General features: G+C 42.6%; 57 protein-coding genes (2 of these 57 cut by a window edge). 25 read left to right on the forward strand and 32 right to left on the reverse strand.

Annotated features, from left to right (window positions below; genetic code table 11):
• Positions 1-381, forward strand: partial view of a DUF4394 domain-containing protein gene (locus tag G458_RS0113280; RefSeq protein WP_026952330.1) — the 3' end only. The gene continues 1,137 nt to the left of window position 1, outside the view; 381 of the gene's 1,518 nt are visible here — the last part of the coding sequence; the start codon falls outside the window, past its left edge; the stop codon is at positions 379-381.
• 60 nt (positions 382-441) lie between these two features.
• Here the strand turns inward: G458_RS0113280 and G458_RS0113285 are convergent, their stop codons facing one another.
• Positions 442-726, reverse strand: a complete 285-nt coding sequence (locus G458_RS0113285) for a TIGR03643 family protein (RefSeq protein WP_026952331.1) — start codon at positions 724-726, stop codon at positions 442-444.
• A gap of 12 nt (positions 727-738) precedes the next feature.
• Here G458_RS0113285 and G458_RS0113290 point away from each other — a divergent pair, with 12 nt between their 5' ends.
• Both G458_RS0113290 and G458_RS21690 read left to right on the forward strand, forming a co-directional pair.
• The gene (locus tag G458_RS0113290; protein ID WP_245579273.1) at positions 739-2,235 is read left to right on the forward strand and encodes an FAD-binding domain-containing protein; all 1,497 of its coding nucleotides are present in this window, start codon (positions 739-741) and stop codon (positions 2,233-2,235) included.
• A 1-nt stretch (position 2,236) separates the two neighbouring features.
• Positions 2,237-2,383 (forward strand): DUF2256 domain-containing protein, encoded by a 147-nt coding sequence (locus G458_RS21690; protein WP_084438871.1) that lies wholly within the window; start codon positions 2,237-2,239, stop codon positions 2,381-2,383.
• Here the strand turns inward: G458_RS21690 and G458_RS0113295 are convergent.
• Entirely contained in the window at positions 2,380-3,027 is a 648-nt protein-coding gene (locus G458_RS0113295) for a hypothetical protein (RefSeq protein ID WP_026952333.1), read from the reverse strand. The genes G458_RS21690 and G458_RS0113295 overlap by 4 nt on opposite strands.
• Positions 3,028-3,105: 78 nt before the next feature.
• Between G458_RS0113295 and G458_RS0113300 the strand changes: the two genes are divergently transcribed.
• The 5 genes from G458_RS0113300 to G458_RS0113320 all read left to right on the forward strand — a co-directional run bounded on the left by G458_RS0113300 (position 3,106) and on the right by G458_RS0113320 (position 8,381).
• Entirely contained in the window at positions 3,106-4,305 is a 1,200-nt protein-coding gene (locus G458_RS0113300; RefSeq protein WP_026952334.1) for a hypothetical protein, read from the forward strand.
• 211 nt (positions 4,306-4,516) lie between these two features.
• A complete protein-coding gene (locus G458_RS0113305) occupies positions 4,517-4,999 on the forward strand; it encodes an Lrp/AsnC family transcriptional regulator (protein ID WP_026952335.1) in 483 nt (160 codons plus the stop codon).
• Between the two features lie 59 nt (positions 5,000-5,058).
• Positions 5,059-5,601: an NUDIX domain-containing protein gene (locus tag G458_RS0113310; RefSeq protein ID WP_026952336.1), complete on the forward strand. Its 543-nt coding sequence runs from the start codon at positions 5,059-5,061 to the stop codon at positions 5,599-5,601.
• A 1-nt stretch (position 5,602) separates the two neighbouring features.
• Complete coding sequence (locus tag G458_RS0113315) at positions 5,603-6,970, forward strand: MATE family efflux transporter (RefSeq protein WP_026952337.1); 1,368 nt, start codon at positions 5,603-5,605, stop codon at positions 6,968-6,970.
• Between the two features lie 61 nt (positions 6,971-7,031).
• A complete protein-coding gene (locus tag G458_RS0113320) occupies positions 7,032-8,381 on the forward strand; it encodes a M24 family metallopeptidase (protein WP_026952338.1) in 1,350 nt (449 codons plus the stop codon).
• Here the strand turns inward: G458_RS0113320 and G458_RS0113325 are convergent.
• The 11 genes from G458_RS0113325 to G458_RS0113375 form a co-directional block, all read right to left on the reverse strand.
• Positions 8,378-9,508, reverse strand: a complete 1,131-nt coding sequence (locus G458_RS0113325; protein WP_245579274.1) for an MFS transporter — start codon at positions 9,506-9,508, stop codon at positions 8,378-8,380. The two genes, G458_RS0113320 and G458_RS0113325, sit on opposite strands and share 4 nt — an antisense overlap.
• Before the next feature lie 105 nt (positions 9,509-9,613).
• Positions 9,614-10,718, reverse strand: a protein-coding gene (gene prfB / locus G458_RS0113330) for a peptide chain release factor 2 (protein WP_157359793.1) whose coding sequence is annotated in 2 segments (ribosomal slippage) — positions 9,614-10,657 and positions 10,659-10,718 — 1,104 coding nt in all. Because the reading frame shifts where the segments join, the coding sequence is not laid out codon by codon here.
• A gap of 67 nt (positions 10,719-10,785) precedes the next feature.
• Positions 10,786-11,298, reverse strand: coding sequence for a hypothetical protein (locus G458_RS0113335; protein WP_026952341.1), 513 nt, complete (start codon positions 11,296-11,298; stop codon positions 10,786-10,788).
• A 45-nt stretch (positions 11,299-11,343) separates the two neighbouring features.
• Positions 11,344-12,411: a branched-chain amino acid aminotransferase gene (locus tag G458_RS0113340; protein WP_026952342.1), complete on the reverse strand. Its 1,068-nt coding sequence runs from the start codon at positions 12,409-12,411 to the stop codon at positions 11,344-11,346.
• A 63-nt stretch (positions 12,412-12,474) separates the two neighbouring features.
• Positions 12,475-13,023 (reverse strand): cob(I)yrinic acid a,c-diamide adenosyltransferase, encoded by a 549-nt coding sequence (locus G458_RS0113345; protein WP_026952343.1) that lies wholly within the window; start codon positions 13,021-13,023, stop codon positions 12,475-12,477.
• 59 nt (positions 13,024-13,082) lie between these two features.
• Positions 13,083-13,799 (reverse strand): ABC transporter ATP-binding protein, encoded by a 717-nt coding sequence (locus G458_RS0113350; protein WP_026952344.1) that lies wholly within the window; start codon positions 13,797-13,799, stop codon positions 13,083-13,085.
• A gap of 69 nt (positions 13,800-13,868) precedes the next feature.
• Complete coding sequence (locus G458_RS0113355) at positions 13,869-16,634, reverse strand: tetratricopeptide repeat protein (protein ID WP_026952345.1); 2,766 nt, start codon at positions 16,632-16,634, stop codon at positions 13,869-13,871.
• Positions 16,635-16,637: 3 nt separating this feature from the next.
• Positions 16,638-16,925 (reverse strand): Asp-tRNA(Asn)/Glu-tRNA(Gln) amidotransferase subunit GatC, encoded by a 288-nt coding sequence (gene gatC / locus G458_RS0113360; protein WP_026952346.1) that lies wholly within the window; start codon positions 16,923-16,925, stop codon positions 16,638-16,640.
• Positions 16,912-17,682 carry a lysophospholipid acyltransferase family protein gene (locus G458_RS0113365; RefSeq protein ID WP_026952347.1) on the reverse strand — a complete coding sequence of 257 codons (771 nt, stop codon included), beginning with the start codon at positions 17,680-17,682 and terminating at the stop codon, positions 16,912-16,914. Before G458_RS0113365 ends, gatC begins: the two co-directional genes overlap by 14 nt.
• A complete protein-coding gene (locus G458_RS0113370) occupies positions 17,675-18,052 on the reverse strand; it encodes a globin domain-containing protein (protein WP_026952348.1) in 378 nt (125 codons plus the stop codon). The genes G458_RS0113365 and G458_RS0113370 overlap by 8 nt, the downstream gene beginning before the upstream one ends.
• 26 nt (positions 18,053-18,078) lie before the next feature.
• Positions 18,079-19,425 carry an NfeD family protein gene (locus G458_RS0113375; protein ID WP_026952349.1) on the reverse strand — a complete coding sequence of 449 codons (1,347 nt, stop codon included), beginning with the start codon at positions 19,423-19,425 and terminating at the stop codon, positions 18,079-18,081.
• Between the two features lie 186 nt (positions 19,426-19,611).
• Between G458_RS0113375 and G458_RS0113380 the strand changes: the two genes are divergently transcribed.
• From G458_RS0113380 to G458_RS0113390, 3 genes are all read left to right on the forward strand, one after another.
• On the forward strand, positions 19,612-20,784 hold the full coding sequence (locus G458_RS0113380; protein ID WP_026952350.1) for a LysM peptidoglycan-binding domain-containing protein: 1,173 nt from the start codon (positions 19,612-19,614) through the stop codon (positions 20,782-20,784).
• A gap of 230 nt (positions 20,785-21,014) precedes the next feature.
• A complete protein-coding gene (locus G458_RS0113385) occupies positions 21,015-21,569 on the forward strand; it encodes a hypothetical protein (protein WP_026952351.1) in 555 nt (184 codons plus the stop codon).
• Positions 21,570-21,573: 4 nt separating this feature from the next.
• Positions 21,574-22,341, forward strand: a complete 768-nt coding sequence (locus tag G458_RS0113390; RefSeq protein ID WP_026952352.1) for a TIGR02757 family protein — start codon at positions 21,574-21,576, stop codon at positions 22,339-22,341.
• Position 22,342: 1 nt separating this feature from the next.
• Here G458_RS0113390 and msrB read toward each other — a convergent pair whose 3' ends face one another.
• Genes msrB through G458_RS0113410 form a run of 4 tightly spaced genes read right to left on the reverse strand, consistent with a single transcriptional unit; the run spans position 22,343 to position 27,376 of the window.
• The gene (gene msrB, locus G458_RS0113395; protein ID WP_035468219.1) at positions 22,343-22,783 is read right to left on the reverse strand and encodes a peptide-methionine (R)-S-oxide reductase MsrB; all 441 of its coding nucleotides are present in this window, start codon (positions 22,781-22,783) and stop codon (positions 22,343-22,345) included.
• Positions 22,784-22,830: 47 nt separating this feature from the next.
• Positions 22,831-25,224, reverse strand: a complete 2,394-nt coding sequence (locus G458_RS0113400; protein WP_026952354.1) for a penicillin acylase family protein — start codon at positions 25,222-25,224, stop codon at positions 22,831-22,833.
• 57 nt (positions 25,225-25,281) lie between these two features.
• Positions 25,282-26,463, reverse strand: coding sequence for an aspartate aminotransferase family protein (locus G458_RS0113405; protein ID WP_026952355.1), 1,182 nt, complete (start codon positions 26,461-26,463; stop codon positions 25,282-25,284).
• A 16-nt stretch (positions 26,464-26,479) separates the two neighbouring features.
• Complete coding sequence (locus tag G458_RS0113410; RefSeq protein ID WP_026952356.1) at positions 26,480-27,376, reverse strand: class I SAM-dependent methyltransferase; 897 nt, start codon at positions 27,374-27,376, stop codon at positions 26,480-26,482.
• Between the two features lie 242 nt (positions 27,377-27,618).
• Here G458_RS0113410 and G458_RS0113415 point away from each other — a divergent pair, with 242 nt between their 5' ends.
• The 3 genes from G458_RS0113415 to G458_RS0113425 are packed head-to-tail and all read left to right on the forward strand — an operon-like array spanning position 27,619 to position 29,765.
• Complete coding sequence (locus G458_RS0113415; RefSeq protein WP_026952357.1) at positions 27,619-28,440, forward strand: 1-acyl-sn-glycerol-3-phosphate acyltransferase; 822 nt, start codon at positions 27,619-27,621, stop codon at positions 28,438-28,440.
• Entirely contained in the window at positions 28,433-29,392 is a 960-nt protein-coding gene (locus G458_RS0113420) for a GNAT family N-acetyltransferase (RefSeq protein WP_026952358.1), read from the forward strand. Before G458_RS0113415 ends, G458_RS0113420 begins: the two co-directional genes overlap by 8 nt.
• Positions 29,379-29,765, forward strand: coding sequence for a CoA-binding protein (locus G458_RS0113425; protein WP_035468220.1), 387 nt, complete (start codon positions 29,379-29,381; stop codon positions 29,763-29,765). The genes G458_RS0113420 and G458_RS0113425 overlap by 14 nt, the downstream gene beginning before the upstream one ends.
• Here G458_RS0113425 and G458_RS0113430 read toward each other — a convergent pair.
• The 3 genes from G458_RS0113430 to G458_RS0113440 all read right to left on the reverse strand — a co-directional run bounded on the left by G458_RS0113430 (position 29,740) and on the right by G458_RS0113440 (position 32,639).
• On the reverse strand, positions 29,740-30,630 hold the full coding sequence (locus G458_RS0113430) for a Brp/Blh family beta-carotene 15,15'-dioxygenase (protein WP_026952360.1): 891 nt from the start codon (positions 30,628-30,630) through the stop codon (positions 29,740-29,742). The genes G458_RS0113425 and G458_RS0113430 overlap by 26 nt on opposite strands.
• The gene (locus tag G458_RS20795) at positions 30,617-31,756 is read right to left on the reverse strand and encodes a lycopene cyclase family protein (protein ID WP_051287277.1); all 1,140 of its coding nucleotides are present in this window, start codon (positions 31,754-31,756) and stop codon (positions 30,617-30,619) included. Before G458_RS20795 ends, G458_RS0113430 begins: the two co-directional genes overlap by 14 nt.
• Positions 31,757-31,889: 133 nt before the next feature.
• The gene (locus tag G458_RS0113440) at positions 31,890-32,639 is read right to left on the reverse strand and encodes a bacteriorhodopsin (protein WP_026952361.1); all 750 of its coding nucleotides are present in this window, start codon (positions 32,637-32,639) and stop codon (positions 31,890-31,892) included.
• A 352-nt stretch (positions 32,640-32,991) separates the two neighbouring features.
• On the opposite strand from G458_RS0113440, the gene gyrB reads away from it, so the two are divergent.
• Together gyrB and ppk1 are read left to right on the forward strand one after the other, a co-directional pair.
• Positions 32,992-34,950 (forward strand): DNA topoisomerase (ATP-hydrolyzing) subunit B, encoded by a 1,959-nt coding sequence (gene gyrB, locus G458_RS0113450; protein ID WP_026952362.1) that lies wholly within the window; start codon positions 32,992-32,994, stop codon positions 34,948-34,950.
• Between the two features lie 95 nt (positions 34,951-35,045).
• The gene (gene ppk1, locus G458_RS0113455) at positions 35,046-37,169 is read left to right on the forward strand and encodes a polyphosphate kinase 1 (RefSeq protein ID WP_026952363.1); all 2,124 of its coding nucleotides are present in this window, start codon (positions 35,046-35,048) and stop codon (positions 37,167-37,169) included.
• Between the two features lie 220 nt (positions 37,170-37,389).
• Here ppk1 and G458_RS0113460 read toward each other — a convergent pair whose 3' ends face one another.
• The 3 genes from G458_RS0113460 to G458_RS0113470 are packed head-to-tail and all read right to left on the reverse strand — an operon-like array spanning position 37,390 to position 39,707.
• Positions 37,390-37,599 carry a hypothetical protein gene (locus G458_RS0113460; protein WP_026952364.1) on the reverse strand — a complete coding sequence of 70 codons (210 nt, stop codon included), beginning with the start codon at positions 37,597-37,599 and terminating at the stop codon, positions 37,390-37,392.
• A gap of 47 nt (positions 37,600-37,646) precedes the next feature.
• The gene (locus G458_RS0113465) at positions 37,647-39,428 is read right to left on the reverse strand and encodes an SLC13 family permease (protein ID WP_026952365.1); all 1,782 of its coding nucleotides are present in this window, start codon (positions 39,426-39,428) and stop codon (positions 37,647-37,649) included.
• 3 nt (positions 39,429-39,431) lie between these two features.
• Positions 39,432-39,707: a YidH family protein gene (locus G458_RS0113470; RefSeq protein ID WP_026952366.1), complete on the reverse strand. Its 276-nt coding sequence runs from the start codon at positions 39,705-39,707 to the stop codon at positions 39,432-39,434.
• Between the two features lie 45 nt (positions 39,708-39,752).
• On the opposite strand from G458_RS0113470, the gene G458_RS0113475 reads away from it, so the two are divergent.
• Entirely contained in the window at positions 39,753-40,646 is an 894-nt protein-coding gene (locus G458_RS0113475; protein ID WP_026952367.1) for a DUF3078 domain-containing protein, read from the forward strand.
• A 251-nt stretch (positions 40,647-40,897) separates the two neighbouring features.
• Here the strand turns inward: G458_RS0113475 and G458_RS0113480 are convergent, their stop codons facing one another.
• Genes G458_RS0113480 through G458_RS0113500 form a run of 5 tightly spaced genes read right to left on the reverse strand, consistent with a single transcriptional unit; the run spans position 40,898 to position 45,137 of the window.
• Entirely contained in the window at positions 40,898-41,689 is a 792-nt protein-coding gene (locus G458_RS0113480; protein ID WP_035468221.1) for a queuosine precursor transporter, read from the reverse strand.
• On the reverse strand, positions 41,682-42,614 hold the full coding sequence (locus G458_RS0113485) for a ribonuclease Z (RefSeq protein ID WP_026952369.1): 933 nt from the start codon (positions 42,612-42,614) through the stop codon (positions 41,682-41,684). The genes G458_RS0113480 and G458_RS0113485 overlap by 8 nt, the downstream gene beginning before the upstream one ends.
• Positions 42,611-42,988: an STAS domain-containing protein gene (locus G458_RS0113490; protein ID WP_026952370.1), complete on the reverse strand. Its 378-nt coding sequence runs from the start codon at positions 42,986-42,988 to the stop codon at positions 42,611-42,613. The genes G458_RS0113485 and G458_RS0113490 overlap by 4 nt, the downstream gene beginning before the upstream one ends.
• A gap of 13 nt (positions 42,989-43,001) precedes the next feature.
• On the reverse strand, positions 43,002-43,943 hold the full coding sequence (locus G458_RS0113495; RefSeq protein ID WP_026952371.1) for a phosphoribosylaminoimidazolesuccinocarboxamide synthase: 942 nt from the start codon (positions 43,941-43,943) through the stop codon (positions 43,002-43,004).
• 57 nt (positions 43,944-44,000) lie between these two features.
• On the reverse strand, positions 44,001-45,137 hold the full coding sequence (locus G458_RS0113500) for a toxin-antitoxin system YwqK family antitoxin (RefSeq protein WP_026952372.1): 1,137 nt from the start codon (positions 45,135-45,137) through the stop codon (positions 44,001-44,003).
• A gap of 118 nt (positions 45,138-45,255) precedes the next feature.
• Between G458_RS0113500 and G458_RS20800 the strand changes: the two genes are divergently transcribed.
• Complete coding sequence (locus tag G458_RS20800) at positions 45,256-46,260, forward strand: FAD:protein FMN transferase (RefSeq protein ID WP_051287279.1); 1,005 nt, start codon at positions 45,256-45,258, stop codon at positions 46,258-46,260.
• 67 nt (positions 46,261-46,327) lie between these two features.
• On the opposite strand, the gene G458_RS0113510 is transcribed toward G458_RS20800, so the two are convergent.
• From G458_RS0113510 to G458_RS0113530, 4 genes are all read right to left on the reverse strand, one after another.
• Positions 46,328-47,506, reverse strand: a complete 1,179-nt coding sequence (locus tag G458_RS0113510) for an acetyl-CoA C-acyltransferase (protein WP_026952373.1) — start codon at positions 47,504-47,506, stop codon at positions 46,328-46,330.
• Positions 47,507-47,584: 78 nt separating this feature from the next.
• On the reverse strand, positions 47,585-48,193 hold the full coding sequence (locus G458_RS0113520; RefSeq protein WP_026952374.1) for a hypothetical protein: 609 nt from the start codon (positions 48,191-48,193) through the stop codon (positions 47,585-47,587).
• Positions 48,183-48,827, reverse strand: coding sequence for a hypothetical protein (locus tag G458_RS0113525; protein WP_026952375.1), 645 nt, complete (start codon positions 48,825-48,827; stop codon positions 48,183-48,185). The genes G458_RS0113520 and G458_RS0113525 overlap by 11 nt, the downstream gene beginning before the upstream one ends.
• The gene (locus G458_RS0113530; RefSeq protein WP_026952376.1) at positions 48,827-49,792 is read right to left on the reverse strand and encodes a VWA domain-containing protein; all 966 of its coding nucleotides are present in this window, start codon (positions 49,790-49,792) and stop codon (positions 48,827-48,829) included. The genes G458_RS0113525 and G458_RS0113530 overlap by 1 nt, the downstream gene beginning before the upstream one ends.
• A 140-nt stretch (positions 49,793-49,932) precedes the next feature.
• Here G458_RS0113530 and G458_RS0113535 point away from each other — a divergent pair, with 140 nt between their 5' ends.
• The 7 genes from G458_RS0113535 to G458_RS0113570 form a co-directional block, all read left to right on the forward strand.
• Positions 49,933-52,317, forward strand: a complete 2,385-nt coding sequence (locus G458_RS0113535) for a TonB-dependent receptor (protein WP_026952377.1) — start codon at positions 49,933-49,935, stop codon at positions 52,315-52,317.
• A complete protein-coding gene (locus G458_RS0113540; protein WP_026952378.1) occupies positions 52,317-53,153 on the forward strand; it encodes a DUF4249 family protein in 837 nt (278 codons plus the stop codon). Before G458_RS0113535 ends, G458_RS0113540 begins: the two co-directional genes overlap by 1 nt.
• A gap of 146 nt (positions 53,154-53,299) precedes the next feature.
• On the forward strand, positions 53,300-53,671 hold the full coding sequence (locus tag G458_RS0113545; RefSeq protein ID WP_026952379.1) for a BlaI/MecI/CopY family transcriptional regulator: 372 nt from the start codon (positions 53,300-53,302) through the stop codon (positions 53,669-53,671).
• A complete protein-coding gene (locus G458_RS21980; RefSeq protein WP_026952380.1) occupies positions 53,671-55,017 on the forward strand; it encodes a M56 family metallopeptidase in 1,347 nt (448 codons plus the stop codon). The genes G458_RS0113545 and G458_RS21980 overlap by 1 nt, the downstream gene beginning before the upstream one ends.
• Before the next feature lie 29 nt (positions 55,018-55,046).
• Positions 55,047-55,811: an energy transducer TonB gene (locus tag G458_RS21475; RefSeq protein WP_051287281.1), complete on the forward strand. Its 765-nt coding sequence runs from the start codon at positions 55,047-55,049 to the stop codon at positions 55,809-55,811.
• A gap of 110 nt (positions 55,812-55,921) precedes the next feature.
• A complete protein-coding gene (locus G458_RS21480) occupies positions 55,922-56,440 on the forward strand; it encodes an energy transducer TonB (RefSeq protein ID WP_051287283.1) in 519 nt (172 codons plus the stop codon).
• A 214-nt stretch (positions 56,441-56,654) separates the two neighbouring features.
• Positions 56,655-57,034, forward strand: partial view of an energy transducer TonB gene (locus G458_RS0113570; protein WP_051287286.1) — the 5' portion only. Its footprint extends 22 nt past the window's final position; only the first 380 of its 402 coding nucleotides appear in the window; it begins with the start codon at positions 56,655-56,657; the stop codon falls past the right edge of the window.

The following is a 57,034-nucleotide window of genomic DNA, read 5'->3' on the forward strand; positions in this document are numbered from 1 at the left end:
CTTCATCCGGATTTGGGGACGGTAGTAGCGACTGACGGTAGATTAAATCCAGGTTCTCCGATGGTTGACGCAGCAGCTTATACCAAATCATTTGCTGGAACTACTAGCACGACTCTTTTTGTGATTGACTTTGCCACTGATATGCTCTATCAACAAAACCCACCTAATGATGGAGTTTTGGTGCCTATAGGTTCCTTGGGAATAGACGTTCAGGATGGAAATGGATTTGATATCGGAGGTACTTCTGATATGGCTTATGGTGTATTCAGAGTGAATAATTCAACTGGAGTTTATTCAATCAATCTGATGACAGGTAGAGCTACAAAAATTAGTGACTTGTCTCTGAATCCAACTGCTATGGCTCTGGGATTAGGTTTCTGAAAGGTAGTTTCTTAATCCTTGGAGCAATCGGGCGGATTCTTTGAATCTGCCTGATTTTTTTTATCTCTTGGAAATTTTGTTGAGAGCAATACCTCGCTGCATTCTGGATTTGAATGAATTCATGTCCTCCGGGGCCTTTTTTCGATGCTTGGTCGCTCTTCCCTGAACGCGTGCCCTCCACATTTTAAAAGAACTCCGCTTCATGTTTTTACGCATTACTTCGATAGTCTCCTTTTCTGAGATACCAAACTGAGCCAAGATAGCATCAAAAGGTGTTCGGTCTTCCCAGGCCATTTCGATGATTCTATTGATGTCTTCAGGCGTTAATTCTGAATTTTTCTTCATTCCTTCCAAACCTTGATCCAACAAGAAGGTTTTTCATTCGTGGAGAAAATTTCAATTGTTTGGTTAAAAAGAGATCTGCGGCTTCGTGATCATGAAGCTTTGGCAAGAGCGATAGATGCTGGATTTCCGGTTTTACTTCTATACTGCTTCGAACCCTCTCTGATTCAAGCTCCACAGAGTGAAGATCGGCATTGGCGCTTTGTCTGGGAAAGCCTTCAGGACATGCAAAAGGGATTGGCGGAATTTAATGGGAGAGTGGAGGTTTTGCATGCCGAATTGGAGGAGGTTTTTTCAGTTTTAGCAGATCATTTTCAGATCCAAGGAGTTTATTCCCACCAGGAAACGGGCTTAAAAATCACCTATGACCGAGATCTTCGAATGAAGGATTTACTTCAAAGCAGGAATATTCCTTGGTATGAGTTTTTGCAACAGGGAGTGGAAAGAGGTAGAAGAAACAGGGACCGATGGAATAATCTATGGTTTGCCTTGATGAAATCTCCTCTGAAAAATCCGGTTTTAAGCAATGCTGATTTTGTCAATTTATCATCTGAATTACTTCAAAAAATTCCTCTTAACTCTATCCCTGAAACTTGGAAGATCCCCTATCCATTGATGCAGCCGGGTGGAGAGAGCAATGGAAGAAAGTATTTGAAGAGTTTTCTGGAAGCACGGGTCGCAGGCTACAACCGCTCGATCAGCAAACCCGAGGAAAGTCGAAAAGGCTGTAGCAGATTGTCTCCTTATTTGGCTTGGGGATGTATTTCGCTGCGGGAGGTCTTTCAGCTTTCAGAAGCCAGGGCCGAAGAAGGTTTTGAGGCCTGGAACATTTCCAGTTTTCAGTCTAGACTGAAATGGCATTGTCATTTCATCCAAAAGTTTGAAATGGAATCCAGAATGGAATTCAGTCCCGTGAACCGAGGTTTTGATAAATTTTCAAACCCTGAAAACTCAGATTTGATACATGCCTGGGAAAACGGCCAAACCGGATTTCCTTTGGTGGACGCCTGCATGCGATGCTTGAATCAAACCGGCTATGTCAATTTCAGGATGCGTGCTATGTTGGTTTCATTTCTTACCCATCATTTGGGGCAGGATTGGAGGTTGGGGGCGAATCATTTAGCGAGGATGTTCTTGGATTTCGAACCAGGGATTCATTATCCTCAGATCCAGATGCAAGCCGGGGTAACTGGGATCAACACCGTCCGGATTTATAATCCTATCAAGCAATCCACTGATCATGATCCGGAAGGAGTATTCATCAAAAAATGGGTTCCGGAGCTAAGAGATTTGCCCGTACATCTAATCCACACACCCTGGGGAATTACTCCCTTGGAATCAAAATCTCTTGGCTTTGAATTGGGGGTAGATTATCCTTTTCCAATCATTCCTTTTGAAAAAGCGGCTTCAGAAGCTAGAAAACGACTTTGGACGGCGCAAAAAGACCCAGAGGTCAAGCTTGACGCTCAAAGGATATTAAAAAAGCATACCGTAGCCCGAAGAAAACCTTAAAATGAAAAAACAACATTTACCCACCAAAATATGCGTGGTTTGCCAAAGACCTTTTTCTTGGCGGAAAAAGTGGGAGAGATGCTGGGATGAGGTGAAATATTGCTCAGACCGCTGTCGAAATGATTCCAAAAAACGATCGATTGCTTAGCGATAAGCTCCGATGTAGAATCCCAACCAAATAAACAAAGGGAGGAAATAAGCAATCAATACCACCAAAGTGCTTTCTGAAAGTGATCTTCGGCTGATCATGTGAAAGCCATAAACCCAGAATATTCCATATATCACCTCAAAAATATTCAGGACTGCCAGTGGATAATGATACTGTTCTGCAATGTTTTCGGGTCCTACTATCCAAAGTGCGGAAAGAGGTTCAAAATTTTGTATTTCCAGATAGGAAACATTTCCGTCTGGATTGATGTAAACCAAAAGTCTCAATAGTTCGGGAAGGATGAAGACACTCTCTGCGACCAAGGCAAATTTCCAAAGCTCTTTAAAATCAGCTTTGTATCCTATCATCAGTCCAATGGACCAGAAAAGGAAAGCAATCACGGTAAATTTCCAAAGGAGCGCAAAAGGAGTCCAGAAGTAGTTTAGGGCATTGAAAATGTGAAAAAACATTAAATCTCCCTGTGCATCCAGTCGCTCAAACTCAGGAATTGCCTCAAGAATTAAGACATTTGTAAAATACCTGATCAAGAGAAAAATCAGCAGGAGTAAAACAAAAAATATTCTCTTATCGAAATCTAAAAGTTCGTTTAAACGTTGTGCCTGTGGGGATGCGTATTTGACCATAAAGACGATCTTGGGGTTATAAATCTAAGCGAATGTTTACAATTCAACTTAGTATTGCATTCGAATTGAAGGAAAAGTATGAAAAATAAATTTTGCATAGGGTTAATAGTTTTACTGGGATTGCTTGCTCCAATCGTGAGTAGGGGACAGGCCAGTACTCCGGTAGACCTACCTCCTTCGAATTCCGAATATTTGCTATTGGACAAGGGGCTTCAATACAGGATCACAAAGTCCATCAACAGCATGTATAATTTTGATTTTCCTACTGCTGAGCATGATTTTACGGTCATCATGTACCAATATCCCTATCATCCACTTCCGGATTTTTTGATGGCATTGGGCTATTGGTGGAGGATTGAAGTAGATGTGACCAATACCCGCTACGACAATATCTTCCTGCAGTATTTGGACAGGGCAAATGCCAAAGCTGAAAAGCTTTTGGATCAAAATCCCAAAAATAAAGAAGCCGCATTTTTTCTTGCTGCCGGATATGGGTTTCAAGGCAGATTGCACAGTGAACGAAAAAGCTGGACCAAGGCAGCCTTTGCTGCCAAAAACGCCTTGAAATACATGGAACTGAGCCGTGGAGAGGAGGAATTTAATCCTGAATTGCTTTTGGGTGACGCTTTGTTCAATTACTTCTCCGTTTGGATTCCGGAGGAATACCCTTTGATGAGACCTGTGATGGCGCTTTTTCCCAAAGGCAACAAGCAGCTTGGCTTGCAGCAACTGGAAACAGTAGCTTCCAATGCTTTTTATACGCGAGTGGAGGCACAGTATTTTCTTTTTAGACTTTATGGGTCTCTGGAGAACAGACCTTACGATGCTTTGAGGATTTCTGAATACCTACACGGAAAATTCCCGAATAACCCATACTTCCATCGTTCCTATGCGCGGCATTTATACACGGTCGGCAGATGGACAGAATCTGTCCGAGAATCACTGGAAATTCTCGAAAGGATTGATGCCAAGCAGGCAGGATATGAATCCAATAGTGGGAGGTATGCGGCCTTTTATATTGCGGAATACAACAGCCGAATAGGAAACAGAGCTGAGGCAAAAAAATACTACCTCAAGACCATGGCGTATGGGGAAGAGTCAGAGTCACAGGAAAGTGGATACTACCTTCACTCCCTGATCCAACTGGGGAAAATGGAAACAGAAGCCAAAAACAAAGCCCAAGCAAGGAAATATTTTGACCTGGTCAAGAAATACGCTAAGCGAAAACACCCCGCTCATAAAGAAGCCAGAGATTTCATCAAAAAGAATAAACTTTAAGGCCATTATCTACGTAAGGCATGGTCAATAGCAGGAGATAATTTGAATTTTTTCTTGGTATTCAGAGATTTTAAAGTGATTCTTTGCTCAATCCCGTGTAATTCTTAACAATATTTTGATTTCCGTTCATCAAAAAGCTAAAAATCGATTTAAAACATTCATCATTTATATTAACTTTGCGCCACATAAAATTTTGTAAAAACGAAGTATCATGGACAATAGCGTAAGAATCAAATTTGATAAAATAGACAGAAGGATTCTTGAGATCCTACAAGCCAACGCAAAAATCACTAATGCTCAATTGTCCAAGGACATAGGATTGTCTCCTGCGCCTACTTTGGAGCGAGTGAAGAAGCTTGAGCAGTCTGGAATCATCAAAAGCTATCATGCCAAGCTTGATCCAGAGAAAATCGGATTGGGAGTAAGCACCTTTGTTTTAGTAAGCTTGATCGGTCACAACAAAGGCAATATTGACGCATTCATGAAGGAGATCAATGATATTCAGGAAGTTATCGAATGTCACCACATCACTGGTACTGGAGATTTTATCCTGAAAATCATAGCCAAGGATATCACCGCTTATCAAAAATTGATGTTGGAAAAAGTTTCTGAAATCAAAGAAGTGGATTCTATGCAGTCCATGGTTATTCTATCTACCTTTAAGGACTCAAAAGTGCTACCAATTCCTGCTTAATCGCAGCATAATGATTTTGAATAGGGTGGCCAAAAGCCACCTTTTTTTTTTGAAAGAAAATGACTGAAAATCCCTGGAAAACGAAATCCATCCAAACCATTTACGACAACCCCTGGATAAGATTGGAAGCTCATGAAGTGGTGAATCCAGCTGGAAAAGATGCCCAGTATGGCAAAGTCCATTTTAAGAATCGGGCGATGGCTATAATTCCTTTGGATGAGGATGGATATACCTGGCTGATTGGGCAATACCGCTACACCTTGGATGAATATACTTGGGAAATCCCCATGGGTGGGGGGCCAAACGATCAGGATCTATTGAGCTCAGCCAAAAGAGAACTGAAAGAAGAAACAGGGCTTTTTGCCAGAAAATGGACTGAGATTCTGAAAATCCATACTTCCAATTCAGTCACTGATGAAGTAGGGTATGTGTTTCTCGCAGAGGATTTAACTCAGGGAGAAACTGAATTTGAGGAAACGGAAATCCTGCAGATCAAGAAAGTACATTTTTCGGAAGCATTGGAAATGGTCATGAATGGAGAAATTACGGATTCCATATCCATGGCTGGAATTTTGAAAGCGGCTAGAATTTTAGGATACTAAAATGACATTCAGAAATCATTTAAAAACTACTTTGATTTTGGCCTATCCCGTGATGTTGAGTCAATTGGGACAGGTGGCAGTCGGTGTGGCTGACAGTATGATGGTGGGGAGATTGGGAGCGGTGCCTTTGGCAGCTTCTTCGCTGGCCAACAGTATTTTTTTCGTCATCATGATGTTTGGAATCGGGATTTCGATGGGGATTACGCCTTTGGTCTCCGTAGCGGACGGCAAAGGAAAATCAAAAAGAATTTCCAGACTTTTCACTCATGGTTTGTGGATCAATTTGATTACGAGTCTGATTTTGATGACTGTAATTCTGGGACTTTCCCAAGGGCTGCATTACCTGAATCAACCAGAAGAAGTAGTGGTTTTGGCTGTGCCTTATCTGTTTATCATTACCGCATCTTTAGTGCCGATGATGATTTTTCAGACTTTTAAACAAATGGCCGAAGGGCTTTCCCAGACGAAGCAGGCCATGTTCATCACCATTTTTGCAAACCTGGTTAATGTATTTCTCAACTGGGTTTTTATTTGGGGAAAATTTGGTTTCCCTGCTATGGGACTGAATGGAGCCGGACTCGCCACCTTGATTTCCAGAATTTTGATGATGCTGTTGATGGGAGGCTATATTCTGAGTTCCACGCGCTACCTGAAATACCACCTAAAACTCATGAATCCCGGGGCAAGCCTGTTGATGTATGCAAGAATATTGAAGATCGGTATTCCAACCGGTTTTCAGTTTATTTTCGAGGTTTCGGCTTTTGGGACCGCAGCAATTATGATGGGTTGGATAGGAGTCAACGCGCTGGCTGGGCACCAAATCGCCTTGAATTTGGCCTCGATCAGCTACATGCTTGCCACAGGGCTCGCTACTGCGGGGATGATCCGAGTAAGTAATCAAATTGGCAAGTCTGACTTTAAAGCAATGCGCGAAGCAGGAATGGTTGTTTTTGCTTTGGTTACCGGTTTTATGTTTATATGTGGAGTAATCTTTTTCGCATTTAGATTCTTTCTTCCAACCCTTTATATCAATGATCCGGAAGTTATTTCCCTGTCTGCCTCCTTGTTGATTATTGCAGGATTATTCCAGATTTCTGATGGAGTTCAAGTAGTGGGTTTGGGAGTGTTGAGAGGGATGGAAGATGTCAAAGTGCCGACTTTAGTTACCTTGATGGCTTATTGGGTTTTAGGACTGCCCTTGGGGTATGTTTTGGCCTTTGAGCTGGGATTTGCTGAAAAAGGCATTTGGTATGGGCTTTTAATAGGCTTGACTATCACCGCTGTCATGCTTTTTTACCGGTTTAATTCCTTCAGTAAAAAAACCATCCTCCAAAAAACTCCAGTTTTGAGTTCCACGCCGGAAAAATAATTCCCCTCCCGGATTTTGGTCCAAAAGTGTATCTTGGAATTTGAATCATTTTCTTAATTCCATGAAGCAATTTGTACTTATTCTAGGCCTTATAGGTCTATCTTTTTCCTCATTTTCTCAAGCTCCTGCAGTCCTTTCCCAAAGAGCGCAGGCAGAAGTGGTTGATTCTTGGTTGGAGGAGCGAATCCAGACTCTTTTGCCCAAATTGATGACGGAAACGGGCATCGATATGTGGATCGTAATGTCCCGGGAATACAATGAAGATCCGGTAATTAGGACTCTTTTACCTGCAACTTGGCACGCCGCCAGAAGAAGAACCATTTTGGTCATGTATCAGCCTGGGCCTAATCAAGCTGTGGAAACCTATGCGGTAGCACGTTATGATGTAGGAAAATCTTTTAAAAGAGCCTGGAATCCAGAGCAGCAGCCTGATCAATGGGACGCTCTTTTGAAGATTATCCAGGATAAAAAGCCTTCTAAAATCGGGCTGAACTTTGCCAAAGACTATGGACATGCAGATGGCTTAACGCATTTCGATTACGAGGAATTCACCAAAAGACTTCCGCAAGCCTTAAAAAGCAAGGTGGTCTCTGCACAGACCTTAGCGGTAAGATGGCTTGAAACCCGTACAGCCTCAGAAATGGCCACCTACAAGCATATCCAAGAATTGGCTCATTACATCATTGCTGAAGGTCTTTCCGATCGGGTTATCACTCCGGGAGTGACGACCACAGACGATGTGGTTTGGTTTTACAGAGAAAAAATCAAGGAAATGAAACTGGATACTTGGTTTCATCCAACCGTCGATATTCAGCGTCCTGATCCGAATTCTCAGGAAGCACAGCGTTCATTTGCTGTTCGGCCGGAATCTCAGGTGATAATGCCAGGAGACTTGCTGCACATTGATTTTGGAATCACCTACCTGAGATTAAATACTGATACCCAAGAATTGGCTTATGTTTTAAAAGCCGGTGAAACGGAAGTTCCTTCGTTTCTTCAGGATGCATTGAAAGTAGGAAACCGCTTACAGGACATTTTGACCTCAAACTACAAAACTGGTCTTACAGGAAATGAGATACTCAGAAATGCCCGAAAGCAAATGGAAACGGAATCAATCCGTGGCAGTATTTATACGCACCCACTTGGGTTTTACGGTCATTCAGCGGGTCCTACCATCGGAATGTGGGATAATCAGGGAGATACTCCGGGAGCAGGGGATTTTCCGCTTCATGAAAATACAGGCTATGCAATTGAATTGAATGCAGTGGTTTTTGTCAAAGAATGGAACAAGGATGTGAGAATCATGCTGGAAGAGGGAGCCTTTTTCGATGGAGAAAAAGTAACCTATTACAATGGTCGGCAAAAATCAATCCTGGCAATTCCCAGAGTTCAGAATTACTTGGGTTACTAAGAAGAGAATGGGTGTTTTTGGTCTCTTTTGATAAAAAACAATATCAAAAAGGCCAAAAACGCCACTCCTCCGCTGCTTAGGAAAACCAAGCGGAAGTTTGCAGGATCATTGGCATAAAGCCATCCAGATACCAAGGCTCCAACACCGATTCCGCTTTCGAGAAAAATATACATGGTAGCCAAAGCTCTTCCTCGGAATTTGTCCAAAGAAAGGTCCACTACCCACGCTGTGGTCGTTGGGCTGTACATTCCTACCGCAGAACCAAAAAGAACTCCTGAGGCCAGTAAGACCAATTTGCTTTCGGCAAAAGCAACCGACACCATGGCTAAAATCATGGTGACCACCGCAACCCGCAACACCACGACTCGTCCATAACGATCGGAGGTCTTTCCGGCAATCAAGCGTATGCCTAGGGAGGAAAGCGTGAATACAGCGAAGAATAGCCCTTTATTTTTGATGCCTAAGTAAAAGGAGAAATCAGGGATGATGGTCAAGACTACTCCAAATGAAAAGACCGAAAGGAAAAGGATAATGGAAGGCAAAAGCACTCTTTTTTCGATGATTTCATCTTTATTTAGCCTAAACAACTTCCATGATACCGGCTCTTTCTCGGGAAGGGTCTCTTTCAATCTCATCAAGATCAAAATGGAAAAAATCGCCGTAAAGGCAGCACAGTAGAAAAGGGTTTCAATCGGCCAATAGGTAGCAATCCAGCCACCTATCGCAGGCCCTGCGGCCATTCCCAGGGATCCAAAGAGAGATTGCATACCCATAGCTTCTCCTCTTTTCTGAAAAGGAACTATATCAGCCACATAGGCCGAAGCTCCGGTGGGAGTGAATCCCGCTGAAAACCCATGTGCGAATCTTAAAAACAGAAAGCCGCCTACAAAGCTGAGAAGAGGATAGAGCAGACCCACTACAAAACAAACACTTGCCCCTACGATCATCACAGGGATCCGGCCGATTTTATCCGCCAACTTTCCACTAAATGGTCTGGATAAGCCCGCAGAAAGAGTAAAAAGGGAAATGATCAGTCCTTTGTAATCTTCCCCACCCAGAGAGCTCAAATAAGCGGGAAGCTCAGGAATGATCATATTGAAGCTGGAAAAAAATAAAAAACTGCTCATGCAGAGCAGAAAGAAATCCAAAGTAAAAAAGCTCGGAAGGAATTTCATTTAACCTGAAAGTTCAAAACAAAAGGCCGGAAAATCCCGGCCTTTTATTGCTTTTGTTTATTGGTCTTTATTGGCCTCCTCTTCGCTTTGAGCAAGCAAGAAAGCTTTCATAAATTCATTTAAGCCACCATCCAAAACGCTCTGAGCATCAGAGGTTTCATAACCCGTTCTATTGTCTTTCACCAGTTTGTAGGGGTGAAGCACATAGTTTCGGATTTGGGAGCCAAAATCTACCCGAAGCTTGGAGGACTCGATTTTTGCGATTTCTGCATTTCGCTTTTCCAACTCCATCTGATAAAGTCGAGATTTAAGCATTTGCATGGCTTTCTCGCGGTTGGCAAGCTGGGATCGTTCGATCTGGCAGACTACCACGATTCCGGTTGGCTTGTGGGTCAACTGAACCTTGGTTTCCACCTTGTTCACGTTCTGTCCTCCGGCACCACCCGAACGGGAAGTATGGAGTTCCACATCAGCAGGATTGATTTCAATCTCTATGGAATCATCTACTTCAGGATAAGCATAAACGGAAGCAAAAGAAGTGTGTCGCCTTCCTCCTGAGTCAAAAGGTGAAATACGTACCAATCGGTGTACCCCAGTCTCTGATTTCAAGAAGCCATAGGCCAAAGGACCTTCAAACTCCAGGGTAGCGGATTTGATTCCGGCAACTTCCCCCGGCTGTACATCCACCTCCTTGACCTTGTAACCGTTTTTCTCTCCCCACATGATGTACATTCTCATCAGAATGGAAGCCCAGTCATTACTTTCTGTTCCCCCTGCGCCAGGATTGATTTCAAGCACAGCATTCAGCTGGTCTTCCTCTGCGGAAAGCATCTTCTTCAGCTCAAGTCCTTCTACAGCCGTTTTGGCTTTGGTGTACTCGGCTTTGATTTCTTCCTCGCTTACCTCTTCCATACTGTAGAAGTCATACAATACTTCCAGGTCTTGGATGATTTTGTCCAGGTTTTCGAAATCTGTGGTCCAGGTCTTTCTGGCCTGGATTTGTTTCATGGTTTTTTCTGCCTCTTCGGGATTGTTCCAGAAGTCAGGCTGGGCCGAAACGGCCTCTAGATCTTGGATTTCTAATTTCTTACGATCGTAGTCAAAGATACCTCCTCAAAGCCGAAGTACGGGCTTTCAAGTCTTTCAGTTGTTCTGAAGTCATCTGTCTAGTTGAAAATTTGAGCAGGCAAAAGTCTGAAAAAAAACGGGCATTTGCCAATGTATTTCAATTAATCCAAGCGCATCAATACGATTTGTATTCGGTTTTTTCCTTTTTGCTCAAAGGTTTTGTACCGTAATGGAGTCAAAGCCAATCCAGTAGCGATCAAGGCTCCGGAAATTTTTGCCACCCCGGAGTCTATCGAAAATTGTTCATCTTGATAAAGACTGTTGATAGTCTCCACGCTGATCAACAATACTCCCGAACCCAAAAACAATGCGGTGAGGTTTTTAAGGGTTCTGTTCCTTGGATCTTTTGTCCTGATATCGATGGATTCTATGTCCGAAGGGTTTAGGATATTCTCCGTTAAGTAGATATAATCTTTGTCAAAACTGAGAATTTTGTCGGTGACATAATAGCCCAGCTTTTTGCTTTTGTAAGTCAGATTTTCTCCGACTTGATACCGGATTTGACTTTTTTGATTAGCTCCTCTTTTTAATAAGAGGAAATCCTTGGATTGGGCATTGATGCCATGAATTCCAAGGAAAAATGAAAAGACGAAAAGTAGGACTGCTTTTGGCATATTCTAAATAAAACAAAAACGGGAAGTTTCCTTCCCGTCTTTCTGTTAAATTTTTACAATCCAGTTGTGGGGATCTTCAATTTCTCCATACTTGATGCCGTCCAATTCAGCCAGTACTTTGTGGGAGAAGGCATCTGGCCCTTTTTCCGGCAAAATATAGTCTTGCCCATCCAAATGAATTTTTGCGATATGAGCGATAGTGGCTGCTGTTCCTGTTCCAAAAGCTTCTACCAAAGTTCCTTTTTCCAAGGCTTCTTTTAACTCCGAGGTGGTCAAAAATCTTTCTTCCAAAGGCTTACCCCAATCTTTGGCTAATTGGATTACAGAGTCTCTTGTGATGCCTTTCAGGATCGTTCCGGTATTGGTAGGAGCGGTGATCAATGTACCATTGATGTCAAACATCACATTCATGGTGCCGCTTTCTTCGATTTTACTGTGTGATTTTCCATCAGTCCAAAGGAGCTGATCGTATCCGGCTTTTTGAGCTTGAAGAGCAGGGTAGAGGGAAGCAGCATAATTTCCTGCAGTTTTAGCAGCACCTGTTCCTCCTTCGGTCGCCCGGGTCCATTTGGTTTCCACTTTCACATTGACTGGCTTGCTGTAGTAAGCTCCGACTGGACAGGTGAAGATGATGAACTTATAAGTGTCTGAAGGCTTCACTCCGATGTAATTGTCCATCGCAAACATGTAGGGACGGATGTATAAGCTAGATCCTTTTCCAGACGGAACCCAATCTTTATCAAGGTTAACCAGCTGCAAAAGACCTTCCATGAATATTTCTTCAGGAATTTCAGGCATACACATTCTTGCGGCAGACTCGTTCATTCTACGAGCATTAGCATCGCCTCTGAATATTAGAATTTCTCCTTTTTCGTTTTTGTAGGCCTTCATGCCTTCAAAGATCGACTGGCCATAATGCAAGGCTGCATTGGCTGGATCAAGCTGCAAAGATCCATAAGGTTCGATTCTCAAGTCGGTCCATTCTCCATTTTTGTAATCTGCCACAAACATGTGGTCTGAAATCACTTTTCCAAATGCTAAATTGGAAAAGTCAGTTTCCGGCAACCGTGATTTGGCGATTTTCTTAACCGGAATTGCTAGGGAAGTTTTCATGCTCTAAGGAATCTGTGGGTGCATTTACCCGGTAATGGAGAATATTTTTTGTTTTCAGATGGATTAGTTTCTAGGAGTCCAGGTCACCTCTTCCACTTGGAGTTCTTGGGCCATTTTTCGTCCTAAAACAAATAAGTAATCTGAAAGACGATTGAGGTATTGGATGACTAGCTCGTTAACTTGCTCATAGGAGGCGAGTTCGACCACAATCCGTTCCGCTCTTCTGCAGACTGTCCTGGCTAAATGACAAAAAGATACCGAGGTATGTCCTCCCGGAAGTATAAATGCTCTTAATGGAGGAAGTTCGGCATCCATCAGGTCCATTTCCCGCTCCAAAACAGTAACATCTTCAACATGGAGGTCTGGTTTTTTTACTTTGTCTTTACCCGGAACTGTGGCTAAATCAGCTCCTAAAGTGAATAACCTATCTTGGATTTCTTTCAAGAAGTCAGCCCTTCCGATATTGACGTCTTGGTCTCTAAGCAGTCCCATGTAAGAATTAAGCTCATCGACTGTCCCATAGGCGTCAATTCTCAAGTCCGATTTTGGGACTCTAGTTCCTCCCAAAAGAGAAGTTATTCCTTGATCGCCTGTTTTGGTATAAATTTTCATTTCTGCCTCTTATCAATCATTGGCAAAATTAAGAATCTATTTGAATTATAGGGGATAAATCAGGCGTGAGCGGGTACTCCTCGGGTTGGATTTGGGTTTATTTTGTCAGATTCCACTAATCCATCCCTAAGCCTTACAATCCTGTGGGCGTAGTGAGCGATATCATCTTCGTGGGTTACCATGATGATGGTATTTCCCTTGGAATGTAGTTCATGAAAAAGCTCCATGATGTCATAGGAAGTTTTGGAGTCCAAGTTTCCGGTAGGTTCATCGGCAAGGATGATGCTTGGGTTATTGACCAAAGCTCTGGCGATCGCCACTCTTTGTCTTTGTCCACCAGAAAGCTCATTTGGACGGTGCTTGGTTCTATCTCCCAGTCCCACATTATCCAAGGCCTTGAAGGCCATTTCCTCCCGCTCTGCTCGTGGGTAACCTGCATATACCAAAGGCAGGGCCACATTTTCCAGACAAGAAGCTCTTGGCAAAAGGTTAAAAGTTTGGAATACAAAGCCGATCTCTTTGTTCCGGATTTCTGCAAGCTCATTTTCGCTCATGTCACTCACATCTTTTCCTGCAAGGATGTAGGTGCCAGAGGTGGGGGAATCCAGACAGCCGATGATGTTCATCAGGGTAGATTTTCCGGAGCCAGAAGGTCCCATAAAAGCAACATATTCTCCCTTATCTACAGTAATGCTGACAGACTTAAGGGCTTGGATAATTTCGGAGCCCATTTTGTAAGTTTTGTTGATTTCATGGGTTTCGATGACAATGCTCATGCTGGATAATATTTAGGTTAGTGGTTTAGTTTATTGATCGACTAATGTGGGAAAATACGGGGAAAAGTCCTAATAGTTGGCTAGTTGAAGCTTTTCTATTTCATCCCAGGTCATCCAATTGCTCATTTCCTGTATCGCGGCTGCTGCATAATTGTCCAGCCCAATCCTTTTTGCGGCTTGCACTTTTCTAATCCAAAGCAAAGGATCTTTGTTGAAATCGCTTGCGGCATTGATGGTTTCATATTGGGCAATGGGATCGGGAATTCTTTCGGCTGCACTCAAGACCAATGGCGTGAAATAGGGGTTTGCGGTAAGTTCATCTCTAACACCTAAAAACTGGGTAAAAGCCAAAAGGGATTCAGCATTAGCCCAATCAGGATTTTTTAGGAAAGTTTCTAAGTCACTGGCGCTGTTAGAGTTTTTCAGAAGAACTTGCCCGACTGCTTGAAGTTGGACTTTTGTCAAGCCGTGAGCTTTATGCGCTAATAGCCTCCAGGCCAATTGGTTTTTAATCGAATCTGAGCCTAGTGTTTCCCATTGGGCAAAGGCTTTTTCGGGCAAAAGCTCATTGAAATTTTCCAATAGCTGATATACTTCCGGACTAAGATTTTTATCCAAAACCTGATACTTTTCCTGAATCCTTGCCGCGTCCTCCAGAAATCCTCCCAGCTTGAGGATAAGAATCAAGTCAGGGTTAAAGGCTTGAAATCCTTTTTGCTCAGCCACTATCAAATCTCTCGAAGCCTTTTCAAAATCTAGGTTTTGAGCCTGGATTTTGGCAGTTAGTTGTAGGTAGTATGCTGCATCTCCGGGATTCCTGAACGCAAGACCATTCAGGTTTTTGACAGATTCCATCACTCTTCCGGCAGCCAGACTTCTGAGGGAAGCTGATTCCTGGATTTGCATGGTGTAGTCTATGTAGTCTGGATTTTTGGATAAGGAGTCCAAAAAGATGATTTCGGAACTCGGGTCTTCCGTAGATTTTGTGGCCACCAAATTCCTCCAAGCGGCTTGGATAACCATCGGAGAGAACTTCGGATCCAGCTTATTTTTTACCTCTTTATTGAATGCTTGTTCTTCTGAAGAGAGATTGAGTCTAGCTGAAGCAAGTCCATTGACCTGAGAGATCAAGTCTGTGCTCAAGTCATCTAGCTCTGATTTTTCTCCAAGTTTTGCCTGTAAAGCCAACCAGTTGGAAGCAGAGACAGGATCCAGTTTGGCATTTTCTTCGAGTAAAGTTTTGGCTTTATCAAATTGCTGGGTAAGCGTATAGTATAGAGCCAAATTGTTCAGCAACTTGGGGTTTTGAGGGAAAAATTTCAACCCATTTTCCAAGTAATAAATGATCTCAAAAGGCTTATTTTCCCTATTTAGACGCTCACAGAGTAAGAGAATATTATCCACCTGAGGAGCTTCAGAGAAGCTTTGCTCCAAATGTTCCTTGGCCAAAGTGGGCTGATTGAGGTCTAGCAATAGCTTTGCAGTCAGGAATTTTGCCTTCGGATTATACCTGTACTGATCCCAGCTATTTTCATACAGGATGCTGGCTTCCAGCTTTTTTCCAGTCTCGTAATAATAGTTTGCAAGATTGTTGGTCGTGAAGGAATTAAACTGTGCAGCAACAATAGCTTCCATGTAAATGGTTATCACCAAAATCCCGATTGTCCCCCCAATCCTGAGATGATAATAGGGAAGAGAATAGGGTTTGTACAAAATGCGATGCACTGCCTTGCCTGTGTTCATCACCGAGAGGAAGTTGCTCATCAGGTAAATGATGAAGAACAGCGAAAAAGAGATTTGAGAGTAAACCAATAGGTTTTTGATCAGTTCCTCAGCGGGCTGGTTGGCAGTAATTTCAATTTTACCCAACAACCAAAATGTTATGCCCAGTCCTAGGAAGTACAGTCCTTTTAGCTTGGAAGGATTAGCCGCCAGATTGCTTTCCTGAAGGATTTTTTGCTCCGTAGAAAACCATCCCAATACTCCGATTGGGATGACGAGGTAAAGGGGAGAGAAAATCAAAAACGGTAGATTAACCTCACCTTTTAGGTTGAGTAAAAGTCCGATGAGAATCAGAAAATACACCAAGCCGATGATGAAGATCTGAATGGAAATTTTGGTACTCAGGTTTTGATTGACTTTTGCTAAAAGCACATAAATACCCGAAACCACCGCATGTCCCTGCCAAAACAACCAAGCCAAAGCGAATCCAACAGCCGGAACCATTGTCTGTTCGGAAAGGAAGAATCCAGGTTTTTCAATCGGGCTTAGCGAAAGCAAGGACACTAAGGTCACTGAGAAGAAAAAGAGAACTGAAATCCATCGGACCCCAAAACGAGTATAAGGTTTCCAAACATGGAAATAAATCCCGGGAATCATTGTCCCGGATATCATGGCGATCAAAGGAATATTGGAGCTGGGGCCACCGATATTGAGGCCATTGACATTGGAAAATGTCAAAAGAATAATCCATCCCAGTCCGGCTCCCAAAAAAGGCATTTTTTGGAAGTAGCTGAAATAAGTCAAAGCTGTCACCGCGATGAAGAAAAAAGCTAAGCCAAAGAGGTAGGTTTGAAAAGAGGTGGAGCCAGGTTCTACAGCTTTGAATTCCTGAAAAATGAGGTAATTGTCCAGTTCAATCGGAATGGAAAGTGCTCCAAAATTCACCTGACTGAATGGTACTGCTACTGTATCCAGAAAAGTGGCCGTCACTAGGTTGGGATAAATATTTCCTGATGCCCAATAGCAGTAAATTGCAAAAAGCCCTCCCGAAGCTAAAAGCAGGAGGGCTGGAATCTTGGCGATGGAAGATTTCGATTTGATTTTTTGCTCCATGGGTTATTCCAATACTTTGGGTACCCGAAAATAATTTTCATCCCGCTTAGGGGCGTTTTTGAGAGCAGCTTCGTGGCTCAGGTGTGAGACTACTTTGTCCTCGCGCATGTCGTTGATTTCGGAGGACATGGTGGTCAATGGTTCTACATCCGTGGTGTCCACTTCATTCAATTGCTCCACCCAGTCCAGAATCTGAGACATGTCTTGAGACATCTTTTCAGCAGAACTTTCATCAAATTCCAATCTTGCCAAATGGGCGATTTTTCGGATGGATTCTTTATCTATTTTCACTGATCGATAATTTTTGTGGTGTTTTTTGTTCAATTCCATTGTCCAGATTCAACTGAGTTTGGATGACTTCAAAGCATTTCTTACTCAGTTCCTCTTCCGTCGGATAATCCTTTGGAGACAACGGCTCATGGAGAACCATCTTGGCTTTTCTTCGATGAAGAATAAATTTCCCGTCGTCGGGTAAAATTAGATGATTATAAGATAAGGTGACAGGGATGATGGGGATTTGTTTCTCCAAGGCTAGGCGAAAAGCCCCATTTTTGAATGGAACCATCTGCGGAGGATGGCTGGTGTATATTCCTCCTTCAGGGAAAAGTACAATCCCACTTCCTCGATCCAAGGCAAGCCCAGCTCTTCTCATGGTTTCTGCCCGACTTTTCAGTCGGCTTCTATCCACAGCTATGTGAAGCCCTTTGAAATAATACCCAAATAAAGGGACTTTTCGAATCGAGGCCTTTCCCACAAAAAGAACGTCTCCTGGTACGAATCCCATCATGGCTACATCCAAATAGCTAAAGTGATTTGCCAAAAAGATGTAGGGCTTCTTCTTGTCAAATTGGGATTTCAGCTCTATTTCCACTGGCAAAAGAATCAGTGAGAAATATGTCTTTGCCCAATACTGGTTGATTCTTCTCCCATATTTCCTCCATGTCGGGACCCAGATACAAATCAGAAAAAAGGGAAATATCAGCAGGAAGGTCAACAAAAACATCCCGCCCGCATACCAGGTATATAGCTTGTTTTTCAATTCATTCATGGTTGATCATGTGATTGGCAACTTTTATAAAATATCCCATCATCAATTCTTTGACATTGGGGTCGAGCTGTAGTTTATCCATTGCAGAAAACATGGCATTCAGCCAGTGATCTCTTAAATCAGGATTAATCTGCCATTGCAGATGACGGAGCCTCAACCGGGGATGACCTCTTTCTTCAGAGTAGGATTGAGGTCCTCCAAAAACCTGTAACAGAAAAAGGTAAAGCCTTCGCTCTGCGGGCTTTAGATCCTCTTCAGGGTAAAGCTTTCTTAATTCACGATTTTGAGAAACTTCCTGGTAAAAGTATGCAGTAAGAAGACGAATCTTTTCTTCTCCGATCAATTCATAAACAGACTGAAATGGATTCATGCCGCAAACTTATCAAAAACCGGAAATTAGACTTCCCATTTCTTGACTTTCAGTGAGGTACCTTCGGTAGAAATCACCACTATTTCCTCTCCCTGGTCCAAAAATTCCCCTCTTGAATAAGCATCATAGACTTCTCCATCAATTTCCACCTTTCCACTTGGGCGAAGTCTGGAATGTACTTTTCCGGTCTTGCCCAACAGATTTTCTGAATAAAAACTGGAAGTGTACCCTTCGGAACGATCCTGAGTAGAGGCCAAAGTGATAGTTTTAAAAGCTCCCCATTCGTTGATTTTAGGGGTGAGCCAAAAAACTAAGCCCACCGAAGCCAATGCCGCAAGAATCACCGTCAGCAAGGCTGCAAAAAGCTGGGAAGCCGGCACAAAATCAAAGTTGAAATCCTGATTAGGAAGCATTCCCAAAACCAAACCTGCGAGGATACAGATGATGCCTAGAATCCCGAAGATTCCAAATCCAGGGATTACAAAGAGTTCCAGCGCCAGGAGAATTATGCCAGCCACAAACACGATAATCTCCCAATTTTCCGCCAATCCGTTGAGGTAATAGGGGATGAAATAAAGGATGGTCGCAATAATCGCAGCCAAAATGGGGAATCCAACCCCGGGAGTCTGAAGTTCAAAATAGATTCCCCCGATAATTATCAGGATCAAAACTCCGCTGATGGCAGGGGAGAGAAAGAAAGCAATGATTTTTTCAATCGTATCCTCTTCATAGGAAACCACAGTGGCATTCTCCAGTCCCTGAGCTTCGAGAATTGTATTTAGGGAAGGATACTCTCCGTCACAAAAACCATATTGAATCGCCTCTGAAACAGAAAATGTGATTACAGAACCAGCCTTGGATACGCCCTCAATCTCAATTTTTTCATCCACCATGGCTTCGGCAATTTTGGGGTCACGTCCTTTGGCTTCTGCAGTACTCCGCATCATGGAGCGCATGTACGATTGGTACTTGTCAGGTGCTGCTGCTCCATCTACCCCGTTGACTACTGTGGCAGCTCCGATGCTGGCACCAGGAGCCATGTAGATTGAATCACATGCGATAGAGATCAAAGCACCTGCTGAGGCCGCATCCTTGTTGATAAATACATAGACCGGAATTTCGGATTCCAAGATGGTAGTTCTGATTTCATCGGCATCAGTCACCACACCCCCGTAAGTGTCCATTTCAATCACTATCAACCCAGCTTTCTCCTCCTTGGCCTGATCGAAGGCGATTTTTACCCGCCGATTCATAGCCGGATCGATGTCTTTGTCTATTTTGAATGTGTAGATCTTTTCTGGCTTTGTTTGGGAAAAGCTTGTCAAAGATGTTAGACACAAGGAAATCAGCAGGAAATAGAAATAAACCTTCATAGTTCGATAATTCAGGGAAAAGATACTAAGGAGGGCTTCAAAACGCTAATTTCAAACTTCTTTTCCTCAGTTGGAACTCGGGCATTCTCTTTGGAAAGTTTATGACTGCATTTCGATTTTTAGCATAATTCTTGCCCTCTTTCGTGATTATTAGACGAGTTAATTAGATTTTAATTTTCATTACCCATGCATATTCCGGAAAAACTTCTCACTTCCTCTTTTGGTTTGTTTTTGATACTCAGTTTGTTCACTGGTATTTCTGCACAGGCCAGTAGTCTGGTTCCTTTGGATTCTATTGGTGTTGAAACTGTCGGAGGAAAAACTTTTATCCTTCACAGAGTGACTCAGGGTGAAACCTTATTTTCCATTTCAAGAAGATACAAAGCTTCCGTCGGGGATATTCAAAACTCCAATGAAGTCCTAAAGGATGGTTTGAAGTCCGGGCAGACCATTCGGGTACCTTACATCACTTCCTCCCAAGCACCTGAGGGAGCTTCCATCCATAAAGTGTCTCCGGGTGAAACACTTTTTTCTATTTCCAAAAAGTATGGGGTGACCGTAGATTCACTGAAGCAATGGAATAAGCTTTTGGGAAATGATTTAAGTGTTGGCCAGGCTCTAGTCGTAAGAGAATCTTCTCCTTCCGCGCCTCAAACTCAGCCAAGTACTCCAGCTCCGGTAGCAGTTGCGACTACTACCACAAAAACGGTAGAACCAACTCCAGCCAAAAAGGTGGAGGAAAAAAAGGTGGAGCCCAAGCCTGCAGTAAGCAAACCAACGCCCGTGAGTAAAGAAACAACGGAAGTTAGAGCAGTTACTACTTCCGCTCCAATCGTTCCGGGAGAATGGATTTCTCACACGGTCGTTCAAGGAGAGACGCTCTTTTCTATTTCAAATCAGTACAACTCCAGTGTTGAGGATTTGATCAAATGGAATGCGCTGAGCTCTAATAATCTCCGCACCGGACAGGTGATCAAAGTAGGACGAGCACCTGAAGGACCTTCTACAGTACCGGTAATAGGAGAACCAAAAGTGGTAGCTTCTACGTCAGAGATGAGTGTGGAGCCAACGATTGAAAATACTTCTGGAGGTTTCAAAAACATCAAAGAAACCGGTCAGGCTGAAGTAATTGAGGGTACAGGAGGACATAAAAAGTATTTGGTGCTTCATAGAACTGCACCTGTGGGTAGTGTCATGCGAGTCAAAAATGAAGAGAATGACATTACCATTTTCGCAAGAGTTGTGGGCACTTTGCCAGAAACCGGTGATAATTCCAAACTGGTGATCAAGCTCTCTCAGGCAGCTTTTGATCAATTAAGGGCTGTGAATTCAAGGTTCCCGGTGGAGGTATTGTATTAATTCAGAAAACGCCATAAAATTTCAGGCTGTCTCAATTGAGGATTATTGTCTTATCGAGCTTTGTCTAAATACGGTGAATTAAAACCAAATTTCGACTGCGCTTGGTTTGACAAATTCAATTAATGAGACAGCCTTATTTTTTTGATTGGTTTCTCCTTGATGCCTTCATCAACTCTTAAATCTTGGGATTCTATCCTAGGAAAGGTAACTTTGCGGAGAGAAATTTACCCATGAACAAAGTCCAATTATTCTTTCACCATCTTTTTCGCTTTGTCTGGAATGCGATTTTTATTATTTCCTATCCCATTTTGGCAAGTTTCGGATTGATTTTCATAGGGCTGACTTTTTTGTTTTCTAAGCTTTCTCAGCTCTTGACCAGAATTCGCCCGGAAGGAAAAAAGGTTGTCTTGAAGGAAAGCGAATGGGAGGTTTTGCCTTATTCCAATGAATTATTGGAGGCCAAATTGGTTAAACAAATCATGTTTGGTCCGTCAGGATATCAATTGAGAAGAAAGGATGGAGTACCTTCAGTACTTTCCGATTATGTATTTGGAAACAAAATCCGGGTGATTGAGGAAGGCTATATTTTAGAAAAGTGGAACACGCTGGAGGCTAAAGAAATGCCGGACTTTGATATCTGTCTATACAATCCCGATATAGATTCCTTGAAGTCTTTGACTCAGATCAAATCCTTTGACTGGCACGTTTCAGAAAAAGCTGAGAATGAACTGTCCTTCAAATGGTTTGACGGGACTCAGGGCGGTGAAGTGAAGGTTGCCATTTAAGCTCATGCAAGACTTAAGAGGATTTCTGGATGAAAAGGTCCAGCAATACAATCAGCCGGGCTTTATTCCAAATGATCCCATCTCCATTCCTCACCAGTTCTCCAAAAAAGAGGACATCGAAATCTCAGGATTCTTCGCGGCGATTTTGGCCTGGGGCCAGCGAAAAACTATCATCAACAAGTGCAACGAGCTTTTCCGATTAATGGATCGAGCTCCGCATGAATTTCTTCTTAATCACCAAGAGGAGGATTTGAAGCGGTTTTTAGACTTCAAGCACCGAACCTTTAATTCCACGGATACACTTTATTTCATTCATTTCCTCTCTTGGTTTTACAGGAATCATCAAAGTCTGGAGGAAGCTTTTCTTATAGGACAAACAGGGGATGTGAACGCCATGGAATCCATCTTGACAAAATTCCACGAAAAGTTTTTTAGTCTGCCTGATGCGCCTTCAAGGACTAAAAAACACATTGCGACTCCAGCCAGAAAAGCGGCCTGTAAGCGGATCAACATGTTTCTCCGCTGGATGGTAAGATCCGATGACAAAGGAGTTGATTTTGGAATTTGGAATAGAATCCAGCCTTCTCAATTGATTTGCCCTTGTGACTTGCACGTGGACAGAGTGGGAAGGAAGCTGGGATTGATCACCCGAAAGCAAACGGATTGGTTGACCGCTTTGGAATTGACCGAAAAACTCAGAGAGCTGGATCCTCAAGATCCGGTGAAATATGACTTTGCCTTATTCGGATTGGGAATAGAGGAGAAGTTCTGATTTACTCCTCTTTCTTGAAGTCCATGCTCACGGAATTGATGCAATAACGGATTCCTCCCTGATCTTTGGGTCCGTCCGGAAACCGATGTCCCAAATGTCCACCGCATTTTCCACAGAGAATTTCTTCCCGGATCATAAAATGACTGTAGTCCATCTGAACATCGATGGCTTCTGGTCGGATAGGTTCTGTAAAACTGGGCCAGCCACAGCCACTGTCGTATTTTTTGGAGGAATGGAAAATTTCATTTCCACAGGCCTTGCACTCATAGATGCCGGTGTCTTTGTTGAGGTAGTATTGGCCGGTAAAAGGTCTTTCCGTTCCTTTTTCTCTCAGAACATGATAGGATTGAGGATCCAGGATTTCCTGCCACTCCTGCTCGGGTTTTTGAACTGGATACGATTTAGACTCCTTTTTACCTTTGTTTCGATCAAAAATTCCCATAACAAATACGCATTAGTTTATTAACTCAGTAAGTCAATAACTGCCCTTTAGTCTTCAGGGTTCAAAATCAATTTTCCAATAGACTTTGATTTGATCCTCTCCTCGTTCATTTCCTGAGGCCTGTATCTTCCTTTTGTGTAAAGCTCCTTTTGATCAGCGTAATGCTTGCTGAATCGGTTTCCGCTATTTCCTGTGGGAAGAACTGAAACCGAGCTTTCTACGTCGGCGAAGTCTAAAATAATTCTCATGGCAGGACCTGAAGTCACTTGGTAAATGCCTTCCCCATTCAGATCAAAAGCGAGCTTGTTAATTGCCTCTTCATTAGCTTCCACCGATCCTGATTTTACATTGAATATTTTATCCAGAGGTTTTTGGCTTCCCAAAGGATGTGGGTGCTCCAAGTTTACGGCATTTCTCCAAGCCCATTTTTTGGAATCCTTTCCAAATTGATCTCTGAGTTCTTGAAAAGTCAGTGATAGAGCCTGAGTAATGATTTCTTTTTTGGTTTCCAATTCTGGAGTGCTTCTATTGTCCCACCAAGGGTTTTGTTCTTGGGTGATAAAAAGCCTATTGCTCCGGATCATCATGAAGGTTTCCAGATAAGCTTTGAAACTGTCTTTCCCTAACTCGTCTTCCATGGAAAGCCGAAGAACATGATAAAGCCATTTGTAATAAATCGTGGGGTTCAAGGAATTCAGTGGATGACCTCCATCCCAATTGGATAAGGATTCCAGCTCCTCTTTAAATTCCTTGAATTCCGCAGAATCAATTTGACTGGTCATATACCTTGCAATCTCGGCACTGGTTTCATTGATGGTTTCCACTTGCAGTTTCTTTGTGGCTTCCAAGTCCCAATCCTCCTTGGCAGTGATCGCCTTTGAAATTCTCTCCCATCGGTCTCCTGGATAATAATACCCCGGGAAAAAGACCCCGCTTCGGGTGGAATCAGGTTGGTTGTTTGCAGAGGCTACAAAACCGCTTGGGGGATTGATGCTTCTTGGGTTTTCGGAAAATGGATACCAGCCTTGGACTTGGGAATCTGGATCTGAACCATCCGTGAAGATTTTTGAATTGGTTTTTGGGCTTCGGATGGGAAGTTTTGCGGCAGCCCACCAAGCGATATTGCCTTCAGCATCTCCATACATGATATTTAGCCCCGGTGCATGGATCAGCGATCCGGCATCTTCTACTTCCCTGAGATTCGGGGCATGGTTCATTCGATAAATGGCCTGAAGTGCTTGGGTGGGTTCTTGAGTATAAACCCACCAAGATGCTACTGGATTGCTGGTCAAAGCTGCAATTTCTTTGGAGACAGAGTTTAAAATAGGACCATGTACAGTTTCTCTAATTTCAAATTCAATTGGTTCCTGGCCTTTGATTTGGATGGTTTCTTTCCTTGAACTGATTGGGGAGGTGGTGTCTCCGATAAGGATTTCGTTGGGATTGGAGGGATTTAATTTTTCCTCGAAAAAGTCCTGATCGTCATTTTCAAACATCGTCAGCCCAATGCTGTGTCTTCTACTATGGCCTACCAGTCCAAACGGAACACCTGCCAAATGATTTCCATAAAAACTAAATCCGGGATATTCTATGTGGGCTTCAAACCAAACTGATGGAGATGAAAAGCCTATATGGGTGTCATTGTTGAAAAGTACTTTTCCCGATTTGGTTTTTTTGCCTGAAATCACCCAACTATTGGACCCTTCTAATAGAGGAGAAGGAAGTTTATCCAAAAGGGCTGTCAAATCAGACTTCACTTCTGAAGCGATGGAGCTAGAATCCGAATAATGCACCGGGATGACATGATGCTCGGGTAATGTCTGTACTGAAAGTGCGCTGAGGTATTCGGGTCCAAGTTCTCTGGCCATTTTGGTGACCAGAGGATCTGTTTTTAACGCCATTGCAAATGTGAAGGACATGTATCCGATTATGGAGTGCATATCTTCCAGAGTATAGGGTCTGGGTTTTTCTCCCAAAAGGAGATATTCAATAGGAAGTTGACCGTTTTCGATATAGGCATTTACACCCCTGATGTAGGCTTCAGCTGCTGCTCCCCAGCGGGTGTTTCCTTCTTTGATAAAAGCCTGAGTGCTTTCTTTGGCATGCTTGGGAATACCCAGTGTGTGAAAAAACTTATCGATGTCTACTAAATCCGGCCCAAGAAACTCAGCCAAAGTTCCTGATCCGACTCTCCGCATCATCTCCAATTGAAAGAGGCGCTCTTGGGCATGGATATACCCTAAAGCCTGATAGGCGTCTGCTTCATTTTGCGCATAAATATGCGGAATTCCATACTTATCAAAATGAATTTCAGCTTGTTGTGTTAGGCCTTCTAAAGTGACTTTTCCTTCATATTTTGGGCTTTGCCAAAAAATAAATCCCAAAATTCCCAGGATTATCAGAACGATGAAACCACCCAAAAAACCAAAGATTCTATTCATAGCTTGGAGATTTTTTGGAAAAGATAAGGGAATCCTTGCTTAGGAAAAAGGAAAGGTTTAGTCGGTATCAATGGCCTGCAAAATCATTCGACAGGCCTCCCTGATTTGATCCTCGGTGATCACTAGGGGAGGTGCGATTCGCATGGAGTCATCACAAAACAAAAACCAGTCGGTGATCACCCCCAGTTCAATTGCCCTGTCTATGATAGGTTTTAGGATGTCAAAAGAATCAAATTCCACGGCCATCATCAATCCTTTATTCCGGATGGATCTGATTTTAGGATGCACCAGTAAGCTTTTAAAAAGATTTGCCTTGGCCTCGACCTGGGAAATCAGGTTTTCTTCCAGTAGAATCTTTAAGGTGGCTAGAGAAGCAGCAGCGCTCACCGGATGCCCTCCAAATGTGGTAATATGGCCAAGTAAGGGGTTGTTTTTAAAGACTCCCATCACTTCCTTATTAGCGATAAAGGCACCGATCGGCATTCCACCGCCCATTCCTTTGGCGCAAACCAACACATCGGGAACGATGTCAAAATGCTCAAAAGCCCAAAACTTTCCGGTTCTCCCAAATCCTGCCTGGATTTCATCCAAAATCAAAAGTGTCCCGGTTTCATCGCAACGTCTTCTCAAGGCTTGGAAATATTCCTTGCAAGCCACTCTAATTCCAGCTTCGCCTTGAATGGTTTCAATGATAACAGCTGCGGTATCTGGGGTGATTTGTGTCAAATCTGAAAAACTACCATAAAAGATGTTTTTAATCCCTGGCAGGAGTGGTCGATAGGCTCTTTTGAAAATTTCATTTCCTCCCACACTCAATGAACCATGACTGCTGCCATGATAAGCATTGACACAGGAGAGAATTTCCCGCCGATTGGTGTATCGTTTTGCGAGCTTTAATGCACCTTCCACTGCTTCCGAACCGCTGTTTACCAAATAGACATTGTCCAAGGTGTCTGGAAGAGTATCTGTGAGCGCTTTGGCAAGTTCTACTTGAGGGCTTTGGACATATTCTCCATACACCATCAGGTGGAGGTATTTGTCCAGTTGGTTATGGATAGCTTGAAGAACCTTGGGATGGCGGTGACCCACATTGCTGACTCCAATTCCGGAAATTAGGTCCAGGTATTTTTCTCCATTTGGCCCAAAAAGGTAAACTCCTTCGGCTTTTTCCACCTCGATCATCAAGGGGAAATCAGTCGTTTGGGCAAGGTGGGAAAGAAATAGCTGTCGGTTATTCATGACGGATTAAAGCAAATCAGAAGCTTGAAAATCTAAAAAAGATGCCCAAGGGAAGTTTTTTGCCCTGCTTCTCCTCAAGGTACAATTCCCCGTGCTCTGCATTTTTCACCTCTCCAAAATTTGATTGAATCAAATTGGCAGCAATGATAGAAGAGAAGCTCAAGGAATACATATTCAAAATCAGGAAGTGGTTTTTGGGATCCAAGATTTCTCTACAAGTTTTGAGCATTTCGTTGATTTGCTCCTCCAGAATCCATTTTTCCCCGTCAGGCCCCCTTCCATAGGCAGGAGGATCCAGAATGATGCCTTGGTAGGTATTTCCTCGCCTGGCCTCACGCTTGATGAATTTCATTGCATCATCTACAATCCAACGGATTCCATCCAAGCCGGAAGACTCCATGTTGTGTTTGGTCCAGGTCACCACCTGCTTGACCGAATCCAAATGAGAAACCTCCGCTCCGGCAGCTCGAGCGGCCACACTGGCAGCCCCGGTATACCCGAAGAGGTTGAGGACTTTTGGTTTTGCCCCGGGAAAAGTTTTGATTTTTTGGTATAGATAATCCCAGTTTACCGCCTGCTCCGGGAATAGCCCGATGTGCTTGAAAGAAGTCTGAGCAAGGTTTAAAGTGATTTTCAATCCTTCTGCATTTTCATACCCGATTTGCCAATTGTGAGGCATAGGTTTAAGTTGTTGCCATTGGCCTTTTTCGGGATTGCTTTTTTCTTTGGCAAAATGGGCATGTGCCAAACTCTTCCATTCTGATTCAGGAAGGGATTTATCCCAAATAGCCTGTGGCTCTGGCCGGCTCAGAATATATTTTCCAAATCTTTCCAATTTTTCAAATCCGCCGGTGTCGATCAATTCATAATCTTTCCAAGGACCGGGACAAAGGGATAAAATGCTCTCTTTCATTGTGGCAAAAATAGGCATTCTCATGAGCTTTGAAGCAAAGGGTCAAGGATAAACCCATTTCGGGATAATTTGTCTAGGTCTTGCTGGGGATAGAAATTCCATGGGCATGGTTTTCAGGGAAATGGGTGGGCTAAGCCAGAAAGGTACTGGCGCAGGCCTATTTTTTATTACTTTTGGTTTAGGGAGAAAGGACTAGAAACCCATAATCCGAATGCATTCGCCCAAAATTTCCAGCAAATAGTATGTCCGAAAAATTCATAGACATAGAAAAAGCCATTGGGTCCAAAAACCCAAAACTATTGAAATGGTTGCCTGGTTTTGTATTGAATTATATCAAGCGGGTGACACATGAAGAGTGGCTCAATTCAGTACTGAAAAAGCACCTGGAAAAAAAAGGGTTGGACTTTGCAGCTGCTTTGATTCAGGAGTTTGAGGTAAAGGTAGAGTTGATCGGGGCTGAGAATATCCCAAAAGAAGGAGGAGTCATCCTAGCGGCCAATCATCCCCTGGGTGGAATGGATGGCATAGCCTTAATTCATGCAGTGGGGAAGTATAGACCGGATATCCGGTTTTTGGTCAATGATCTTTTGATGACATTCGACAATTTCCAGCCGATATTTATTCCGATCAATAAACACGGGAAAAACTCTAAAGAGGCCAGTAAAAAAATCGAAGACGCTTATTCCAATGGGCATGCGGTTTTGATCTTTCCTGCGGGTCTGGTTTCCAGAAAACAACAGGGGATCGTTCAGGATTTAGAATGGAAAAAAAGCTTTATCACCAAGGCTAGAAAGTACCAGTTGGATGTGCTGCCTTGTCATATCGGAGGTAGGAATTCTGAGTTTTTTTATAATCTTGCCAATTGGAGAAAAAGGCTTGGACTAAAAGCCAATGTGGAGATGTTCTGGTTGGTGGATGAAATGTACCGACAACGAGGCAAGAAAATAGTAATTCAAATCGGCAAGCCGATAGGTAAAGAAAATTTTGACCAGGCCAGAAATGATGGCTCATGGGCTGAAAAAGTAAAAAAGGAAGTTTACAAACTTGAAAAATCGCATGCATAAGGAGGTTCCGATTATTCCGCCTGTTTCCAAAGAGTTGCTTAAATCTGAGCTTACTCCGGAGAGATTTCTGCGATATACCAACAACGGGAATAATCTGGTTTATCTGGTAAATCACCACAATGCACCCAATGTGGTCCGGGAAATCGGAAGATTGAGAGAACTCACTTTCAGAGCTGCTGGTGGAGGCACTGGACAGTCATTGGACTTGGATGAAAATGACATCTGTGAAAACTGCTATGATCAATTGATCACTTGGAATGAAGAGGATCAGGAAATCGTTGCTGGGTACCGGGTGATCATGTGTAAGAAAGCAATTTTACCTGACGGAAAGCTGAACTTGTCCACGACTCATCTCTTTGATTTTTCAGAAAAGTTTGTGAAGGAATTTATCCCATCCACCTTGGAATTGGGAAGGTCTTTTGTTCAGCCCAAATACCAGCCCAGTCTGGATAACCGAAAAGGTCTCTTCAGCTTGGATAATTTATGGGATGGGCTAGGAGCAGTGGTAATGCTCAACCCAGAAGTGAAATACCTATTCGGGAAAGTGACCATGTACCCACATTTCAACCGGGAAGGCAGGGATTTATTATTGTTCTTTATGAATTATTATTTCCCTGATCATGAGGAGCTTGTGCGTCCAAAGAAAAACCTTCTCTTGACCTATGAGACGGATATTTTGGAGAAGCCCAACCCATTTGAAGGAATGGAATACAAGGATGGTTATAAGTTGCTCAATGGAAAAATCAGAGCCTTGGGAGAGAATATTCCCCCTTTGATCAATACCTACATGAACCTTTCCCCGACTATGAAAACCTTTGGGACAGCCCTCAACGATGAATTTGGAGAGGTGGAGGAAACAGGAATCATGATCACCCTATCTGATATCTACGAAAGCAAAAAGCACCGGCATATGGATACTTTCGAAAGAGATCGAGTCTATGGAAGCAGATAAAAAACTGTCCAAGAAAACCCTGATTGTAGGAGCCACACCCAATCCTTCAAGGTATGCCTATTTAGCTGCTAAGATGTTTTCGGAAAGGGGCTTAGAATTCATACCCATAGGAATCAAAAAAGGGCAAGTATTTGGCAAGGAAATTCTTGATCTAAGAGCTAAGCCAGAACTGGAAAATATCGATACGATTACCTTATACATCGGGCCAGATCACCAGGAAGAATGGATGGATTACCTCATAGGTCTCAAGCCTAATCGAATCATTTTTAATCCCGGCGCAGAAAACCCAAAGTTTTTTAAAAAGGCTCAAAATGCCGGAATAGAGGCTCTTCCTGCCTGTAATTTGGTTATGTTGAGTACCGGTCAGTTTTGATAATCCTGACAAACCGATCCATATAAATGACATGAGGGAAGGATATCAGCGAAATCAATATAAAAAACAATAAAAGCAGCTCACTGGACTCCAAGTATTGCTGACCAAAATATACCATCAAGCCAATTCCAATCAGGCTGATAAGCGAAAAGGGGAGCAGTTGATAAATGAATTTTTTGATGGAATTGTAGGGAGGGAATGCCTTGAGAAATTGATATTCTAGCTTCATACTCGGAAAAGCATGCCAAAATCCAAAGTAAACAATGAAGCTTATCATCAAAGGAGAGATGAAAAGTAAAGGAGCCAAGAAGACCAAATCAACCCAAGTTGATTTTTTGATGAGGCGGTAGGATTTCCATTCTAAAACCAAGGAAACAATCAAAAAAATGCCCATAGCATAGAATGCATAGGGCACAATTCCCTGGAAATCAATTAGGGGATTTAGAATACTTTGTGTCATTTCCAAGTCACCGAGCAAGATCACAGAAATAAAGAATGAGCCTCTTGTTAAATAGAGGAAATAGTCTGTGAAAATTAAATTTTTTCTTTCGAAGAAATGGGATTGCCCAAAATGGTAGGCAGAGAACAGTAGGAAGAAGGCCAATGATAGCAGGGGAAATAAAATCCAAAGCAGAATGTAGATTCCAATCATTCCTAAGTAGCGTATCAGGAAAAAAATAAGGTCTTTAGAACTTGGGTTTGGTTTTGAAGTCAGATGATCAATTGCACCATGGGGAATCCCTACCGTCATCAATACAATCCCAATAACGGTGAGTTCCAAAACCTGCGGATAGGAAGGCATCAAGCTAAATAAAAGGCAGATTGCCAAACCAATGACTTTTAGGAGGTTTTCAGTGCTTTTCATAGTGCCAAAGACTTTTCAGAAAAGGGTAAAACCTGACTTTACTCAAAATGGATATTTCCTCAAGGAAACCTGTTTTGGCCTGTAAAAATCGGAGGATGCTATCAGGAGAATTGGAAGTGAAGAGATTTGTAAAAACTTTCTGAAGATAGCCGGGCCATTTTATGACGATGTTCAGGAGAATATTGTCGTAAAAATAATGCCTCTGAGGTAGTTTTTTGGGAGAGGTGATTCCTGAGAATTCCAGTTCCCTGACTAATTCTTGGCAATATTCCTGGATAAACTGGAAGGTAAAGCCCGTGGAAGGTCTGGACCATCCTGCACGGGTTCCCAAATTGATCCAGCGGGGATGAGAACTCTCTTTTGGGGATCGAGTGCTCATTGGGATTTTTCCTTTTTCCTCGAAAAATTTAGTATAGGAGATCCCCTTCAAATGATTGGCAAGGTATTCCTTGAGTCTTGATTCTAACCAGTCGTATGAAATATCTTCGGCTGAATAGCAAGTGAATTCGACCAATGCACTTTTGGTATCATAGGGGAGAATGTAACCAAATGAAAACTGATTGGATTCCGAAGGTATAAAGTCCATCCAAGTGACTGATTTTGGATCAAAAGAGGGTGTGTCTGTGATGATTTTCCAACCCATAAATTGCTGCTTAAGGATTTCTTTTCCACTCCATTGACTTTCCTCTATTCGGGAGTCAAAAAGGTAATCACAGGTATATTTTTCTCCCTTGCAGGTACTGATTTCAAATTGATCCCCAATAGGATTGCAGGATTCAACACTTTCCTCAGAAAAATGAATGTTTGGATATTTCTCAAATTGAACTTGAAGGTTTTCGAAAAAATGGTTTGCCTGAATATGGTAATACTTCAAATCCTTCAGTTGAATGACAGATTTTTCTTCCCCTTTTCTCAAAATCAATTGATCCCAATAGACCAATGGAGTAGGTGGATGGATGGGTAGGGGTGATTCCGACCAATAGCACCAGGTTTTGGAAGGAAATGAGGAACCCTGGGGATCTATGATCAGGATTGATTTTGAGTTAAGGCTACTCTGTGTCAGGTAATAAACCAAACTATATGCAGAGCATCCTCCACCCGCAAATATGTAGTCATAATGGGTCATAGGAGGGAAAATAAGAGGCTGTTCCAGAGGATTCTTGGTTTGTTGAAAAAGCCTAGGAATAATCCCAATTGAGGGATGGTATAACCAAACTATTCGCGGACCAAGCGGATTGAAACAGCCTCTTAGTGGGGGATTAGGCGTTAGCAGCTTTTCCTTTAACAGACTCAGCTACAGCCACAGAGTAAATCACCAAACCGAAACCGATTTTGTTGATGGCATCTGCCAAGTTGTAGAACAGGTCAATGGAACTCACTTCGAAAGCACCTGAAAGCAAGTTGCCTGGAAGCACCATGTATCCAATCGGATAAATTGACCATCCCAAAGTGATGAAGATTTTTAGCAGGAACATCGCACGTGCCAAAGCAGGGCTATTGGAGTCTTTTGCAAGCTTAGCCACATCTCCGGCAAACACCTCATAAACAATGTAAAGGTATCCTAGCGTGGAAAGAACACCCCACATGATATTGTTGTCAATTCCGGAGGTTTCTCCAATGTATCCTGTGACCAGCATTACCAAGGAGGCGACAATTAATTTGAAAAGGGTTCCTCCTTTTGCGCCAAAAGGTTTGGTCAGGAGATAAAACTCCACACACATGAGTGGCACGGTCAATGTCCAATCGACATATCGGAAAGCTGTTGGACTTGATCCAGTTTGCAGATAGAAATCTCGCATGTAGTAGTAATGTACTGCTGCGATTCCGGTGATTAATCCGGATACCAAGAGGGAAAGTTTCCATTTGCCGTCTACCGAACCTCTTTCCACAAAGAAGAAAACAGCTGATGCAAACATCGCCATGTACCCGATGAAGAAGGTGATGGCTACAGGGTCAGAATTAATGATGCGGTCTAATCCTATCAGATCCGCGAGCAAGGTTAAATTCATGATTATCAGGGTTTTTTGGTGATGAAATTGTTTTTTGATTTGCTTTTAAAAGGATCGGCGACATTGTTTTGTTTAACTATTATGATGAATTGTTAAACAAGGTCTATGAATTGCTGAAACTTGGGGTTGTACTGAAATAAAATTTTGCAGGATTGAGTTTTCGGAAAATTGATTCATGAAAAAATGGCCTCAACAGGAGCTATTGAATTCTCATCCATTTGAAAGACATTTTTCAAACGCAGGTCCTGAATATTCCTAGTTCAGGTCACTTTTTTTGCCTATCTTGCGACATCTAAAAATCAAGATGAAATCACCTTTTTAGCCCACTTTTAAGGGTTTTTCTCCAAAAAATATGAGTGAAGAAAAAGCGAAAAATCCAGCAGAATATGGTGCTGGGAATATTCAGGTTTTAGAAGGCCTCGAAGCAGTAAGAAAAAGACCTGCGATGTATATCGGGGATGTGGGCATCAAAGGACTCCATCACCTCATCTGGGAAGTAGTCGACAACTCTGTCGATGAAGCTCTAGCGGGACATTGCGATACCATCCACGTTTCTGTACATGAGGACAACTCCATCACTGTGGAGGATAACGGTCGAGGGATTCCTACAGACATGCACCCCAAAGAGAAGAAATCTGCTTTGGAAGTCGTGTTGACAGTGCTTCACGCCGGTGGTAAATTCGACAAAGACACCTACAAAGTTTCCGGTGGTCTTCACGGAGTAGGGGTTTCCTGCGTGAACGCCCTTTCTACTGATCTGAAAGCCACTGTACATCGTAATGGCGTAATATTCGAGCAGGAATTTAAAATTGGGGTTCCTCAGTATCCGGCTCGTCAAATTGGCACCACAGATAAGCGCGGGACGATCATCCATTTCAAACCGGATGCTTCCATTTTTACCGTGACTGAATTCCGATACGAGACCATCGCCAACAGGCTTCGGGAAATGGCATACTTGAATGCCGGAATCCGAATTTTCCTGAAAGACTTTCGGGAAATTGAAGATGACGGTCAGCCTAAATCTGATGAATTTTATTCAGAAGGTGGTTTGGTGGAATTTGTCCAGTATTTGGATGAAACTAGAGAAAAAATCATCGAATCTCCGATCTATATTGAGTCCTTAAACCAGGAAGTACCGGTACAGGTAGCGATGAACTATAACAGTTCTTATACCGAAAACGTCGTTTCCTATGTCAATACCATCAATACTTATGAAGGTGGAACGCATGTGACCGGATTTAGAAGGGCTTTGACCAGAACTTTGAAAAGTTATGCGGATAAGTCCGGAATGCTGGATAAACTCAAAATTGAGGTTTCTGGGGATGATTTCCGTGAAGGTTTAACAGCCGTAATCTCTGTAAAAGTAGCTGAACCCCAATTTGAAGGTCAAACCAAAACGAAATTGGGTAACTCGGATGTGGTGGGTTTTGTGGATTCTGCAGTTTCGGAAGTTCTTCAAGCCTGGCTGGAAGAGCATCCAAGAGAAGCCAAAATTATTGTAGGCAAAGTAATCCTCGCTGCTCAGGCCCGTCATGCGGCGAGAAAGGCCAGGGAAATGGTACAGCGAAAGAACGTACTGGGAGGCGGTGGTCTTCCAGGAAAGCTTGCCGATTGTGCGAATTCTGACCCTACAGTTTGTGAATTGTATCTAGTGGAAGGGGACTCTGCAGGTGGATCTGCCAAGCAAGGCCGTGATCGTGATTTTCAGGCGATTTTGCCTTTGAAGGGTAAAATTCTGAACGTAGAAAAAGCTCACGAACATAAAATCTACGACAACGAGGAAATCAAAAATATCCTTACCGCTCTTGGGGTGAAGTTTGGAACAGCGCACGACGATAAGGAATTAGATCTTTCTGGACTGAGATATCATAAGATCATCATCATGACGGATGCCGATATTGACGGATCTCACATCAGAACATTGATTTTGACCTTGTTCTTCAGATACATGCGAGCGCTTATCGAAAGAGGTTATGTCTACATCGCTTTACCTCCTTTGTATCTCCTCAAAAGAGGAAAAGATGAGCGCTACTGCTGGAATGAAGAGGAGCGTAAGAGACTTACCGCTGAAATGGCCAAAGATGGAAAAGAGGACAGCGTAGGAGTGCAGCGTTACAAAGGTCTTGGGGAAATGAACCCAGAGCAGCTTTGGACGACGACCATGGATCCAAATGTCAGAACCATCAAGCAAGTGACCATTGATTCAGCTGCAGAAGCGGATCATTTGTTTAGCATGCTGATGGGTGATGAAGTAGCTCCAAGAAGAGAATTCATCGAGAAAAACGCGAAATACGCCAAAATAGACACCTAATTGAAAGGGGGCATTTTTGCCCCTTTTTTTAAAATATTTCCCTGTCCGGAATGAGAGCCGGATTTGTTGGGCTTTTGATCTGAAAAATGAAAGCTATGAAACTTGCAGTCGGAGATAAATACGAGGCAACCATTCAAAAAAGTGACTTAGTCAGTAGAGATCTAAGTTGGGTGAAATTTAACGAGAGGGTTTTGGATCAATCCAAAAAGACTCATCGGACCATCTTTGAGAAACTTAAGTTTCTGGCAATCACGGCCTCGAACCTGGATGAATTTTTTATGATCCGTGTAGGATCCTTGTACAACTATCTGGATTACGATAAAGAGCGAATCGATTACTCTGGACTCAGGGAAGATCCATTCAAGGAGAAACTGATGAAAGACTGTCAGCGCTTTCATCTGGATCAACACGAGCATTTCACCAAAGTCATTCTTCCGGAACTCCACCAGGAAGGCATTTCTCTCGTGAATGTGTCCCGACTTTCCCCGGAAGATCAAGGGAAAGTCAAAGATTACTTCATGAAGGCAATTTACCCGATGCTTACGCCGATGGTGTACGATGGGTACAGGACATTTCCGATTTTGATGAATAAGTTATTGGTCTTTGGGGTCGTGACTACCAGTCCCGGAGAGCGAAAGGACATGCGAAAGATGAGCTTTGTCCAGATTCCAGCCAATATTCCAAGGTTTTTCGAGATCGAAACGGACAATTCCCTGATGTTGATTCCCATTGAGGAAGTCATCCGTGAAAACCTGATCTCCCTTTTTAGAAATGTGGAAATCGAATCGGTCAGCTTGTTCCGGATTACCAGAAATGGGGATTTCACCCTGGAAGAAAGTGAAGACATGGATGCCAATTTCCTGGAAGAAGTAAAAAGGAAATTGATGGAGAGAAAGACCGGCCGGGTGGTGAAAATAGAAATTGAGGAAGGCTATTCCCGATGGATGTTGAATTCCTTGTTGGAGCGTTGGAACCTTCGACCAGACTCGGTATTCTTGGTCAAAAGAACCAGTATGATTGATTTTACTGGACTATGGCAAATTGTTGGAAATAAGCGGTTTAGAGAGCGCCTTCCTCAGGTTCCAGATCCAGTCAAGCCCCTTTCTTATCAGGAGGAGGGAAGAGCGGATATTTTTGAGATTCTTAAAGAAAAAGACATCCTGCTGCATCATCCCTACAACAATATCGATTCGATTTTGGATTTGATCGAAACGGCAGCAGAAGATCCGGATGTGATGGCCATCAAGATGACTATTTATCGTCTTGCCAAGGAAAGTAGGATTACCAAGGCCTTGCTTCGCGCAGCAGAAAACGGAAAGCACGTTTCAGTTCTTTTCGAAGTCAAAGCCAGATTTGATGAGGAGAATAATATCCGGGAAGCGAAAAAGCTGCAAAAAGCCGGTTGCTTCGTGATTTATGGGATTTCTAATCTGAAAACCCACACCAAGCTTTTGTTGATTGTCAAAAGAGATGCCTCAGAGATCACTCGATACGTGCATCTGGGCTCAGGAAATTACAACGAGGACACTGCAAGACTTTATACAGACATAGGCTTGCTGACTACCAATGAAACTTTGGCAAATGATGTTTCGGAATTTTTCAATGTAATAACGGGACATTCCCTGCCAACTAACTATCGGAACCTGATCACCGCTCCTCGGGATATGAGGAGGCAGCTGATTGAATACATTGAGCAAGAAGCTGAAAACGCCAGAAATGGATTCCCTAGTGGGATATTCATCAAGGTTAACTCTCTCGAAGACTCCGAAATTATATATGCTTTGTACCGCGCATCCCAATCTGGAGTTACTATCAAATTGATTGTCAGAGGTATTTGCTGCTTGAGACCGGGAAGGCTTGGATTAAGTGAAAATATCGAGGTCATTTCCTTGGTAGGGGACTTCTTGGAGCACAGTAGAATCTACCATTTCCATAACAACGGAAATACCAGAACTTATTCGGGAAGTGCGGATATGATGGTGAGAAGCTTTGACAAAAGATTAGAGTCTTTATTCAAGGTTGAATCCCCATTGTTGGAGAAGCAATTGATGAATATTCTTGCTTACAATTTGAGGGACAATGTCAATGCCTATGTAATGCAGGAGGACGGAACCTATATACCTAAATTCCCTAGCGGAGATGAGGTAGAGTTTAATGTCCACAAAGAATTCTTCAACGTTCAGGCTGAAGATGTGATGGCTGTCAAACTTGTAGAATAAATTGAGGGACCTTAACTCAAAAAGTCAAAATCCCCGAAATGATAAAGTTTCGGGGATTTTTTTAAATGTATATCCGCTTTCTTACAAGTAGGCCTTACAATAGGAATAAAATCCCGATTGAAGTTCAGTTTTAGTCAGCTTCGGACTTCGGTCTTCGGACTTCCGACCGCCAAGCCAAAGGAATTTTGGATTGTGGTGCAATTGCGGATAATCAAATCTTTTATTTCTTTTTTCCGACCAATACCATGATTATCCCAGCGGCAATTACAATTCCTCCGGCATAGGTTGGCCATTCAAGTCGATTTTCTTTTTCGGCTGAAATCTGGATCGGACCGGCATCGATCACTTTTTCTTTGGTTGTAAAATCAATTCCAGTCAGAAAAAACATCGCAGCACCGACGATGATCAGGATAATCCCAATTGTTCTCATGTTAAAGCTTTTTTTGGTTTAAACTAAGCTACATGAATTGATTCAAATCAGAAAGGGAAAAAGACTGGAATTAATATACTTGCCAAAATCCAGAAAAGAATATTGAGCGGAGTTCCCACTTTAAGATAATCTGTAAATCGGTAATTGCCTGGATTATAGATCATCGTATTGGTTTGGTAGCCCATTGGGGTCATAAAGCTCAGACTTGAGGCAAAAGTAACAGCCATAAGAAAAGGACGGGTGTCCACCTCCATGGAAAGGGCAATACTGATCGCTATGGGGGCTAGGAGGGCAGCTGTGGCATTATTGGACATGACATTGGTGAGGAGAAAGGTTAATCCGAACAAGGCGCTTAGAACCGCTTGTGGGCCGTATTTTCCAAATGTTTCGACCACAGCCTCACCGATGAAAACAGACCCTCCTGTTTTTTCTAAAGCTGCTCCCATGGATAAAACTCCCGCCAGCATGAAAATCACTTTCCAATCTATGGATTTGTAAGCTTCTTCGGGTGTAATGGAACCCAGTATGATCATCGCTACAGCTCCAGCTGTCGCAGAGAGTGGAATAGGTAAAAACCCAAAAGCCGATACTCCTACCACCAGGGCCAAAATCCCGATGGTCAATAAAACTTGAGTTTTATTCAGAGATCTGGCTTTTTTGGAAGAAACCAAAAGAAGGTCATTGGATTTATGGATTGATTGGATAGATTCATCGGTGGCCCTAAGGAGGAGAACATCCCCTGGCTTTAGTGATACTTTTGAAATCAATGTTTCCAATAGTCCCGCACGGTGCCTAATTCCCAATACCAAAACTTGATCATAAAGCTGTCTGAAATTGACGTCTTTGATACTCTGATTGATCAGGGAAGAGTTGGGCGTAACCATGGCTTCAAAGATTTTCTCCTCTTCATCCGTAAGGGTTTCAATATCCCAATCCAATTCTGCCTTGATCTTAATTCCCTTGGTCTTTTTCAGTTTATCCAAATTGCTTTGGTCTGTAATCAGCCTGATGGTATCGCCTTCTAGGATTGGGGTATTAGGAAAAACCCGGATTTTATTTCCTTTTTCTCTGATGATTTGAAGAGCTTTGATAGAATGGTTTTTAAACAGGTTGTTTTTCTGAATGGGTTGGTGAAGTTGTTCATAGGCATCAGAAACTGTCACTTCGATCAGATAATTACCCAAGTTTATAGAGTCCGAAATACCGGGTTTAGGCTTTCGATCCGGATTTAACCACTTTCCTAGAGTGAGCATGTATAATGTCCCGGCTAGGAGAAAAATCAATCCTATTCCGCTCATTTCAAAAATTCCAAAGGAAGGAAGGCCGGCCTGCTCTGCTATCCCACTGACCAAAATGTTGGTACTTGTCCCCAAGAGTGTGCAAATTCCTCCCATCAATGCCCCAAAAGATAAGGGCATTAGAAGTTTGGAAGGAGAGATTTGATTCTGTTTTCCCAAATGGATCACTGCAGGCATCAGGAGCGCTACCACCGCAGTGTCGTTAATAAATGCCGAAAGCAAGCCTGATGCAATCATTAAGATAAAAATCAGTTTGGTTTCACTTTTCTGCGCCTGGCTTCCAAGGAAAATACTGAATCGGTCTAGAATTCCGGTTTGAAAAATTCCGTAGGAAATAACAAACATGGCTGAAACTGTGATGGTTGCTGAATTAGAAAAGCCAGCCATGCCTTCCTTGAGATCGAGGATGCCAAAGACCATGAAAAGAACCATCACACCGATGGCGACCGTATCCACCGAAAATTTCTCCGTAAAAAACAACAGCATCGCCAAGGAGATGATGGCGAAAACCAACCCGATTTCAAAAGTCATAGCTTACATTTTTAAGTAATTACCTTTTTTAAGCTTCTTCCTAACCTTGAAATAACTGATGAAGCCTATGGCTAGAAAGGCAATACTTAAACCAAACGCTAAATATCCAAGGTCTCGGATGTGTGAAAGATTTTTGACTTCAAAAAGGGCTGTTCCAGAAACCAAGAAATAAAGCGAGGTCCGAATAAAGGAAAGTAATGTCCGGTCATTGGCCAAGGTTGTTCTCTGTCTGGCTAAATAGTCTCTGATAATTAGTTCTTGTTCAAGATCCTTTTCCATGATTCTTTGTATCTTATTAGAAGTATCAACCTAAAACTAATGCTTATGAAAAAGATATCTACGATTTTTCTTTTTTTGATAACGGTCAGTCTTGGATTTGGACAAGAGACTGATGAGGTCAAAATAGATACAACCTATTGGCTGAAAGAAATAGCCGGGGGTTTAAATATCAATCAAGCTTCATTCAGTAACAACTGGACGGGTGGTGGTGTCAACTCTATGGCCTTTAGTGCCTATTTGATAGGAAGAGCCAATTATGCCAAAGGTGACTGGTCTTGGGACAATACCATGGACTTCATGTACGGTGTGGTGAAAAATAAAGGAGAAGATGGACGAAAGTCAAATGACCGAATTTATTTGGATTCTAAGGTAGGTCACAAGATTTCCGAACATTGGAATCTCTACTTCGCAGTCAATTTTCTATCTCAGTTTGCACCGGGTTATGACTTTAATACAGAACCCAAAACATTGATCTCAAAATGGGCCAATCCTGCCTTCCTGACAACAGGGATAGGTTTTGAATATAAGCCCAATAATGAGTTTACCTTGAGACTTTCTCCGTTTTCTCCAAGATTTACCTTTGTCACCGACAAGAATCTTTACTTGGATGTTCCCAAAAATTATGGAGTAGAAATCGGAAAGACGGTTCGGCAGGAATGGCTGGCTTTTAACGCATTGGCAGAATGGAAAAAGCAGCTTTCCGAAAGACTCAATTTGCTGATGAGATACCAGATGTATATGAATTATGAAGATATTTCCTTCAAGACAATTGACCACCGATTGGATTTAGGCTTGGTAGCCAAAATCAGTGAAATAATCGACGTATCTCTCACAACACTCACTATCTATGATTTCGATCAGGACGAAAAAGTACAATTCAGTCAAGGCCTCGCAATTGGTCTGGCATTCAAAAGAGGAAATTTTCCAGAGAAAAAATAATCACTGACAATTTTTTATTTGGAATTTTGATTTAATCGGAATTGTATTATTTTTGAATTCATTGTGGTAGTTAAATAATAGTTGGTTTAGTTTTCAAATAAAGGGCAGGGGATTTTCTCCTGCTTTTTTATTGACCAACAATTATAAATTGTATTATTCAAAGAATTTTTGAGCCAATCCTAAGTGGTTTTTGGAATTTAAGTTCAATATTAAAGATTGAACTATTTTTAGGAGGGCTTGGTAGGTGTCCTTTACAGAAATGACCGATCCTCGGAGGCTTCTTTAGCCATCTCTTCAGCAAGCTCTTTTCCCAGATAACGGTCAATCAGTCCATGTCCCACATAAAGCAGGGGAGTCAGAAGTATGGCCACTGAAAACTTATAGACATAATTAATCAAGCCTACAGCGATGATTTGGCTCAAGCTCCAATTTCCAAAAACATAGAAAGCAATCCCTAACACTACAAACGAATCTATAAACTGAGAGACCAGCGTAGAACCGGTAGCACGAAGCCAGATCATATTGGCGCCGGTGATTGCACGAAGTTTTTGAAACACGAAAACGTCTATCAATTGGCCCAACAAAAAAGCAGTTAGGGAGCCGATGATGATCCCTAATCCCTGCCTGAAAATCGAGTTGAAGGCATAGTTGATGTCAAAATTTTCTCCGCTTGGGGTTTCAGAATTCACTTCAATCCAAAAGTCAGCAGGTACCAAAACCGTGACAATGCTGATGATGACAAAAATGTAAGCAATCAATCCGGCGGTTATAAAGCTGATTTTTTTAACTCCCTTCTTACCAAAATATTCATTGATAATGTCAGTGGTGATAAATACCACGGGCCAAATGATCGCTCCAGCGGTAAGGTTGAAGTCCAAAATGTATTCATCGAAAAAGCTCCAGTTGACAGGATCAAAGCCAAGTGTTTTTTCCGCCGAGAATATTTTCACCCCAATGATTTCTGCCAAAATCGCATTGGTTAGAAAGATACTTCCCAGGATGAAAAAGAGATTGGTTTTCCGGCTGTGGTTTTGTTCATTCATGAGCAGGCATAATTGAATAAGTGTCTCCTTCGATACTCAACTCTACATTGGAAAATACTGTTTGTGCTTCTATCAGCATTTCGTCCAAATCCCGATATCTGGAGGAAAAATGGCCAAGAAGAAGCTTTTTTGCATTGGAAATTTTGGCTATTTCAGCGGCCTGTGCTGCGGTGCTGTGGAAAGTGTCTTTGGCTCTAAAGGCATCCGCTTCCAGAAAGGTCGATTCATGGTAAAGTAGATCCACTCCGGAAATATATTCCACCAAGCCCGGTTCAAACCTGGTATCGGAACAAAACGCATAACTCCGTAGAGCCGGAAGGGGATGACAATAATCTTTGACCAGGTAACGATTTCCATCTGAATCTTTAAAATCCCGGCCATGACGAAGATTTTGAATTGCTTCCAAAGGGATTTTTTTCTCTTGGAGCTTTTCTTTGATAAGGCCTCTGGGGCCCTCTTTTTCCCGGATAAGAAATCCTGTCGTGGGAAGTCGATGAACCAAAGGAAAACTGAAAACTGAAAACCGAGGATGATCCCACAGGAGATTCAAGCCATCTGTCTGGGTTTCAATAAATCTCAGAGGGTAGGAGAGGTGAGTGTTGCTCCATCTGAAATGGGTGGTGATGATTTCATCTAATCCTCTAGGTCCGAAAATAGTAAGCCCTTGGGTTCTTTTGGAAAGTTGAAAGCTGGAAAGGAGGCCTACCAAACCCAGGTAATGATCCCCGTGCAGGTGGGAAATGAAAATATGGGAAATCTTGGAGCTTTTGACCTTGAATTTTCTCATCTGGATCTGAGTTCCCTCACCGCAGTCCAGTAATAAACACTCCTGCCCAAATCTAACGACTTGGGCAGTGTGGTTTCTTCCATGTACGGGGATGGAAGAAGTGTTTCCTAAAATGGTGATCTCAAAATCAGGGATCAATCTTCCTCCTCTTCTTCTCCGTTTTCGATTTCGTGCATGAAGATGGCTTCACCGGCCTCTTCCAAGGTATTTACCAAGTTCAGTTTTTTGTCCAGCATGGAGATTTTCAAAAGCTTCATGACATGCTCTTGCACTCCGGAAATGACGAAAATTCCTCCGTTTCTTCCGTATTCACGATCTCCTACCAAGAGAGCACTCAGCCCGCTTGAATCTACATATTTCACTTGGCTCATGTCCAGGACGATATTCGAAAACCCTTCAGCATGGATCGTCAAAAGTTCTGACTTCAATGCTGGAGCAAGAAGAGAGTCCAATTTCTCTTCCATAGGAGTGAAAACTACGTATTGCTCTTTTTTATCGATGGTGTATTTCATACTAATTTTTGGATTATTGGGCTAGATAGCCCAGAATTGCGGTTTCTATTCTGGATTCAATATCAGTGATTTCAGCTTTAATAAACTTCTCACCGGTGATTTTTTCGAAAAGCTCAATATAGCGATCCGAAATACTTTCTACAATTTCATCAGTCATTTCAGGCACTGTTTGGCCTTCTTTACCTTGGAAGCCATTGGCAATCAACCATTGGCGGACAAACTCCTTGGAAAGCTGTTTTTGTGGTAGTCCTTGCTCTTGGTTTTCCTCATATCCATCAGCATAGAAATATCTGGAGGAATCCGGAGTGTGGATTTCGTCGATCAATAAGATTTCATCTCCGTATTTTCCAAATTCATATTTGGTGTCCACCAAGATCAAGCCTTTTTCCTTGGCCATTTCCTGCCCTCTTTGGAATAATGCTCTGGTGTATTTTTCCAAAATGACATAATCTTGCTCGCTTACGATGCCCTGAGCCAGAATTTCTTCTCTGGAAATATCTTCGTCATGGCCTTCTGAAGCCTTTGTGGTTGGAGTGATGATAGGTTCAGGAAAGGGATCGTTTTCTCTCATTCCCTCTGGCATGGGAACCCCACAAAGCATTCTTTTGCCAGCTTTGTATTCTCTAGCGGCATGTCCTGACATATAGCCGCGGATAACCATTTCCACTTTGAAAGGTTCGCAACGCTTGCCGATGGTGACACTAGGATCGGGGGTAGCTGTAACCCAGTTAGGAACAATGTCCGAGGTGGCTTTCAAAAATCCCGCAGCAATTTGGTTGAGCACTTGACCTTTGAAAGGAATCGGACGTGGCAATACCACATCAAAAGCAGAAATTCGGTCGGAGGCGACGACAACAAGCTCCTTTTCGAAGATATAAACGTCTCTTACTTTTCCTTTGTAAAAACCCACCTGTCCCGGAAATTGGAAATGGGTTTCTTTGATGGCATTGCTCATTGTATAATCGTTTCGGCAAAAATAGAAAAAGGTCTTTCCTTTGCCTTAGGTCTGGCCTTATTTCTTGACAATAATTCCGTTTTCATAGAACTCAGTCCGGATCAGCACTCCGTTTTCATCGTACCATTCTTGCTTTCCATCCAATCTGCCGGATTTATAGTTTCTGATTTCCTTGGGATTGCCGTTTTCATGAAGAATTTTCACTTGACCTTGCTCGGCACCATTTTGAAAAGGAACTAAGGAAAATGGTTTCCCGCTAGGGTAAAAACTCTCCTCCCGGATTTTTCGACCGTTGGAATCATAGCTGATTCTGGATTTTAGGGTACCATCTTCATAATAGTATAGCGTAGGCTGAACTGGAGTTCCTTTGGAATAAATGGACTTCATTTTCACCGTTCCGTCCGGGAAATATTCTAACATCTGACCTTCTGGAAGGCCTTTTTTATAAAATCCTTTGCGCTCAACTTGACCACTTTCGAAAAGTAAAAGGTACTCTCCATCCAATTCTCCAAATATGAAATTGCGCTGCGACTTGATTTTACCGCTGCTGAAATATTGAATGTCAGGGCCGTGTAATACTCCTTTAGAATAGCTGGTGGAGGAGAGGAGCTTACCATCTTCATCATAATCTTCAATTTTGCCATCGTATTGTCCTGCCACGAAAGAAATTCTGGATTTGATTTTCCCGTTGGGATAATAGCTTTCAGTGACTCCATCGGGCTTGTTTTTCTTAAAATTGGACCGATCCCTCACCGTCCCATCCTCATAATAGGAAATGACTGGTCCTTCTAATTGGTTATCGACAAAATAGGATTCCTGACTGATTTTCCCATTAGGAAAAAAGCTCTGAGTCAAGCCTTGGCGGAGGTTGTTTTCGAATTTTACAATCCTCAAAGTATCTCCAGTATCTGGATCCAGATCATAAAAAAGGCCGTTACGCTTGTCATCTTTGAGATTTCCGATCAAAACCAGTTTTCCATTCAGGTCAAAAAGCCGAACTTCTCCCTGTGCTTTTCCATTGATTTTGGTGAAAACTTCCTTAATCAGAAGAGAGTCTTCATCATAATAAGTGCGGTGGATGTCTTGGGTATTTCCTTGGGAAGAAAATGCAGTCATTCCCAAAATCAGCAAAAAAAGGCTTAAGAAATTCTTCTTGAGTCGTTCTGAAAGGATAGTAATAATCGGATTATCCATTTCTGGAATGAAGTTTAAGTTTTGTGAAAATTAACTCCCTAGAATTCAATTTGAGTAATTTTGGAAGAATAAAATGAGTTTTAAACAGATTTGTAGTCAAATCCAGACAATTTCCATAATGAGATATTCCCCTTTAGTACTGCTCTTTTCCCTTTTGTGTTTGGTTTCCTGTGAGGAAAAAGAAAAAGAATACCGAACCTATCAGGGAGAGATTTTTGGTACATACTATAAAATTCAAGTCAGTGAATTGGAACAGGATTTTCAGCCTGCCTTTGATTCCGTTTTTGCTCTGATCAATTCCGCCTCCAATTCTTATATCCAAGAGTCCGAGGTTTCATCCTTTAATCAATCTGGGGTTTTGAAAGATCCATCTTTCACATTTCTGGAAATGATGGATTCTGCCAAAAAGTTTCATGAACTGAGTCAGGGATTCTTCGAGCCCACACTTTTCCCGTTGATCAAAGCTTGGGGATTCTCTTTTGAGCAAAGGGAATCGATGGACTCTGCCAAAGTAGCTGCGCTAAAGCGGTTGATTGGATTTGCCCAAAAAATATCGCAAACAGATACTGGTTTTGTTGCCTTGGAAAAAGAAGTCAAACTGGATATAACTGGTCTGGGTGAGGGTTATGCGATTGACAAGCTGGCAGCGGTATTGGATCAGGCGGGAGTAAAGGACTATTTGGTAGAAATCGGAGGCGAGATGAAAGCAAAAGGGCTGAATTCAAGAGGCGCAATCTGGTCCATCGGGATAGAAGATCCTGTTCAAGTAGAATTGGGAAATGTAAATGTCCTTCTGGCTAAGGTGGAATTGGACCATTTGGCAATCAGTAGTTCAGGGAATTACAGGAAGTTTTACGTGGATGAAAATGGAGTCAGAAGACCCCATATCATTGATCCGATTACAGGATTCCCGGTGAGTCACTCTATGGTTTCGGTGTCTGTAATTGCCAAATCAGCTACTGAAGCCGATGCCTTGGCTACGGCTTTTATGTCTATGGGACCGGAGAAGGCCAAAGCATTGGCTGAGTCGATTCCGGGACTGGAAGCGATGTTTGTGATCGGTGGAAAAGATGAACTCTTGATCGATTACACTTCTGGATTCCCCAGATCGGAGAAAAATTAATCTTATCTCATTTAAAGCAAAAAGAGCAGGTTTTGGGCCTGCTCTTTGGGTTGGAATGGATGCGAATTTACATTTTTTCGATGACCAGTGCTGAAGCACCTCCGCCACCGTTACAAATTCCAGCAACGCCGATGTCGCCAGACTTTTTATGTAGTACGGAATTAAGCGTAGTGATAATTCTAGCTCCCGAAGCACCCAGTGGGTGGCCTAAGGAAACAGCACCCCCAAATACATTCAATTTATCATTGTCCAGATTAAGCTGGCGCTGGTTGGCCAAGGCTACCGCGGAAAATGCTTCGTTAATTTCATAGAATGAAACTTCATCGGAGGATACACCGGCATGCTTCAAAGCCTTTGGAATTGCCAATGCGGGAGCTGTGGTAAACCAAAGAGGATCAGTCGCAGCATCTGCGAAACCTCTGATTTTTGCCAAAGGCTTTAAACCAAGTTCCTCAGCCTTTTCTTTGCTGACTAGTACCAAAGCAGAGGCTCCGTCATTCATGGTAGAGGCATTAGCAGCTGTTACTGTTCCATTCTTATCGAAAACTGGCCTTAGCGAAGGGATTTTGTCAAAAAATACATTCTTGTACTCTTCATCTTCCTCCATCAGGATGGTTTCTCCTTTTCTTCCCATCATTTCCACAGGGACTATCTCGTCCTTGAACATTCCCTTTTCCCAGGCCTCGGCTGATCTTTTGTATGATTGGATAGCATAGGCATCCTGATCTTCTCGGGAAATATTCATTTCCTTGGCGGTATTGTCGGCACAATTTCCCATAGGGAATTTATAATACACTTCGAATAGTCCGTCTTTTACCAAGCCGTCTACCAGTTCGGCATTTCCATATTTGTAGCCAAATCGAGCTTTGGGCACATAAAAAGGCACATTGGACATGCTTTCCATTCCTCCTGCGACCACGACATCATTGATGCCCAGCATGATGGATTGCGCTGCAAACATCACGGCTTTCATCCCGGAAGCGCAGACTTTATTGATGGTAGTGCAGGGTACTTGATATCCGATTCCTGCTCCTATAGCAGCTTGACGGGCGGGAGCCTGACCAAGATTAGCCGAAATCACATTGCCCATAAAAACTTCCTGAACGGCCTCGGCATTTACTCCAGATTTGGAAAGGGCACCTTTGATGGCTGTGCTTCCAAGCTCTATGGCTGACATTCCGGAAAGTTTTCCACCAAAACTTCCAATGGGGGTTCGAACAGCCGAAACGATATAGACTTCTTTAATCATGTTTATTTGGGTTTAAGTTCTGTTTTAATTTCTTCAAAAACTCCGGTGCATAAGCTTCATCCGCAAAGCCATCATTTACCAATCCGGTAAACCTTTTTTGGGTCTTTGGGTGGGAGTTTTCTTGTTTTGTTGAATGTAGCGAAGTTCCGCAGCATTCAGGGACTCCAAAATCTGTTGAGCCTGCTCTGGAGAGAGATTCATAGCCTTGAGTTTTTCTCTCATTTCTTCCAACTTTTTCTGGCGGTCTGCAAGGTTGGCGTCCATTTGATCGTTCGCATTTTCCCCTGCATCCTCACTCTTATCAGAAGGATTTTGACCTTTTTGCCCTTCCTTGGCTTTATCCTCATCGGTTTTTTCCCCATCCTTCTGCTCGGATTGAGAATCACCCTGCTCACCCTCACTTTGTTGGTTTTTATTCTGCTGGTTCTGCTGCTGCTGATTTTGTTGGTTTTGCTGCTGCTCTTGTTCCTGCTCTTGCTCGAGCTTTTCTTTCAGCGCTTTCAGTTTGGCATCATTGGGAAATTTGGCAAGGCCGTCATTGACAGTTTGAAGTGCCTGATCCTTTTCGGTTTTGACATAAGATCTCGCAGCTCTGTTGAAGTAATCTCCAGAGCTTTGTCCAAAGATTTCTCCAGAGGCTAGGAAAATCAATCCCAGAAATAGGATTCCAAGTTTATTTTTCATTGATCTCTACGACGTCTTTGAGTGAGTTGATAAAATCCTGATAAGCAGCCACAGTCTCATCCTGCGCTAAGGCATCATTCATAACCTTTAAAGCGTCGGCAAAACGAAATTGTTCCACCAATCGGTCCGCCTCTGCTTTTTTTCGCTTGGCAAACTCTGAGGGTTCGGGCTTATTCTTCTCTTTTTCCTTTCGCTCTTCGTCTCGCTTTAGCCAGCGGGCTAAAAGTTCATAATTATAGCGAGCTTGCTCATTTCCCGGATCCTTGATCAATGCGGATTGGAATTTACTCAAGGCAGCTTGATATTCCTGTTTATTCCCCAATAATACTCCCCCTTGGTTGTAGGCAAATGAGGCTAAAACCTTATCCTCACTTTGGGTGGTTTGATCATAATAGGTAGCAGCTTCTTCGAGTTTATCGGCATAATGATGACTCAGAGCCAAGTCAAAATCCAGATAAGAAGATTTTAACTGAAAGTCATTGACCAAAACCAAATGATCCTCTGCTGATTCTGGATATTTAGCCTCAGCGTAGGAGGTCTCGGCTTTTTCGATAGCAGAATTTAACCTGCTTACCCTGGTCCAAGAGGATGGGATTATCAAAAACAAACCGAAAATCCACTTGCTCCAACTCATCACAGTTTAATGGTTTTTACGGGTAATATCATGTCCATCATGGCTAGACCTAAGGCAGCCAAAAGGAAATAAAAGTATTTGTTGGAGCTGGTTTCCACCATTCTGGTATTGGTGATACCACCTTCAAGATTATCTAAAGCAGAGATCAAATTACCCATTTCCTTGGTTTGATCTGAGATTTCAAAATACTCTCCACCAGTATGGGAAGCGATATACTGCAATGGAGCTTTATCCAACTTGGTCAAAGCTGGCTTTCCTGTTTTGGTGTCAATCACGACACCATTTCCTCGAGGCATTTGACCACCCGCTTCTGTACCTACTCCAAGGGAAAAAACCTTTACACCCTGGTCTTCCAGTTGCTCGGTAATATCATCCAAATCGTCACCGAAATGCTCTCCGTCAGAGATCAGAACGATTGCTTTAGCCTTTACTTCTGGGCTTTCATCTTTCTCGAATTTGTCCAAGGCGAGCTTTAAAGGAGTATTCAAGTCTGTTCCCAAGTTGGGAACCAAGCCAATATTCAGTCCATCAATGTAGAGGTTCAATACCGCTTGATCATAGGTAAGAGGTAGCTGCATAAACGCCTCCGTACTGAAAATAATCAGGCCAATCCGGTCTGAAGGGAAGGATTTGAGCAGTTCTTTCAATTCAAACTGTATCCGGGCAAGGCGGTTCGGGCCGACATCGGTGGCGATCATGGACTGGGAAAGATCCACGGCAATGAAAATATCTTTTCCTTCTTCCTGCACTTCCTTGAAGGAGTTTCCGATGGAAGGCCCTGCAAAAGCAATCAGGAAGAGAATAAAATAAAGAGTCCGGAGAAATAGTTTGGTGAAAAGCCGTTGTTTCTCCACCTTTAATTTCCTGTTGATGATCAGAAATCTGGAGATATAGAAGATATACAGAAGGATAAATAATCCTCCAAGAATCAAAATCAATCTTAGGTCAGGGTATGCCCAAATCATGGCCTGAAATTAGGAAATAAACCTAATTTTGAAAGGTGGGAATTGGTAAGCGGTGGGTAAGAATTGAAAACTTTCGAAAGAATTAACAAACATTAATTTCTTGGTGCCGTTGGGCAAGAGAAAAATCGAATCATTATTATATGCCTTTTTTGCGGATTTCAGTCTTAATTTTTTGTCTGGCAACATGCCTCCGAGGGTATTCCCAAGGAAATCAAAAAATCAAAGGGCAGGTTCTGGATGCAGGAAATTCAGGGGCATTAATCGGCGCGAATGTATATTGGGAAGGCAAGACCTCTACTGGAGTCGTTACTGATTTGGAAGGAGGATTTGAAATCCAAGCCGAACCTCTCCCCGCAAAACTTGTCATTTCTTACATAGGTTACGAAAAGTCAATCCGCCTAATCAGCCAGAAGGATGCTGAGAAACCCCTCCGTTTTTTCTTGAAGCCAGAGGAACTCAGACTGGAAGAAATTATCATCCAGGAAAGGAGACCAGATGAGCAAATCAAGAATCTGGACATGGGGAAGGCCAGCGTTCCCATTGAAACCATAAAAAATATCCCGGCCTTGTTTGGGGAAGTGGATTTGCTGCGAAGTCTTCAGCTACTTCCAGGGGTCCAAACAGCAGGAGAGGGGACCACCGGCCTATTTGTCAGGGGCGGTTCAGCTGATCAAAATCTGGTTCAATTGGATGGAGCACCTGTCTATAATGCCTCGCATTTCTTTGGGATTTTTTCTGTCTTTAATCCTGATGCGCTCAAAAAAGTGGATCTCTACAAAGGAAATATGCCGGCTAACTTTGGAGGCAGGGCATCTTCATTGATCGACATCACCTTGCTTGAAGGAAACAAAGAACAACTTCACGGTAATGGAGGAATTGGAAGTATTTCATCCCGTCTGACTTTAGATGGCCCTTTATTTGGCAAAAACTCGAGTTTTATCATCAGCGGTCGAAGAACATATGCCGATCTTTTTTTGAAGCTTTCTTCTGATGAAAACCTGAAAAATAACAAACTGAATTTTCATGATTTGAGTGGGAAGTTTTCTTTTATCCTGGGAGAAAAAGACAAACTTTCGGTCAGTACTTATCAGGGATCTGATTTCTTGGGCTTGGATAAGGAGTTTGGATTAGGCTGGACCAACTGGGTAAGTTCGGTGAATTGGAACCACGTTAATTCTGAAAATTCGTTTTTTGATCTTCAGGCCTATCATTCTAGATATTCCTATAAAATAGATATCAATGATCCTGAAAATGGATTTGAATGGTCCAACCTTCTTACCGAATCAGGAATCAAGGCAATTTGGACTCGGAATTTGAATACCAAGACCTCTGCCAACTGGGGGCTTCACAGCCAGTATTATTATTTTGCCCCGATAGACTTGGATCCGGATCCGGATAGCGGAATTCAGGCCATCAAGACAAATCCCAAAAATGGGCTGTTAAATAACCTTTTTGCCAGCCTTAGCTATGAGATTTCTCCCAAGCTAAGCACTGAAGCAGGGCTTCGATGGGGACTATATAACCAATTAGGCGAGGGAGTAGAATACACCTACCCCAACGATATCCCAAATCGAAATCTGGAAACTGATTCTATCGCCTTTGGGAAACTTGAGCCTATGGAGTTTTATCAAGGCCTTGAGCCTCGAGTAGCATTTCGGTATTTGGTGAATGAGAAACTCTCCTTCAAAGCAGCCTACAACCGGAATTTTCAATACGTACAAATTGCTTCCAATAGCTCTGCCGGCTTGCCGATTGATCGATGGGTTTTGGCTGATAGATATACCCAGCCTATCCGAGGGGATCAGTTTTCCTTAGGCGTCTTTAAGAATTTTGATCGAAATCGCTGGGAGTTTTCTTTGGAAGGCTATTACAAAGACTTGCAGAATGTCATTGATTTAAGAAACGGGGCTCAGGTTCTTTTTACAGATCAGGTTGAGACCGAAATCCTTTCAGGGGAAGGTTGGGCCTATGGAGTAGAAGCTCTACTTCGAAAAAACACCGGAAAGACCACAGGTTGGCTAGCCTATACCTGGTCAAGAACCTGGAGACAAATTGCCGGGGTAAGCTTGGGAGAATCCTATAATCCCCGATATGATCGCCCGCATGACCTCACTTTTGTGCTGAATCATGAGTTTTCTCCAGCCTGGTCTGCTGGATTGACCTTCATTTATACTTCCGGATTGGCAGTATCTTTTCCCGTAGGTACCTATGAGGTTGACAATCAAAAGGTACCCTTGTATTCCAATTACCGGAATCAGGATAGGTTTCCGGATTACCACAGGATGGATGCTTCTGTGACTTGGAGAAATGCTGACAAAGGAAGGAAGTGGAGAGGAAGCTGGAATTTCAGCATTTACAATTTGTATGGCAGAAAGAATCCATTCGCCTATGAATTCAGAGATATCTACAACAATGATTTCAGGTTTGAACCTTCTGACGGAAAAATTACGAGTTCTCGTCCAGGTGTGGTGATGACTTACTTGTTTACCATTCTTCCATCGATTACCTATAATTTCCAATTCTGATGAAAAGAGTTTGGCTGCTGATTGTGTCGGTGATTTTCTTTTCCTGTCAAGAGGAAGTGTTTCTTCCTCTGGGAGAAAAAGATCAGCTGGTCCCCACGATTGAGGGAATTTGGACCGACAATGGAATATATAATTCGGTGAAAATCACGCTTTCGAAAGATTACTACGATTCTCTGGATTCAAAAGTGATCACAGATGCGGAGGTCGTGATTACAATTCCTGGAACTGAAAAAGTCATTCCTTTCCGATACTTCGGAGCCACAAAAAGTTATCGGCCTGTTAATCCCGCTGAAAGAGCAGTGGTAGGCGAGACCTATCAGTTGTTTGTGAAATGGAAGGATTTTGTGTTTCGCTCCGAAGGGGTCATGCTGGAGCCTCCCACAGTGGACAGTGTTACTTGGAAATTTCAGGAAAAGAGACTTTTCCGGGACGAGGGATATTACATCAAGGTATATGGTAAAGTTCCTTTCAAACAAGACAATAACTATAGAATCCGAGTTATTGAAAATGATACGCTAAAAAATCAGCGGGATGATTACCTGCTTTTTGACGATACCTTTGGGTTGAAATTTTTCGAACAAGGGCTGGAACTTGGCTATGCTTTCAAAGAAAACGACCGTGTCCGCCTGGAGCTCTACCGAATGAACCGAGACGCCTTCGATTATTTAAACCAACTCGTCAATTTGCTATTTAGCGATGGGGGATTATTTAGTCCGCCTCCCCAAAATCCCGAATCCAACATCAAAGTTGTTCAAGGTAAATCGGAGGTACTGGGATATTTTATGGTTTCACCGGTTCTGGCTAGGACGGTAGTGATACAAGCCAAATACGATTGAGACTCATATTAAAACAGGGAGAAAGGGAAATCCGGTAGGGTTTTCCTTTTTTTTTGAAAAAAACCATCCATAAAATTGCGTGAAATAAGAATAAATCGTAGACTTACTAAACATTCGTAATAAAAAAACCACCCAATCAAAAAATCATGGAAGAATTAAATCAGCACGAAGAGCAAATCATGACCATTTTCTGGAATCAAGGGGAATTGCTTATTCGGGATATTTTGGAGCAACTCCCAGATCCAAAACCACCTTATACTACTTTGGCTTCCACCATCCGAAATATTGAAAGGAAAGGATACCTCACTCACAGAACTTACGGAACCGTGAATCTTTACAAGGCCATTGTAAAGCAGGAAGATTACAGCAAAAAGTCGTTTAACCGGTATGTCAAAAATTTCTTCGGCGGATCGGTTGGGAATTTTCTCTCCTTTATGGTGAAAGAAAAGAACATTTCTGAAAAGGAAATTGAAGATCTTCAGAAGTTGATTGACGGTATGGATGATGCTAAAAAGTGATGAATGAGATCCTAGTTTATTTGTTTGAAGCCAGCGTTTGTTTGACTGTTTCATTGCTGGTGTATAGGGGATTGTTTAGCGGACTGACTTTTTTCAGTTGGAATAGGGCCGCCTTGTTATCCATTTTAGGTCTTTCTTTGGTGATTCCATTGATAAGTTTTGAGGGGGTGAATTTCGGTCCCCAGGCTGTCAGGGATTTTACGCTACCTGCTTTTCAGGTAGGGGAGCAGGTGGAAGTGGAAGCTTCCACCTGGACCTGGATGGAGCTTTTATTTACAGTATACCTTGCAGGAGCTGTATTTGTGGCAGCCAGATTGATTTTGGGATTTATGATTTCCCAAAGGATGATCGGACAGGCCAAATTGGCCAGATTCGAGAATTATTGGGTAGCCATTCATCCTGAGTTTATTCCAGCTTCATTTTTCGACTACATTCTGATGCCGGATTTTGACCCACAGGATCCCAAGCAAAAGCAGATTTTGGCTCATGAATCGGTGCACGTGCGCTTAAAACATAGCTGGGATTTGCTTCTGGTCAACTTTGCAAAAGTCCTGTTTTGGTTCAATCCTTTGATCTATAGTTATGAAAAATCCCTTCGGGAAGTCCATGAGTACCAAGCCGATCAAGGGGTAACCTCCCAGGTTTCGCCCAAGGAATATGCGACACTCCTACTTCAACTGATCACGCCCAAGTCCGGCTGGCAGTTTATGAACAACTTCAACCAGTTTCAAACCAAAAAGAGGATTATGATGCTGACTCGGTCAACTTCAAGTCCGGTTGAGAAAGTTCGCTTTTTGGCTCTTCTCCCAGCCATAGGGATCTTGTTTGCGGTTTTTTCCTGTGAAATCACCCCAGAACAAGAGATCGAGGGGCCAACCCAGCTTGAAAAAACTCAGAGTTTGGGTCTGAGTAATTTAAGTGCAAGAATTTCTGAAGAGGCTGATGAAGTCTTTGATATCACAGAAGTACAGCCAGAGCCGCCTGGAGGGTTGTCAGGATGGAACTCTTACCTAGCAAAAAATCTTCAATATCCCCGACAGGCTAGGGATTTGGGAATTGAAGGGACAGTCATTGTTGTTTTTGTAATCAATAATGATGGGTCGATTCGGGATGCGGAAATTTTGAGAGGAATCGGAGGAGGTGCTGATGAAGAAGCCATACGAGTGGTAATGAATTCTCCAAATTGGAAACCAGCCTATCAGAGAGGAAAAGCCGTGTCCAGTAGAATGAGATTGCCGATTCGATTTAAGATGGCAAACAGCGATCAAGTTATTGTCGAGGAACGAAAAATTCTTCCAGCAATGCAATCTGAACAACCGAATGTGACTGTGGTAGCCTACCAATAATCCATTTTGAAAAACTAAACCAATAGCCTATGAACAGCTTATTTTATTTGAGAGCATTATTGGTCTGTTTGATGATCGGTTTTACCCTAGAGGTCTATTCGCAAAAAACGGCTATGACTTTTCAGGTGAAAGGTACAGTCAAATCGGAGCAGGGAAGAAATATTTCTGGTGTCGCTATCTTGGTCAAAGGAACCAACATTGGAGTTTTGACCAATGAGGATGGAGAGTTTGATCTAAGTGTTCCCAATGAAAAGTCAACCTTGATCCTTTCCCATTTTTCCTCACCAGTGGTTAAGGAATTTCCGATAGATGGAAAAAGTCAGGTTGATATTCTCTTTTCAGAGTTGAACACTGAGAAGGACCCCAATAAAACCGGATATAAAGTTTTCTATGCTTTAGATGAACTACCGCTTCCTTCCAGTGGGGAAATGAACTGGAATAAATATTTAGCTAAGTCGATTACCTATCCTCTGGAAGCTAGGGAAAAAGGTGACCAAGGCACGGTTGTATTGAGCTTTAAAGTAGATGCAGAAGGCAAGGTGAAGAATGTGGAAGTCTTACGAGGTGTTAGCTCAGTTCTCGATCAAGAGGCAGTAAGAGCAGTGTCTGAGGGGCCGGAATGGACGCCGGGTAAACTAAACGGGCAAATAATCACTAGCCAAGTCAGTATGCCGATTAGATTTATCCTTCAGGATGAGGGAGAACACAATACTCCCGGCAAGCAAAGAGAAAAAGCAATTGCCGATCATTATGGCGAGTATTTGGTAGTTATCGGCTATCCTCCGGTAAAATAACCCAATCAACTTATTCGAATTCCAAACCTATTTCCCATAAAAAATCATGGGCTTGGAGAATATTTTGTTAATCTAAAAATAAACTATAAACTATTTAATCATTTAAAGTCATGAAAAACAGTATTTTAAATCTTGTGGGTGGTGTTTTGGTATTAAGCTTTACAGCTTGCCAAATGGATCAAACTGAAGAAATCGAAGGGCCTACTTTGGTGGAAAAAACCACCAATATGGGACCATCCAACTTAATGGCAAGAATTAATAATGTTGGGAAAGATGGAAAAGAAATTTTTGATGTGGTGGAGGATCAACCAAATCCCCCTGGTGGCTTGCAGGGTTGGAATGCTTTCCTAAAAAATAATCTCAGCTATCCTCAAGAAGCCAAAACAAATGGGGTTGAAGGAACAGTGATTGTGGTATTCACTGTCAATTCAGATGGGTCTATATCCAATCCTGAAATTCTTCGTGGAATCGGTGGAGGAGCTGACGAAGAAGCAATTCGTTTAGTCTCTCAGTCTCCAAATTGGAAGCCTGGCTATCAAGATGGAATCGCTGTAAATACCCGAATGAGATTGCCGATCAGATTTAAGCTGAGCGAAAGCAATCTTGAAATGGCTAATAATAAATTATGATTATCCGCAATTGCACCACAATCCAAAATTTCTTTGGTTTAGCAGTCGGAAGTCCGAAGCTGACTAAAACTGAACTTCAAGCGGGAATTTATTCATAGAGTACGGCCTACTAGTAAGAAAGGGGATATACATCTAATAAATTTGAGGAATTGTTAGAAATCTCTCCTTTCTCTTCCAAACAATAACACAAACTTAATTAACTAATATTCTTGTTATGAAAACTCAACACATCCAAAGAATCACTTTTGCCTTCTTCGCTTTGCTTTCACTTCAGCTTTTGGCATTCGAGGCTAAGGCACAAGAAACCGTCCACAAGAAAGTGGATGAAATGCCTGTTCCTCCGGGAGGAATGCCGGGATTTACTCAATACATGATCGACAATCTGAAATATCCTGAAACTGCCAAGGAAAAGGGTATCGAAGGTTTAGTTCTAGTTGCCTTTGTTGTCAAATCTGATGGCTCTGTCGAAAATATCGAAATCATCCGGGGGATTGGGGCCGGTTGTGATGAAGAAGCCAAACGGATTGTAGCTGAATCCGGAAAATGGACTCCTGGAAGATTGGATGGCGAATCTGTGAATACGCAAATGACCTT

Origin of the sequence: Algoriphagus mannitolivorans DSM 15301 (genome assembly GCF_000429425.1) — a bacterium.
Taxonomy (GTDB): Bacteria; Bacteroidota; Bacteroidia; order Cytophagales; family Cyclobacteriaceae; genus Algoriphagus; species Algoriphagus mannitolivorans.

Bases quoted from the DNA above. Each gene is read 5' to 3' on its own strand.
- G458_RS21480 (WP_051287283.1), top strand. From the start codon at position 55,922: ATGAAAAACAGTATTTTAAATCTTGTGGGTGGTGTTTTGGTATTAAGC.
- G458_RS0113340 (WP_026952342.1), bottom strand. From the start codon at position 12,411: ATGAAAACTTCCCTAGCAATTCCGGTTAAGAAAATCGCCAAATCACGG.
- G458_RS0113350 (WP_026952344.1), bottom strand. From the start codon at position 13,799: ATGAGCATTGTCATCGAAACCCATGAAATCAACAAAACTTACAAAATG.
- G458_RS0113380 (WP_026952350.1), top strand. From the start codon at position 19,612: ATGCATATTCCGGAAAAACTTCTCACTTCCTCTTTTGGTTTGTTTTTG.
- G458_RS0113390 (WP_026952352.1), top strand. From the start codon at position 21,574: ATGCAAGACTTAAGAGGATTTCTGGATGAAAAGGTCCAGCAATACAAT.
- G458_RS0113325 (WP_245579274.1), bottom strand. From the start codon at position 9,508: ATGAGCAGTTTTTTATTTTTTTCCAGCTTCAATATGATCATTCCTGAG.
- G458_RS0113545 (WP_026952379.1), top strand. From the start codon at position 53,300: ATGGAAGAATTAAATCAGCACGAAGAGCAAATCATGACCATTTTCTGG.
- G458_RS0113415 (WP_026952357.1), top strand. From the start codon at position 27,619: ATGTCCGAAAAATTCATAGACATAGAAAAAGCCATTGGGTCCAAAAAC.
- G458_RS20800 (WP_051287279.1), top strand. From the start codon at position 45,256: ATGAGATATTCCCCTTTAGTACTGCTCTTTTCCCTTTTGTGTTTGGTT.
- G458_RS0113355 (WP_026952345.1), bottom strand. From the start codon at position 16,634: ATGGAGCAAAAAATCAAATCGAAATCTTCCATCGCCAAGATTCCAGCC.
- G458_RS0113520 (WP_026952374.1), bottom strand. From the start codon at position 48,193: ATGAAAAATAAACTTGGAATCCTATTTCTGGGATTGATTTTCCTAGCC.
- G458_RS0113480 (WP_035468221.1), bottom strand. From the start codon at position 41,689: ATGAATGAACAAAACCACAGCCGGAAAACCAATCTCTTTTTCATCCTG.
- G458_RS0113345 (WP_026952343.1), bottom strand. From the start codon at position 13,023: ATGAAAATTTATACCAAAACAGGCGATCAAGGAATAACTTCTCTTTTG.
- G458_RS0113495 (WP_026952371.1), bottom strand. From the start codon at position 43,943: ATGAGCAATGCCATCAAAGAAACCCATTTCCAATTTCCGGGACAGGTG.
- G458_RS21475 (WP_051287281.1), top strand. From the start codon at position 55,047: ATGAACAGCTTATTTTATTTGAGAGCATTATTGGTCTGTTTGATGATC.
- G458_RS0113405 (WP_026952355.1), bottom strand. From the start codon at position 26,463: ATGAATAACCGACAGCTATTTCTTTCCCACCTTGCCCAAACGACTGAT.
- G458_RS0113540 (WP_026952378.1), top strand. From the start codon at position 52,317: ATGAAAAGAGTTTGGCTGCTGATTGTGTCGGTGATTTTCTTTTCCTGT.
- G458_RS0113460 (WP_026952364.1), bottom strand. From the start codon at position 37,599: ATGAGAACAATTGGGATTATCCTGATCATCGTCGGTGCTGCGATGTTT.
- G458_RS0113470 (WP_026952366.1), bottom strand. From the start codon at position 39,707: ATGGAAAAGGATCTTGAACAAGAACTAATTATCAGAGACTATTTAGCC.
- G458_RS0113365 (WP_026952347.1), bottom strand. From the start codon at position 17,682: ATGAATGAATTGAAAAACAAGCTATATACCTGGTATGCGGGCGGGATG.
- G458_RS0113535 (WP_026952377.1), top strand. From the start codon at position 49,933: ATGCCTTTTTTGCGGATTTCAGTCTTAATTTTTTGTCTGGCAACATGC.
- G458_RS0113440 (WP_026952361.1), bottom strand. From the start codon at position 32,639: ATGAATTTAACCTTGCTCGCGGATCTGATAGGATTAGACCGCATCATT.
- gyrB (WP_026952362.1), top strand. From the start codon at position 32,992: ATGAGTGAAGAAAAAGCGAAAAATCCAGCAGAATATGGTGCTGGGAAT.
- G458_RS0113530 (WP_026952376.1), bottom strand. From the start codon at position 49,792: ATGATTTGGGCATACCCTGACCTAAGATTGATTTTGATTCTTGGAGGA.
- G458_RS21980 (WP_026952380.1), top strand. From the start codon at position 53,671: ATGAATGAGATCCTAGTTTATTTGTTTGAAGCCAGCGTTTGTTTGACT.
- G458_RS0113430 (WP_026952360.1), bottom strand. From the start codon at position 30,630: ATGAAAAGCACTGAAAACCTCCTAAAAGTCATTGGTTTGGCAATCTGC.
- G458_RS0113370 (WP_026952348.1), bottom strand. From the start codon at position 18,052: ATGAATCCATTTCAGTCTGTTTATGAATTGATCGGAGAAGAAAAGATT.
- G458_RS21690 (WP_084438871.1), top strand. From the start codon at position 2,237: ATGAAAAAACAACATTTACCCACCAAAATATGCGTGGTTTGCCAAAGA.
- G458_RS0113375 (WP_026952349.1), bottom strand. From the start codon at position 19,425: ATGAAGGTTTATTTCTATTTCCTGCTGATTTCCTTGTGTCTAACATCT.
- G458_RS0113500 (WP_026952372.1), bottom strand. From the start codon at position 45,137: ATGGATAATCCGATTATTACTATCCTTTCAGAACGACTCAAGAAGAAT.
- G458_RS0113300 (WP_026952334.1), top strand. From the start codon at position 3,106: ATGAAAAATAAATTTTGCATAGGGTTAATAGTTTTACTGGGATTGCTT.
- G458_RS0113320 (WP_026952338.1), top strand. From the start codon at position 7,032: ATGAAGCAATTTGTACTTATTCTAGGCCTTATAGGTCTATCTTTTTCC.
- G458_RS0113420 (WP_026952358.1), top strand. From the start codon at position 28,433: ATGCATAAGGAGGTTCCGATTATTCCGCCTGTTTCCAAAGAGTTGCTT.
- G458_RS0113525 (WP_026952375.1), bottom strand. From the start codon at position 48,827: ATGAGTTGGAGCAAGTGGATTTTCGGTTTGTTTTTGATAATCCCATCC.
- G458_RS0113295 (WP_026952333.1), bottom strand. From the start codon at position 3,027: ATGGTCAAATACGCATCCCCACAGGCACAACGTTTAAACGAACTTTTA.
- G458_RS0113285 (WP_026952331.1), bottom strand. From the start codon at position 726: ATGAAGAAAAATTCAGAATTAACGCCTGAAGACATCAATAGAATCATC.
- G458_RS0113400 (WP_026952354.1), bottom strand. From the start codon at position 25,224: ATGAATAGAATCTTTGGTTTTTTGGGTGGTTTCATCGTTCTGATAATC.
- G458_RS0113305 (WP_026952335.1), top strand. From the start codon at position 4,517: ATGGACAATAGCGTAAGAATCAAATTTGATAAAATAGACAGAAGGATT.
- G458_RS0113335 (WP_026952341.1), bottom strand. From the start codon at position 11,298: ATGCCAAAAGCAGTCCTACTTTTCGTCTTTTCATTTTTCCTTGGAATT.
- G458_RS0113315 (WP_026952337.1), top strand. From the start codon at position 5,603: ATGACATTCAGAAATCATTTAAAAACTACTTTGATTTTGGCCTATCCC.
- G458_RS0113490 (WP_026952370.1), bottom strand. From the start codon at position 42,988: ATGAAATACACCATCGATAAAAAAGAGCAATACGTAGTTTTCACTCCT.
- G458_RS20795 (WP_051287277.1), bottom strand. From the start codon at position 31,756: ATGACCCATTATGACTACATATTTGCGGGTGGAGGATGCTCTGCATAT.
- G458_RS0113310 (WP_026952336.1), top strand. From the start codon at position 5,059: ATGACTGAAAATCCCTGGAAAACGAAATCCATCCAAACCATTTACGAC.
- G458_RS0113425 (WP_035468220.1), top strand. From the start codon at position 29,379: ATGGAAGCAGATAAAAAACTGTCCAAGAAAACCCTGATTGTAGGAGCC.
- G458_RS0113475 (WP_026952367.1), top strand. From the start codon at position 39,753: ATGAAAAAGATATCTACGATTTTTCTTTTTTTGATAACGGTCAGTCTT.
- msrB (WP_035468219.1), bottom strand. From the start codon at position 22,783: ATGGGAATTTTTGATCGAAACAAAGGTAAAAAGGAGTCTAAATCGTAT.
- G458_RS0113465 (WP_026952365.1), bottom strand. From the start codon at position 39,428: ATGACTTTTGAAATCGGGTTGGTTTTCGCCATCATCTCCTTGGCGATG.
- ppk1 (WP_026952363.1), top strand. From the start codon at position 35,046: ATGAAACTTGCAGTCGGAGATAAATACGAGGCAACCATTCAAAAAAGT.
- G458_RS0113410 (WP_026952356.1), bottom strand. From the start codon at position 27,376: ATGAAAGAGAGCATTTTATCCCTTTGTCCCGGTCCTTGGAAAGATTAT.
- G458_RS0113385 (WP_026952351.1), top strand. From the start codon at position 21,015: ATGAACAAAGTCCAATTATTCTTTCACCATCTTTTTCGCTTTGTCTGG.